55 protein-coding genes (1 of these 55 running past the window's edge) are annotated in these 56,117 nt (G+C 60.3%); 29 read left to right on the plus strand and 26 right to left on the minus strand.

Annotated features, from left to right (window positions below; translation table 11 throughout):
* Positions 1–112 precede the first annotated feature (112 nt).
* The 3 genes from EJA72_RS00575 to EJA72_RS00585 all read left to right on the plus strand — a co-directional run bounded on the left by EJA72_RS00575 (position 113) and on the right by EJA72_RS00585 (position 3,583).
* On the plus strand, positions 113–1,465 hold the full coding sequence (locus tag EJA72_RS00575) for a nucleobase:cation symporter-2 family protein (protein WP_157709618.1): 1,353 nt from the start codon (positions 113–115) through the stop codon (positions 1,463–1,465).
* 170 nt (positions 1,466–1,635) lie between these two features.
* Positions 1,636–2,421, plus strand: coding sequence for an outer membrane protein OmpK (locus EJA72_RS00580; protein WP_157709619.1), 786 nt, complete (start codon positions 1,636–1,638; stop codon positions 2,419–2,421).
* A gap of 376 nt (positions 2,422–2,797) precedes the next feature.
* Positions 2,798–3,583, plus strand: coding sequence for an outer membrane protein OmpK (locus tag EJA72_RS00585; protein ID WP_157709620.1), 786 nt, complete (start codon positions 2,798–2,800; stop codon positions 3,581–3,583).
* A 142-nt stretch (positions 3,584–3,725) separates the two neighbouring features.
* Here EJA72_RS00585 and EJA72_RS00590 read toward each other — a convergent pair whose 3' ends face one another.
* Positions 3,726–4,898 carry a patatin-like phospholipase family protein gene (locus tag EJA72_RS00590; protein WP_157709621.1) on the minus strand — a complete coding sequence of 391 codons (1,173 nt, stop codon included), beginning with the start codon at positions 4,896–4,898 and terminating at the stop codon, positions 3,726–3,728.
* A gap of 31 nt (positions 4,899–4,929) precedes the next feature.
* Positions 4,930–5,862 carry a lipid A biosynthesis lauroyl acyltransferase gene (locus EJA72_RS00595; protein WP_157709622.1) on the minus strand — a complete coding sequence of 311 codons (933 nt, stop codon included), beginning with the start codon at positions 5,860–5,862 and terminating at the stop codon, positions 4,930–4,932.
* Positions 5,863–5,980: 118 nt separating this feature from the next.
* Here EJA72_RS00595 and minC point away from each other — a divergent pair, with 118 nt between their 5' ends.
* From minC to EJA72_RS00625, 7 genes are all read left to right on the plus strand, one after another.
* On the plus strand, positions 5,981–6,718 hold the full coding sequence (gene minC, locus EJA72_RS00600; RefSeq protein WP_157709623.1) for a septum site-determining protein MinC: 738 nt from the start codon (positions 5,981–5,983) through the stop codon (positions 6,716–6,718).
* A gap of 201 nt (positions 6,719–6,919) precedes the next feature.
* A complete protein-coding gene (gene minD / locus EJA72_RS00605; protein ID WP_157709624.1) occupies positions 6,920–7,732 on the plus strand; it encodes a septum site-determining protein MinD in 813 nt (270 codons plus the stop codon).
* A complete protein-coding gene (minE, locus tag EJA72_RS00610; RefSeq protein WP_007944431.1) occupies positions 7,732–7,986 on the plus strand; it encodes a cell division topological specificity factor MinE in 255 nt (84 codons plus the stop codon). The genes minD and minE overlap by 1 nt, the downstream gene beginning before the upstream one ends.
* Before the next feature lie 179 nt (positions 7,987–8,165).
* Positions 8,166–8,801 (plus strand): RluA family pseudouridine synthase, encoded by a 636-nt coding sequence (locus tag EJA72_RS00615; protein WP_157709625.1) that lies wholly within the window; start codon positions 8,166–8,168, stop codon positions 8,799–8,801.
* Between the two features lie 222 nt (positions 8,802–9,023).
* Positions 9,024–10,313 carry a M18 family aminopeptidase gene (locus EJA72_RS00620; protein WP_157709626.1) on the plus strand — a complete coding sequence of 430 codons (1,290 nt, stop codon included), beginning with the start codon at positions 9,024–9,026 and terminating at the stop codon, positions 10,311–10,313.
* 175 nt (positions 10,314–10,488) lie between these two features.
* Entirely contained in the window at positions 10,489–10,665 is a 177-nt protein-coding gene (locus tag EJA72_RS28915; RefSeq protein WP_178128950.1) for a hypothetical protein, read from the plus strand.
* Positions 10,666–10,742: 77 nt separating this feature from the next.
* Positions 10,743–12,899 (plus strand): mechanosensitive ion channel family protein, encoded by a 2,157-nt coding sequence (locus EJA72_RS00625; RefSeq protein ID WP_178128951.1) that lies wholly within the window; start codon positions 10,743–10,745, stop codon positions 12,897–12,899.
* A 227-nt stretch (positions 12,900–13,126) separates the two neighbouring features.
* On the opposite strand, the gene EJA72_RS00630 is transcribed toward EJA72_RS00625, so the two are convergent.
* The gene (locus tag EJA72_RS00630) at positions 13,127–14,800 is read right to left on the minus strand and encodes a DEAD/DEAH box helicase (protein WP_046032408.1); all 1,674 of its coding nucleotides are present in this window, start codon (positions 14,798–14,800) and stop codon (positions 13,127–13,129) included.
* A gap of 432 nt (positions 14,801–15,232) precedes the next feature.
* Between EJA72_RS00630 and EJA72_RS00635 the strand changes: the two genes are divergently transcribed.
* Positions 15,233–16,024 carry a crotonase/enoyl-CoA hydratase family protein gene (locus EJA72_RS00635; RefSeq protein ID WP_157709627.1) on the plus strand — a complete coding sequence of 264 codons (792 nt, stop codon included), beginning with the start codon at positions 15,233–15,235 and terminating at the stop codon, positions 16,022–16,024.
* 156 nt (positions 16,025–16,180) lie between these two features.
* On the opposite strand, the gene EJA72_RS00640 is transcribed toward EJA72_RS00635, so the two are convergent.
* Positions 16,181–16,936 carry a spermidine synthase gene (locus EJA72_RS00640; RefSeq protein ID WP_157709628.1) on the minus strand — a complete coding sequence of 252 codons (756 nt, stop codon included), beginning with the start codon at positions 16,934–16,936 and terminating at the stop codon, positions 16,181–16,183.
* 136 nt (positions 16,937–17,072) lie between these two features.
* Between EJA72_RS00640 and EJA72_RS00645 the strand changes: the two genes are divergently transcribed.
* Positions 17,073–18,419 (plus strand): class II 3-deoxy-7-phosphoheptulonate synthase, encoded by a 1,347-nt coding sequence (locus tag EJA72_RS00645; RefSeq protein WP_157709629.1) that lies wholly within the window; start codon positions 17,073–17,075, stop codon positions 18,417–18,419.
* Positions 18,420–18,534: 115 nt separating this feature from the next.
* Here EJA72_RS00645 and EJA72_RS00650 read toward each other — a convergent pair whose 3' ends face one another.
* Positions 18,535–19,764 carry a winged helix-turn-helix domain-containing protein gene (locus EJA72_RS00650; protein ID WP_157709630.1) on the minus strand — a complete coding sequence of 410 codons (1,230 nt, stop codon included), beginning with the start codon at positions 19,762–19,764 and terminating at the stop codon, positions 18,535–18,537.
* Positions 19,765–19,828: 64 nt separating this feature from the next.
* Entirely contained in the window at positions 19,829–20,044 is a 216-nt protein-coding gene (locus EJA72_RS00655; protein ID WP_157709631.1) for a DUF1127 domain-containing protein, read from the minus strand.
* 95 nt (positions 20,045–20,139) lie between these two features.
* Between EJA72_RS00655 and EJA72_RS00660 the strand changes: the two genes are divergently transcribed.
* Positions 20,140–20,994, plus strand: coding sequence for a LysR substrate-binding domain-containing protein (locus EJA72_RS00660; RefSeq protein ID WP_157709632.1), 855 nt, complete (start codon positions 20,140–20,142; stop codon positions 20,992–20,994).
* Here the strand turns inward: EJA72_RS00660 and EJA72_RS00665 are convergent.
* Positions 20,984–21,733, minus strand: a complete 750-nt coding sequence (locus EJA72_RS00665; protein WP_178128952.1) for a sulfite exporter TauE/SafE family protein — start codon at positions 21,731–21,733, stop codon at positions 20,984–20,986. The genes EJA72_RS00660 and EJA72_RS00665 overlap by 11 nt on opposite strands.
* A gap of 111 nt (positions 21,734–21,844) precedes the next feature.
* Between EJA72_RS00665 and EJA72_RS00670 the strand changes: the two genes are divergently transcribed.
* The 4 genes from EJA72_RS00670 (at position 21,845) to EJA72_RS00685 (ending at position 25,168) form a co-directional block, all read left to right on the plus strand.
* The gene (locus tag EJA72_RS00670; protein ID WP_157709633.1) at positions 21,845–22,801 is read left to right on the plus strand and encodes a LysR family transcriptional regulator; all 957 of its coding nucleotides are present in this window, start codon (positions 21,845–21,847) and stop codon (positions 22,799–22,801) included.
* Between the two features lie 69 nt (positions 22,802–22,870).
* On the plus strand, positions 22,871–23,332 hold the full coding sequence (locus EJA72_RS00675; protein ID WP_157709634.1) for a MarR family winged helix-turn-helix transcriptional regulator: 462 nt from the start codon (positions 22,871–22,873) through the stop codon (positions 23,330–23,332).
* A 366-nt stretch (positions 23,333–23,698) separates the two neighbouring features.
* A complete protein-coding gene (locus EJA72_RS00680; protein ID WP_027925717.1) occupies positions 23,699–24,118 on the plus strand; it encodes an organic hydroperoxide resistance protein in 420 nt (139 codons plus the stop codon).
* Between the two features lie 33 nt (positions 24,119–24,151).
* The gene (locus EJA72_RS00685; protein WP_157709635.1) at positions 24,152–25,168 is read left to right on the plus strand and encodes an alpha/beta hydrolase; all 1,017 of its coding nucleotides are present in this window, start codon (positions 24,152–24,154) and stop codon (positions 25,166–25,168) included.
* 187 nt (positions 25,169–25,355) lie between these two features.
* On the opposite strand, the gene EJA72_RS00690 is transcribed toward EJA72_RS00685, so the two are convergent.
* Complete coding sequence (locus EJA72_RS00690) at positions 25,356–25,925, minus strand: elongation factor P (RefSeq protein ID WP_131108385.1); 570 nt, start codon at positions 25,923–25,925, stop codon at positions 25,356–25,358.
* 48 nt (positions 25,926–25,973) lie between these two features.
* Entirely contained in the window at positions 25,974–27,131 is a 1,158-nt protein-coding gene (gene earP / locus EJA72_RS00695; protein WP_157709636.1) for an elongation factor P maturation arginine rhamnosyltransferase EarP, read from the minus strand.
* A gap of 124 nt (positions 27,132–27,255) precedes the next feature.
* On the opposite strand from earP, the gene EJA72_RS00700 reads away from it, so the two are divergent.
* Together EJA72_RS00700 and EJA72_RS00705 are read left to right on the plus strand one after the other, a co-directional pair.
* Positions 27,256–27,666: a hypothetical protein gene (locus EJA72_RS00700; RefSeq protein ID WP_157709637.1), complete on the plus strand. Its 411-nt coding sequence runs from the start codon at positions 27,256–27,258 to the stop codon at positions 27,664–27,666.
* A 2-nt stretch (positions 27,667–27,668) separates the two neighbouring features.
* Complete coding sequence (locus EJA72_RS00705; protein WP_157709638.1) at positions 27,669–28,151, plus strand: GreA/GreB family elongation factor; 483 nt, start codon at positions 27,669–27,671, stop codon at positions 28,149–28,151.
* 30 nt (positions 28,152–28,181) lie between these two features.
* Here EJA72_RS00705 and cysB read toward each other — a convergent pair whose 3' ends face one another.
* The 5 genes from cysB to EJA72_RS00730 all read right to left on the minus strand — a co-directional run bounded on the left by cysB (position 28,182) and on the right by EJA72_RS00730 (position 32,135).
* Positions 28,182–29,156 (minus strand): HTH-type transcriptional regulator CysB, encoded by a 975-nt coding sequence (cysB, locus tag EJA72_RS00710; RefSeq protein ID WP_008031398.1) that lies wholly within the window; start codon positions 29,154–29,156, stop codon positions 28,182–28,184.
* A 110-nt stretch (positions 29,157–29,266) separates the two neighbouring features.
* Entirely contained in the window at positions 29,267–29,770 is a 504-nt protein-coding gene (locus tag EJA72_RS00715; protein WP_157709639.1) for a universal stress protein, read from the minus strand.
* Between the two features lie 94 nt (positions 29,771–29,864).
* Positions 29,865–30,770 carry a 5'-nucleotidase gene (locus tag EJA72_RS00720; RefSeq protein WP_157709640.1) on the minus strand — a complete coding sequence of 302 codons (906 nt, stop codon included), beginning with the start codon at positions 30,768–30,770 and terminating at the stop codon, positions 29,865–29,867.
* 25 nt (positions 30,771–30,795) lie between these two features.
* Positions 30,796–31,752, minus strand: coding sequence for a putative 2-dehydropantoate 2-reductase (locus EJA72_RS00725; RefSeq protein WP_157709641.1), 957 nt, complete (start codon positions 31,750–31,752; stop codon positions 30,796–30,798).
* Positions 31,749–32,135, minus strand: coding sequence for a co-chaperone YbbN (locus EJA72_RS00730; protein WP_157709642.1), 387 nt, complete (start codon positions 32,133–32,135; stop codon positions 31,749–31,751). Before EJA72_RS00730 ends, EJA72_RS00725 begins: the two co-directional genes overlap by 4 nt.
* On the opposite strand from EJA72_RS00730, the gene EJA72_RS00735 reads away from it, so the two are divergent.
* Positions 32,134–32,577, plus strand: a complete 444-nt coding sequence (locus tag EJA72_RS00735) for a PilZ domain-containing protein (protein ID WP_157709643.1) — start codon at positions 32,134–32,136, stop codon at positions 32,575–32,577. The genes EJA72_RS00730 and EJA72_RS00735 overlap by 2 nt on opposite strands.
* A gap of 128 nt (positions 32,578–32,705) precedes the next feature.
* On the plus strand, positions 32,706–33,782 hold the full coding sequence (locus EJA72_RS00740) for a 3-deoxy-7-phosphoheptulonate synthase (RefSeq protein ID WP_157709644.1): 1,077 nt from the start codon (positions 32,706–32,708) through the stop codon (positions 33,780–33,782).
* An 86-nt stretch (positions 33,783–33,868) separates the two neighbouring features.
* Here EJA72_RS00740 and EJA72_RS00745 read toward each other — a convergent pair whose 3' ends face one another.
* Positions 33,869–34,156 carry a GNAT family N-acetyltransferase gene (locus EJA72_RS00745; protein WP_020800382.1) on the minus strand — a complete coding sequence of 96 codons (288 nt, stop codon included), beginning with the start codon at positions 34,154–34,156 and terminating at the stop codon, positions 33,869–33,871.
* 637 nt (positions 34,157–34,793) lie between these two features.
* On the opposite strand from EJA72_RS00745, the gene oprI reads away from it, so the two are divergent.
* The gene (oprI, locus tag EJA72_RS00750; RefSeq protein WP_003199355.1) at positions 34,794–35,045 is read left to right on the plus strand and encodes an outer membrane lipoprotei OprI; all 252 of its coding nucleotides are present in this window, start codon (positions 34,794–34,796) and stop codon (positions 35,043–35,045) included.
* A 124-nt stretch (positions 35,046–35,169) separates the two neighbouring features.
* On the opposite strand, the gene EJA72_RS00755 is transcribed toward oprI, so the two are convergent.
* The 3 genes from EJA72_RS00755 to EJA72_RS00765 form a co-directional block, all read right to left on the minus strand.
* A complete protein-coding gene (locus EJA72_RS00755) occupies positions 35,170–36,141 on the minus strand; it encodes a L,D-transpeptidase family protein (protein ID WP_157709645.1) in 972 nt (323 codons plus the stop codon).
* Between the two features lie 100 nt (positions 36,142–36,241).
* Positions 36,242–36,535: a hypothetical protein gene (locus EJA72_RS00760; protein ID WP_003226812.1), complete on the minus strand. Its 294-nt coding sequence runs from the start codon at positions 36,533–36,535 to the stop codon at positions 36,242–36,244.
* Between the two features lie 56 nt (positions 36,536–36,591).
* Positions 36,592–37,197: an arylesterase gene (locus EJA72_RS00765; RefSeq protein ID WP_157709646.1), complete on the minus strand. Its 606-nt coding sequence runs from the start codon at positions 37,195–37,197 to the stop codon at positions 36,592–36,594.
* Positions 37,198–37,207: 10 nt separating this feature from the next.
* On the opposite strand from EJA72_RS00765, the gene EJA72_RS00770 reads away from it, so the two are divergent.
* Entirely contained in the window at positions 37,208–37,891 is a 684-nt protein-coding gene (locus EJA72_RS00770; protein ID WP_157709647.1) for an ABC transporter ATP-binding protein, read from the plus strand.
* A complete protein-coding gene (locus EJA72_RS00775; RefSeq protein WP_157709648.1) occupies positions 37,891–40,395 on the plus strand; it encodes an ABC transporter permease in 2,505 nt (834 codons plus the stop codon). Before EJA72_RS00770 ends, EJA72_RS00775 begins: the two co-directional genes overlap by 1 nt.
* 34 nt (positions 40,396–40,429) lie before the next feature.
* Here the strand turns inward: EJA72_RS00775 and greB are convergent, their stop codons facing one another.
* From greB to EJA72_RS00815, 8 genes are all read right to left on the minus strand, one after another.
* Positions 40,430–40,915 carry a transcription elongation factor GreB gene (gene greB / locus EJA72_RS00780; protein ID WP_157709649.1) on the minus strand — a complete coding sequence of 162 codons (486 nt, stop codon included), beginning with the start codon at positions 40,913–40,915 and terminating at the stop codon, positions 40,430–40,432.
* A gap of 153 nt (positions 40,916–41,068) precedes the next feature.
* Positions 41,069–43,261 carry a TonB-dependent siderophore receptor gene (locus tag EJA72_RS00785; protein WP_157709650.1) on the minus strand — a complete coding sequence of 731 codons (2,193 nt, stop codon included), beginning with the start codon at positions 43,259–43,261 and terminating at the stop codon, positions 41,069–41,071.
* A 114-nt stretch (positions 43,262–43,375) separates the two neighbouring features.
* Positions 43,376–45,313, minus strand: a complete 1,938-nt coding sequence (locus tag EJA72_RS00790) for an LTA synthase family protein (RefSeq protein WP_157709651.1) — start codon at positions 45,311–45,313, stop codon at positions 43,376–43,378.
* Positions 45,314–45,499: 186 nt separating this feature from the next.
* On the minus strand, positions 45,500–46,453 hold the full coding sequence (locus EJA72_RS00795; RefSeq protein ID WP_256679609.1) for an SdiA-regulated domain-containing protein: 954 nt from the start codon (positions 46,451–46,453) through the stop codon (positions 45,500–45,502).
* A 16-nt stretch (positions 46,454–46,469) separates the two neighbouring features.
* Positions 46,470–47,927, minus strand: coding sequence for a glycosyltransferase family 39 protein (locus EJA72_RS00800; RefSeq protein WP_157709667.1), 1,458 nt, complete (start codon positions 47,925–47,927; stop codon positions 46,470–46,472).
* Positions 47,928–47,994: 67 nt separating this feature from the next.
* Positions 47,995–48,288, minus strand: a complete 294-nt coding sequence (locus EJA72_RS00805; protein ID WP_157709652.1) for a lipid-A-disaccharide synthase N-terminal domain-containing protein — start codon at positions 48,286–48,288, stop codon at positions 47,995–47,997.
* A 1-nt stretch (position 48,289) separates the two neighbouring features.
* The gene (locus tag EJA72_RS00810; RefSeq protein WP_157709653.1) at positions 48,290–49,033 is read right to left on the minus strand and encodes a glycosyltransferase family 2 protein; all 744 of its coding nucleotides are present in this window, start codon (positions 49,031–49,033) and stop codon (positions 48,290–48,292) included.
* Between the two features lie 32 nt (positions 49,034–49,065).
* Complete coding sequence (locus EJA72_RS00815) at positions 49,066–50,037, minus strand: NAD-dependent epimerase (protein ID WP_157709654.1); 972 nt, start codon at positions 50,035–50,037, stop codon at positions 49,066–49,068.
* Positions 50,038–50,438: 401 nt separating this feature from the next.
* Between EJA72_RS00815 and EJA72_RS00820 the strand changes: the two genes are divergently transcribed.
* The 5 genes from EJA72_RS00820 to EJA72_RS00840 form a co-directional block, all read left to right on the plus strand.
* Positions 50,439–51,671 carry an MFS transporter gene (locus EJA72_RS00820; RefSeq protein ID WP_157709655.1) on the plus strand — a complete coding sequence of 411 codons (1,233 nt, stop codon included), beginning with the start codon at positions 50,439–50,441 and terminating at the stop codon, positions 51,669–51,671.
* Positions 51,672–51,758: 87 nt separating this feature from the next.
* Positions 51,759–52,274, plus strand: coding sequence for a sigma-70 family RNA polymerase sigma factor (locus EJA72_RS00825; protein ID WP_157709656.1), 516 nt, complete (start codon positions 51,759–51,761; stop codon positions 52,272–52,274).
* Complete coding sequence (locus tag EJA72_RS00830; protein ID WP_157709657.1) at positions 52,275–53,252, plus strand: FecR domain-containing protein; 978 nt, start codon at positions 52,275–52,277, stop codon at positions 53,250–53,252.
* Between the two features lie 98 nt (positions 53,253–53,350).
* Positions 53,351–55,780: a TonB-dependent receptor gene (locus EJA72_RS00835; RefSeq protein WP_157709658.1), complete on the plus strand. Its 2,430-nt coding sequence runs from the start codon at positions 53,351–53,353 to the stop codon at positions 55,778–55,780.
* Between the two features lie 62 nt (positions 55,781–55,842).
* A protein-coding gene (locus EJA72_RS00840; protein ID WP_157709659.1) for an ABC transporter substrate-binding protein crosses the window boundary here: on the plus strand, positions 55,843–56,117 show its 5' end (the start). It continues 910 nt past the right edge of the window; the window shows 275 of its 1,185 coding nt (coding positions 1–275); its start codon is at positions 55,843–55,845; its stop codon lies off the right edge, out of view.

The raw sequence follows: 56,117 nt of genomic DNA on the forward strand, positions 1-56,117 counted from the left end.
CGCAGCGCTCCCGTTTTTTGGGGCCGCTTCGCAGCCCAGCGGGAGCAAGCTCCCTCGCCACAAAAGCCCTGATGCAAAAAATCACAAGAATAAAAAAGATCCGAGGTGTTGCATGTCCGAGCTATCCGAAGCGCGCATCCCCGACGCACCCGCCATTCAGCGTTTGCCCCTTTTGCAACTGATCCTGGTCGGTCTGCAACATGTTTTGCTGATGTACGGCGGAGCCATCGCGGTGCCGCTGATCATCGGACAGGCCGCTGGCCTGAGTCGTGAAGAAATCGCCTTTTTGATCAACGCCGACCTGCTGGTCGCCGGCATCGCCACCATCGTGCAATCGCTGGGCATCGGCCCGATGGGCATTCGCATGCCAGTGATGATGGGGGCCAGTTTCGCCGCCGTGGGCAGCATGGTCGCCATGGCCGGCATGCCGGGCATCGGTCTGCAAGGGATCTTCGGTGCAACCATCGCCGCCGGTTTTTTCGGCATGCTCATCGCGCCGTTCATGTCCAAGGTCGTGCGCTTCTTCCCGCCGCTGGTGACCGGCACCGTCATCACCTCGATCGGCTTGTCGCTGTTTCCCGTAGCCGTGAACTGGGCCGGCGGTGGCGCTGGCGCAGCCCAATTCGGTTCGCCGATTTACCTGGCCATCGCCGCGATGGTGCTGGCCACGATTCTGCTGGTCCACCGCTTCATGCGCGGTTTCTGGGTCAACATTTCCGTGCTGATCGGCATGTGCCTCGGGTACGTCGTCTGCGGGTTGATCGGTATGGTCGACCTCAGTGGCATGGCCCAGGCGCCCTGGCTGCAGTTCGTCACGCCGCTGCATTTCGGCCTGCCGAAATTCGAACTCGCGCCGATTCTTTCGATGTGCCTCGTGGTGGTGATCATCTTCGTCGAATCCACCGGCATGTTCCTCGCCCTAGGCAAAATCACCGGCCAGGAAGTCTGCCCGCGCATGCTGCGCCGCGGCTTGCTCTGTGATGCCGGCGCCTCGTTTGTCGCCGGCTTCTTCAACACCTTCACGCATTCCTCCTTCGCGCAGAACATCGGCCTGGTGCAGATGACCGGCGTGCGTTGCCGCTCGGTGACCATCGTCGCCGGCGGTTTGCTGGTGGTGCTGAGCCTGTTGCCGAAAGCCGCGTTCCTGGTGGCTTCGATTCCGCCGGCGGTGCTCGGTGGCGCTGCGATTGCGATGTTCGGGATGGTGGCCGCCACGGGCATCAAGATTCTGCAGGAAGCCGACATCGGCGACCGCCGCAACCAGTTGCTGGTGGCGGTGAGTATCGGCATGGGCCTGATCCCCGTGGTGCGCCCGGAGTTTTTCGCCCACCTGCCAGTGTGGATGAGCCCGATTACCCACAGCGGGATCGCAATGGCCACCCTCAGCGCCCTGTCGCTGAACTTGTTGTTCAACATCCTGGGTGGCAAAGAACGCGCCGCGATAAACGACTGTCACGCGCACTGACAGGTAACGACACGCTCCACTGCAGGAACGAGCTTGCTCGCGATGGACCCGAGAGCACCTCGGGTATTCAGACAACACGCGTCATCGTTGACGACCATCGCGAGCGAGCTCGCTCCTACAGGGGCGGGGCTGCCTGCGCCTTAAACAATAAAAACAAGAAGGAGCAACAGATGATTCGGACACAGACAAACATGCTCTTGGGCAGTGGTCTTCTGGCCGCCAGTCACGCCATGGCCGGCGATTTATTGCTGTGGCAGACCAACAGCCTGAGTTACCTGTACGGCAAGGATTTCGCGGTCAACCCGCCGATCCAGCAGACGATCACCTTCGAACACGCCGACCGCTGGAAGTATGGCGACAACTTCCTGTTCGTCGACAGCACCTACTACAACGGCGAAAAAGACCGCAACAAAGGCGTTCACGCCTATTACGGCGAGTTCAGCCCGCGCCTGTCCCTCGGCAAAATCCTCGACCGTCGCTTCGAGTTCGGCCCGATCAAGGATGTGTTACTGGCCATGACCTACGAGAATGGCGAAGACGACACCGAGGCCTACCTGATCGGCCCCGGGTTCGACCTCGCGGTACCGGGCTTCAACTTCTTCACCTTGAATTTCTACAATCGCCAGACCGAGGGCTCGCGCCCCGGCGATGATGTCTGGCAGATCACGCCAGCCTGGTCCTACACCCTGCCAGTGGGCAATTCGAGCCTGTTGATCGACGGCTACATCGACTGGGTCGTGGACAACAAGCAGAACGCCCATGGCACCTATCACGCCAACCTGCACTTCAACCCGCAGATCAAATACGACCTGGGCAAATCCCTGGGCTGTGGGGAAAAACAGGTGTACGTCGGCGTCGAGTACAGCTATTGGAAAGACAAATTCGGCATCGAAAACAACGCCCGCCTCGACACCCATGAGAACACCACCAGCCTGCTGGTGAAGGTGCATTTCTAAGATGGCCCGCAACCGTGCCCCAAACCTGTCGTCGGTGCGCTGTTGCGGGGCACTTGAGACCTGGCCAAGGAGTCAGTATTCTCCGCGGCCGCCTGAATCCGCTTTAAAAAAAAGCCCGGATTTAATTCCTGACCAGAAAGCCAACTTATCCCGGCTCTGGACGGTACCAAGGCACTCCAAAACCCCTCTCAATCGACTGCTCTTGAGCCGCCGAACGGGAGTTTTTTTGTTTTTTGAAAGCCTTGGCTCAGCTCTTGCTAACAGCACTAAAGCTGACCGAATGGATGATTTTTTACAGCGACAGAAAAAGGCGCCACACCAGAGCGCCGACCTTAGAAAAAAAACGTGGAACCACCTACTTTTTGGGAGCAACCGAATGAAACGCACGTGCACTAGCCTGATGCTGGCGGGATCCTTGCTGGCCGGGGGCCAGGCCATGGCCGGCGACTTGCTGCAATGGCAGAACAACAGCCTGACCTACCTTTATGGCAAGGACTTCCAGGTCAACCCGCGCATTCAGCAGACCGTGACCTTCGAACACGCCGATGGCTGGAAATATGGGGATAACTTCTTCTTCATCGACAAGATCTTCTACAACGGCAAGCAAGACGCCTTTGCGGGCGAGAACACTTACTACGGCGAATTCAGCCCGCGCCTGTCGTTCGGCAAGATCTTCGACCAGAAGCTGGAGTTCGGGCCAGTCAAAGACGTGCTGTTGGCCATGACCTATGAGTTCGGCGAGAACGATACCGAGTCGTACCTCATCGGTCCTGGCTTTGACCTGGCCATTCCGGGCTTCGATTACTTCCAGCTGAACTTCTACAACCGTCAGACCGAAGGCAGCCGCGCGGGTGACGATGTCTGGCAAATCACTCCGGTGTGGTCCTACACCATCCCGGTCGGCGACTCGAACATCCTGATCGACGGTTTCATGGACTGGGTCGTCGACAATGACGTGAACAAAAAAGGCGAATACCACGCCAACCTGCACTTCAATCCGCAGATCAAGTACGACCTGGGCAAGGCGCTGAGCCTGGGCGAAAAGCAGTTGTACGTCGGTGTTGAGTACGACTACTGGAAAAACAAGTACGGGATTGAAGACAGCCAGGGCTTCAAGACCGATCAGAGCACGACGAGCTTCCTGGTGAAGTTCCACTTCTGATCTGAAAAACATTGCAACTTGTAGGAGCGAGCTTGCTCGCGATGGATTTGAAGACGACGCGTTTATTCAGGAAACACGCGTTTTCGTTAACGTCCATCGCGAGCAAGCTCGCTCCTACAGGCGAATGGCCACACCGCAAATTTCAAGCCGTAACCACAGGCTCCACCAACCCGAGAAACCGGCAAATTTCATCCCGCTTGGCCAACGCATCCCGCCGCCCAAGGTCGATCAATTCGCTGCAATACCCCGCCTCGAACAGCAGATAACTCAACACCCCCGCCCCGCTCGTCTTGGTCGCACCCGGCCCGCGCAAGAACAGGCGCAATGCCGCAGGCAATTCCTGCCGATGCCGCGCCGCGATCTCATCGATCGGCTGACTCGGCGAAATCACCAGCACGTCCACCGGTGCCACACCCAGCGCACGGGTCGGCGTACCGTCCGGCATCAGGTGACTGAATTGATTCAGACGCTGCAACAACTCGATGTCGCTTTCCAGGCTGTCGATGAACGTACTGTTGAGCATGTGCCCGCCGATCTGCGCCAGGGTTGGCTGTTGACCGGTGTACGCGCGTTGCAGCGGCTGCTGCGGATCGACCCCGCGAGGGTTGCCGCTGACGCCCACCACCAGCACTCGACTGGCACCCAGGTGCAGGGCCGGGCTGATGGGGGCGGATTGGCGCACCGCGCCGTCGCCGAAATACTCTTCGCCGATTTTCACCGGGGCAAACAACAGGGGAATGGCAGAACTGGCGAGCAGATGGTCGACGGTCAATTGTGTCGGAATGCCGATCCGCCGATGGCGCAACCAGGCATTGATGGTGCCGCCACCCTGATAGAACGTGACGGCTTGCCCGGACTCGTAACCAAATGCCGTGACCGCGACCGCCTGCAATTGCTTTTGCGCAATGGCCTCGGCGATGCCGGTCATGTGCAGTTTGTCGTTGAGCAACCCGCGCAGCGGCGAGCTGTTGAGCAACGCCACCGGCACCTGTGCGCCTATCCCGAGCAGACTGTGGCCCACGAAACGGCTGGCCTGATGGATCACCCCTGGCCAGTCGCTGCGCAGCACCAGATGGCTGCGAAAACCCTGCCAGAAGGCGGTCAGGCGCTCGATGGCGCCGCGGAAGTCCATTGCCCCACTGGCGAGGCTGACGGCATTGATCGCACCGGCGGAAGTGCCGACGATCACCGGAAACGGATTGCTCGCGCCGAACGGCAACAGCTCGGCAATCGCCGCCAGCACACCCACCTGATAAGCCGCCCGAGCCCCGCCGCCGGAAAGAATCAACCCTGTAACCGGTTCAGCTGGACTCATCGCAACACTCCATGGTGCTTAAAGGATTGGATCAACCGCGTTTCGGGTACAGCTTCGGCTCGCCCGGCGGGCGGCTCTTGAAGCGGCGATGGGCCCAGAGGTATTGCTCCGGGCACTCACGCAGGACGCCTTCGACCCACTGATTGATCCGCAGGCAATCGGCCTCTTCGGTTTCGCCGGGGAAACCTTCGAGCGGCGCATGGATCACCAGGCGATAACCACTGCCATCCGCCAGACGCTCCTGGGTGAACGGCACCACCAGCGCCTTGCCCAATCGGGCAAATTTGCTGGTAGCCGTGACCGTTGCCGCCTGAATCCCGAACAACGGCACGAAAATGCTTTGCTTGGCGCCGTAGTCCTGATCCGGTGCGTACCAGATCGCCCGGCCGGCCCGCAGCAGCTTGAGCATGCCGCGCACGTCTTCGCGCTCGACGGCCAGCGAGTCGACGTTGTGGCGCTCGCGGCCACTGCGCTGGATGTAATCGAACAGCGGGTTCTTGTGCTCGCGGTACATGCCGTCGATGGTGTGCTGCTGACCGAGCAACGCCGCGCCTATTTCCAGCGTGGTGAAATGCACCGCCATCAGAATCACGCCCTTGCCTTCGCGCTGGGCCTTCTTCAGATGCTCCAGCCCTTCAACGTGGGCGAGTTTGGCCAGGCGCTGGCGTGACCACCACCAACTCATCGCCATCTCGAAAAAAGCGATGCCGGTGAAGGCGAAGTTTTCCTTGAGCAGGCGTTTGCGCTCAGCCGCGGATTTTTCGGGGAAACACAGTTCGAGATTGCGCTTGGCGATGCGCCGCCTGTCGCCGGCCACGCGGTACATCAATGCACCGAGAGCTCGACCGATAAACAGCAACGCCGGATACGGCAACTGGACAATCAGCCACAACAGCCCCAAGCCGCACCACAGCGGCCAGAAACGTGGAGAAAGAAATGCTGTTCGAAACCGCGGGCGATCCATTAAAGCTTCCGATAAGACAAGGGCCGCGCATTCTACATCGTTCGACCCGGCTTGCGGCTCGCGGGCGTTCTCGTTATAAGTCTCGGCACTTTCCGTGACAAGCCGTTGTATGCCGACCATGAGCCAAACCGAATCGCTAGACCAAGATCCCGTGTTCCAGTTGAAGGGCAGCATGCTCGCCATTACGGTGCTGGAGCTGGCCCGCAACGACCTCGAGAGCCTCGATCGGCAGCTGGCCGCCAAAGTCGCCCAGGCGCCCAACTTTTTCAGTAACGCCCCGCTGGTACTGGCGCTGGACAAGCTTCCGGCCAGTGAAGGTGCCGTCGATCTGCCGGGGCTGATGCGCGTGTGCCGCCAGCACGGCTTGCGCACCCTGGCCATCCGCGCCAGCCGCATCGAAGACATTGCCGCCGCCATCGCCGTCGACTTGCCGGTGCTGCCGCCGTCCGGCGCGCGGGAACGTGCGCTGGACCCGTTCGAAAGCCAGGTGAAGAAAAAACCGGAAAAACCAGCGGAACCGTTGGTCAAGCCGACCAAAATCATCACCTCGCCCGTACGCGGCGGCCAGCAGATCTATGCCCAGGGTTGCGATCTGGTGGTGACTTCCTCGGTCAGCCCAGGGGCGGAACTTCTCGCCGACGGGAACATCCATGTATACGGCCCAATGCGCGGTCGAGTATTGGCCGGAGTCAAAGGTGATACGAAAGCCAGGATTTTCTGTCAGCAAATGAGCGCTGAACTGGTGTCCATCGCAGGCCATTACAAGGTTTCCGAAGATCTGCGCCGCGATCCGTTATGGGGCTCCGGCGTGCAAGTGAGTCTGTCGGGCGATGTGTTGAACATCATTCGGCTTTAACGGATACTGCCGCATTTTCCAAGCATCTCTAAAACGTAGCGAAAACGGCTCAAACGAAGTAGGAAAAAGGCCAAGAGCAGTGTTTACCGGAGGTAAGCGCCGCCCCAGGACCCGATTCCACCAAGGCTGTCCGACTGCAGTAGTTTTTCAAGAGATGTTTTTCAGGGGCTAAAAGTCCTTTTTCCTTAGGGGTGAAACACCTTGGCCAAGATTCTCGTGGTTACATCCGGCAAGGGTGGTGTGGGTAAGACCACCACCAGCGCCGCTATCGGTACCGGCCTCGCTTTGCGCGGTCACAAAACAGTCATCGTCGACTTCGACGTCGGTTTGCGTAACCTCGACCTGATCATGGGTTGCGAGCGTCGCGTGGTGTATGACTTCGTCAACGTCGTCAACGGCGAAGCCAACCTGCAACAAGCCCTGATCAAAGACAAACGCCTGGAAAACCTCTACGTACTGGCCGCCAGTCAGACCCGCGATAAAGACGCGCTGACCGTCGAAGGCGTGGAAAAAGTGCTGATGGCACTTAAAGAAGATTTCGAATTCGTGGTGTGCGATTCGCCTGCGGGCATCGAGAAAGGCGCCCACCTGGCCATGTACTTCGCCGACGAAGCGATTATCGTGACCAACCCGGAAGTGTCGTCGGTGCGTGACTCGGACCGCATGCTGGGCCTGCTGGCCAGCAAGTCGCGCCGCGCTGAAAACGGCGAAGAGCCGATCAAGGAACACTTGCTGCTGACCCGCTACAACCCGCAACGCGTGAGCGACGGGGAGATGCTGGGCGTCGAAGACGTCAAGGAAATTCTCGCCGTGACCCTGCTGGGTGTGATTCCTGAGTCCCAGGCGGTCCTCAAGGCTTCCAACTCTGGCGTACCGGTGATTCTCGACGACCAGAGCGACGCCGGCCAGGCGTACAGCGATGCGGTCGATCGCCTGCTGGGCAAAACCGTGGAGCATCGGTTTCTCGATGTGACGAAGAAAGGATTCTTTGAGCGTCTGTTTGGAGGCCGGTAATGAACATTTTTGACTTCTTTCGTGCTAACAAGAAGCCAAGTACCGCCTCGGTAGCGAAAGAGCGTCTACAGATCATCGTGGCGCATGAGCGCGGCCAACGCAGTACGCCGGATTACTTGCCAGCCTTGCAGAAGGAACTGGTTGAAGTCATCCGCAAGTACGTCAATATCGGGTCCGATGACGTGCACGTCGCCCTGGAAAACCAGGGTAGCTGCTCGATTCTGGAACTCAATATCACCCTGCCTGACCGCTAGTCGGTCAGTCGGGAGCCACGGCGGCTCAAGCTTTCCTGCTTTTACTGTAGGAGCGAGCTTGCTCGCGAAGGTGTGCCAGTCGACATCAATGTGACTGATACACCCTCGCGAGCAAGCTCGCTCCTACAGTGGGGGCAGGGGCTTGAGCCGCCGTTGGCGTTTGTTACGAGGCTGTTTTAATGCCGCTGTCCAACATCCGCATCATCCATCAGGACGCCGCCGTACTGGTGGTGAATAAACCGACCCTGCTGCTCTCCGTGCCCGGCCGGGCCGATGACAACAAGGATTGCCTGATTACCCGCCTGCAAGAAAACGGCTACCCGGAAGCACGAATCGTCCATCGCCTGGATTGGGAAACCTCCGGCATCATTCTGCTGGCCCGCGACCCGGACACTCATCGCGAACTGTCTCGGCAATTTCACGACCGTGAAACGGAAAAGGCCTACACCGCCCTGTGCTGGGGTCAACCGGAACTGGACAGCGGCAGCATTGACCTGCCCCTGCGTTACGATCCGCCGACCAAGCCGCGCCATGTGGTGGACCATGAATTCGGCAAACATGCACTGACCTACTGGCGCGTGCTGGAGCGCTGCGGCGACTGGTGCCGTGTCGAACTGACACCGATCACGGGACGCTCCCATCAGCTGCGCGTGCACATGCTGTCCATCGGCCACCCGCTACTGGGCGACGGGCTGTACGCCCACGAACAGGCGCTGGCCGCCTGGCCACGACTGTGCCTGCACGCGAGCATGCTCAGCTTCACTCACCCGCAAAGCGGCGAACGCCTGCGTTTCGAGTGCCCGGCCCCGTTCTAGGCATCAACACATCACTCCCTGTAGGAGCGAGCCTGCTCCGGGCGGCGTTCCGACGATGGTCGCAAACGATAATGCTGGGTGCCTGACTCCCAGCGGCGCCCTCAAGTTCATCGCGAGCGAGCTCGCTCCTACATGGATCACCAATCGACGCGAGACTGTGACCCCGCCGCCAATTCTCTGGCCAATACGGTAAACTGGCGCCATTGCTGTCTGGAGCTACGTATGCGCGAAGAGTTGAACCAAGGCCTGATCGACTTCCTCAAGGCCTCCCCTACCCCGTTTCATGCCACCGCCAGCCTGGTCCAGCGCCTGGAAGCGGCAGGTTTCCAGCGTCTCGACGAGCGCGAGACCTGGTCCACCGAAGCCAACGGTCGTTACTACGTCACCCGTAACGACTCTTCGATCGTCGCGTTCAAGATGGGTCGTCATTCCCCCTTGCACGGCGGCATCCGCCTGGTGGGCGCGCACACCGACAGCCCATGCCTGCGCGTCAAACCCCAGCCGGAATTGCAACGCCAGGGCTTCTGGCAACTGGGTGTCGAAGTGTATGGCGGCGCGCTGCTCGCGCCGTGGTTCGACCGCGACCTGTCCCTGGCCGGCCGTGTCACCTTCCGCCGCGATGGCAAGGTAGAGAGCCAACTGATCGACTTCAAGGCGCCGATTGCGACCATCCCGAACCTGGCCATTCACCTCAACCGTGAGGCCAACATGGGCTGGGCGATCAACGCACAGACCGAACTGCCGCCGATCCTCGCGCAATTTGCCGGTGACGAGCGCGTGGACTTCCGCGCCGTACTCACCGACCAACTCGCCCGCGAACATGGCCTGAACGCCGACGTGGTACTCGATTACGAGCTGAGTTTCTACGACACCCAAAGCGCTGCCGTCATTGGCCTGCACGGTGATTTCATTGCGGGCGCGCGCCTGGACAACCTGTTGTCCTGCTACGCCGGCCTGCAAGCGTTGCTGACGACCGAAACCGACGAAACCTGCGTGCTGGTCGCCAACGACCACGAAGAAGTCGGCTCGTGCTCGGCCTGCGGTGCGGATGGCCCGATGCTGGAGCAAACCCTGCGTCGCCTGCTGCCCGAGGGTGATGAGTTCGTACGGACCATTCAGAAATCCCTGCTGGTTTCAGCCGACAACGCCCACGGCGTGCACCCGAACTACGCCGACAAGCATGACGCCAACCACGGCCCGAAACTCAACGCCGGCCCGGTGATCAAGGTCAACAGCAACCAGCGCTATGCCACCAACAGCGAAACTGCCGGTTTCTTCCGTCACCTGTGCATGGCTGAAGAAGTGCCGGTGCAAAGCTTCGTGGTGCGCAGCGACATGGGCTGCGGCTCAACCATCGGCCCGATCACCGCCAGCCACCTGGGCGTGCGCACCGTGGACATCGGCCTGCCAACGTTCGCCATGCACTCGATCCGCGAACTGTGTGGCAGCCATGACCTGGCCCACCTGGTCAAAGTGCTGAGCGCGTTTTACGCCTGCCAGGAGCTGCCGTAAGCGCCCTGTAGGAGCGAGCTTGCTCGCGATGGAATTGTAGACGCCGCGTTTTTCCAGTAATCCCGCGTAATCGTTACAGTCCATCGCGAGCAAGCTCGCTCCTACAGACAGCAGCACCACCGGCCACTCAAAAGCCACCTAGACTTTAATTATCTCTTTCGACAAGGCAGTCACCATGATCTCGTTGTCTTCATTTCACGCCATGCTGGTCCCGATTCTTGCCGGGATGATTATGCTGGCCGTCGGTTTCAACTTCCGCGACAAAAACGCCGGTGTGTTTGCGATGTGGGTCGGCATGCTGATGATCCTCGCGACCGTGGTGTTCAAGATCCTCGCCAAACTCAACGAATAAATCTTCACCCCGACTCGCATTGATTTAGACGGGCTCGTACACTCGGTCGATCTGCATATCCCAAGGTTGACCGCCTAGTGTTCGCTCGTCTTTTCTCCCTGCCCTGCTTTTTCCTTGTCTGCGTCATGGCGATGCTGGCGATGTCGCCTGCCCAGGCGGCCGGTTTGCCGAGCCTGCTCACCGGCTCGACGAAGGCCCAGCCAGAAGCCCAGGAGCCCTTGGGGCAATCACTGGATGAAGTCATCAAGTCCCTGGAAAATGACCAGCAACGCAGCAAACTGCTCGCCGACCTGAAGAAACTCCGCGACGCGACCAAGAAGGCGCAACCCAGCCCCGAAGAAGGTGTGCTGGGCCTGATTGGCGGCACGCTGGCCAATTTCGAAAAACAGTTTTCCGGGGCCGACAGCCCGATTACACGCTGGTCCGAAGAGTTTGGCCTGGCCAAAGATGAATTGAAGGCCCTGATGCTGCCCGCCAGTGAATGGCTGCCGATGGTCTTTGCCTTCGCCGTAATCCTGATGGTCTGGAGCCTGCTGGCCGCCGCGCTGATCTGGATCAGCCACCGGGTGCGGATGCGCTTCGGTCTGACCGAAGAACTGCCCCAACACCCCAGGGCCGTCGACATGTTGCGCTTCGCCTTGCGCAAACTCGGGCCCTGGCTGATCGCGCTGGTGATCACCGTCTACATGAGTTACGCCCTGCCCTCGTCACTCGGCAAAAGCCTGGCGATGGTGCTGGCCTACGCGCTGGTCGTCGGCACCTGCTTTTCCGCCATTTGCGTGATCGCGTTTTCGGTGCTCGACGGCCCACACCGCCATCGCGCGCTGTATATCCTGCGGCATCAAGCGTTCCGTCCGCTGTGGCTGATCGGCAGCTTCGCCGCGTTCGGTGAAGCCTTGAACGACCCGCGTCTGGTCGACAGTCTCGGCAGCCACCTGTCCCACACCGCCGCGACCGTCGCGAATGTCATGGCGGCGCTGTCCACCGGCTTGTTCATCCTGCGATTCCGCCGCCCGATTGCCCACCTGATCCGCAACCAGCCGCTGTCGCGACGCCTGACTCGACGCGCCCTCAGTGACACCATCGATATCCTCGGCACCTTCTGGTACGTCCCGGCGCTGGTGCTGGTGTGCATCTCGCTGTTCGCCACGTTCATCTCGGCGGGCGATACCAGCACTGCGCTGCGTCAGTCGCTGATCTGTACCGTGTTGCTGGTGTTGTGCATGGTCATCAACGGACTGGTGCGGCGCCATGCGCTGAAACCGCAAAAGGGCGTGAAACGCCACGCACTGTACTCGGAACGACTGAAAAGCTTCTTCTACACCCTCGCCCATCTGCTGGTGTGGCTGACGTTCATTGAACTCGGCTTGCGGGTCTGGGGCATGTCGCTAATCACCTTCACCGAGGGCGAAGGGCATGAAGTCAGCGTCAAACTGTTCAGCCTCGCCGGCACGCTGATTTTTGCCTGGCTGATCTGGATTCTCAGCGACACCGCCGTGCATCACGCCCTGACACGCTCGCGCAAAGGCCTGGCCAATGCCCGGGCGCAAACCATGATGCCGCTGATTCGCAATGTGCTGTTCGTGGCGATTTTTATCGTGGCCCTGATTGTCGCGCTGGCCAACATGGGCATGAACGTCACGCCCCTGCTGGCGGGTGCCGGTGTGATCGGCCTGGCCATCGGTTTCGGCGCGCAATCGCTGGTGGCCGACCTGATCACCGGCCTGTTCATCATCATCGAAGACTCCTTGGCCATCGATGACTACGTGGATGTCGGCGGGCACCTGGGCACGGTCGAAGGCCTGACCATTCGCACCGTGCGCCTGCGGGACATCGACGGTATCGTCCACACCATCCCGTTCAGCGAAATCAAAAGCATCCAGAACTACTCGCGGGAATTCGGCTACGCGATCTTCCGCGTGGCGGTGCCGTCCAGCATGGACATCGACAGCGCGATCAAGCTGATGCGCGAAGTCGGCCAGAAGATGCGCACCGATCCGTTGCAACGTCGCAACATCTGGTCACCGCTGGAGATTCAAGGCGTGGAAAGTTTCGAGTCCGGCAATGCGATCCTGCGCGCCCGATTCAAGACCGCGCCGATCAAGCAATGGGAAGTCTCCCGCGCGTTCAACCTGTCGCTGAAACGGCACCTGGATGAAGCCGGGCTTGATCTGGCTACACCGCGAATGAGTGTGCAGGTGGTGACGGCGGGTGGCGGCCCGGTAACGGATTAGCGCCAACACCTGAAGCACTTGCAATTCCATGTGGGAGCGAGCCTGCTCGCGATGAGGCCGGCACATCCAACATCTACGTGGCTGATACTCCGCCATCGCGAGCAGGCTCACTCCCACAGGGTTCGCAGCCCATCGCGAAATCGGCGAACCTTACAAAACGCAGGCAAAAAAAAATCCCCGAACCAGTCGGGGATTTTTTATGTTCGATCAATCAGCTCGAAAGCGGATCAATCTTCGCGGTAGCGACGCAGCTTCAACTGCTTGCCGGCAACGCGAGTGTCCTTCAGTTTGGTCAGGAGTTTCTCCAGACCATCTTCCGGCAGCTCGACGAGGCTGAAGCTGTCACGCACCTGGATGCGACCGATCGCTTCACGCGCCAGGCCGCCTTCGTTGAGGATGGCGCCCAGCAGGTTTTTGGCAGCGATACCGTCACGCGCACCCAACGCGGTACGGCAACGAGCACGGCCTTCAGCCAATGGAACCGGAGCGCGACGCTCACGATCACCACGGTCCGGACGATCACCGGTACGCTCTGGACGATCGCCACGCGGTGCATTGTTCGGCACCAGTGGACGTTCTTTCTCGATCGCAGCCAGGGTCAACGCCTGAGCGTTGGTAGCCTTGCGCAGCAGAGCAGCGGCCAGTGCACGCGGGGTGCAACCGATGTCAGCGGTCAGGCGATCCAGCAGGTCACCGTGAGTCGACTCGGCATCGCCAACCAGCGGCGACAGGCTGTTGGTCAGTTTCTTGATGCGGGCATCAAGAACGGCCTGGGCGTCCGGCAGGCGAACTTCGGCAACCTTCTGACCGGTTACACGCTCGATCACTTGCAGCATGCGGCGCTCACGTGGAGTCACCAGCAGCAGTGCACGACCTTCGCGACCGGCACGGCCGGTACGGCCGATACGGTGAACGTAGGATTCCGGGTCGTACGGCATGTCAACGTTGAACACGTGAGTGATGCGCGGAACGTCCAGGCCACGAGCAGCAACGTCGGTCGCCACAACGATGTCCAGACGGCCATCCTTGAGGGAGTCGATAACGCGCTCACGTTGATTCTGGGCAATGTCACCGTTCAGCGCAGCGGCTTTGTAGCCTTTGGCTTCCAGGGCACTGGCCAGGTCCAGGGTCGCTTGCTTGGTGCGCACGAACATGATCAGGGCGTCGAAGTCTTCGACTTCCAGCAGGCTCAATACAGCCGAGGTCTTCTGGTCAGCGTGAACCAACAGGTGAGCCTGTTCGATCGCGGTAACGGTCTGAGTCTTGGTCTGGATCTTCACGTGCTGCGGATCACGCAGGTGACGTTCGGCAATGGCACGGATCGACTGTGGCAGGGTAGCCGAGAACAGTACGGTCTGACGGGTAGCAGGCAAGGCCTTGAAGATGACTTCGAGGTCGTCCATGAAGCCCAGCTTGAGCATTTCGTCAGCTTCGTCCAGAACCAGGTGGTTCACGGTCGACAGCACTTTTTCGTCGCGACGCAGGTGGTCGCACAGACGGCCCGGAGTGGCGACAACGATCTGTGCGCCGTTACGGATTGCTTTCAGTTGTGGGCCCATAGGCGCGCCGCCGTAAACGGCCACAACAGTAACGCCCGGCATTTGCTTGGCGTAGGTTTCGAAAGCGGTTGCTACTTGCAGCGCCAACTCACGGGTTGGCGCCAGGATCAGGGCTTGCGGCTCGCGCTTGGCAGGATCGATGCAGTGCAGGATTGGCAGGGCGAACGCGGCGGTTTTACCGGTACCGGTTTGCGCCTGGCCAATCATGTCTTGGCCGGCCATGATGATCGGGATCGATTGCTGCTGAATAGCCGAAGGTTCTTCGTAGCCGGTCGCAATGACGGCTGCAAGAATGTTCGGATTAAGATTAAAAGCGGCGAAGCCGCCGGTTTCCTGGGTCATGGGTCTGCCTCTAAGTGCATCCGCAAAGACCCATGCTCCAAAGCTGCGCATGCCGTGTAAGACTCAAGAGTCGCCCTGGCTGCTTTGTCGGCGGGGATTTGCGAAAACGAATGAATGAAAAAGATTCGTCAAGGGAGAGTCCGGTGTGCGGACGTGCAGCCGAAGCTGGCTTCGGGGAATTGCGCTACCTAAACGCGGCCCGGTTAAAGGCCGGCGCGCACTATACCGGAATTCGCCCAAAAAGGGAGCATTATTTGTCGGAAAACTGACGGATACACCGTTGTGTCACAGGCTTTGCGGATAATCGTGCAACGGTCTATTTTTCAAAGGCCCGGCCCTGCTGGGGATGGCGCTAAAACGGTTCACCCTGGCGATGCAACCCCAAGGTCCCGTATCGTCCATCCCGCCCCTTCCCGCCCGAGGAATTGCGCCATGAATCAACCCGCTCCCAGCCGTGTAACCCGTGAACGACACGGCCATGTCCTGTTGATTGGCCTGGATCGGGTGGCCAAGCGCAACGCCTTCGATCTCGAGCTGCTCAACACATTGAGCCTGGCCTATGGCGAGTTCGAGGCCGACAGCGAGGCGCGAGTGGCGGTGGTGTTCGGCCACGGCGAGCACTTCACCGCCGGGCTCGACCTGGTCAGCGCCAGCGCCGCACTGGCCGAAGGCTGGCAGGCACCGCCCGGTGGTTGCGACCCGTGGGGCGTGTTTGCAGGCCCAAGGGTCAGCAAACCGGTGATTGTCGCCGCGCAGGGTTACTGCCTGACCATCGGCATCGAGTTGATGCTGGCTGCCGACATCAATCTTTGCGCCAGCAACACCCGCTTCGCCCAGAAAGAAGTGCAGCGCGGGATCTTTCCGTTCGGCGGCGCCACCTTGCGCCTGCATCAGGTCGCCGGCTGGGGCAATGCCATGCGCTGGCTGCTGACCGGGGATGAATTTGACGCCCATGACGCGTTGCACCTGGGGTTGGTGCAGGAAGTCATGGCCAGCGAGGACCTGCTGCCGCGAGCGATTGAACTGGCTGAACGCATCGCCCGGCAAGCGCCGCTGGGGGTTCAGGCAACGTTGATGTCTGCGCGGCAGGCGCGTTATGAAGGCGAAACGGCGGCGGCGCAGGGATTGCCGCCCTTGGTGAAGAAGTTGTTGGGCAGTGAAGATGCCAAGGAGGGTGTGCGGTCGATGGTCGAGAAGCGACCTGGTGTGTTCAAAGGCTGCTGACAACTCAACCTTTGTGGCGAGGGAGCTTGCTCACGCTGGGCTGCGAAGCGGCCCCAAAAAATCTTGGCAATCATGTAGATTTTGTGAGCGCTGCGCACTGGTGCGCCAGCCCGGTCAAGCGGGAGCAAGCTCCCTCGCCACAGGACCCTCATCGCATCACGTCGCCGGGCGAATTGCCTTGATCAATGACTGCAACGAATACCCCAACCGTGGCGCCAACGCTTCGGCACGGGCGATCAGGCCGTCCATGTCCAGTTCCTGATCCAGCTCCGAAGGCACGATCAGAATCACGTTGCCCTCCTTCACCGGCAACTCCCAATAGTGCCGGTGATACAACCCGCGCAACAACGCCGCGCCCAGCGGTTTGCCGTCGTCGGTGGCCCATTGGTTGATCACCAGCCAGCCGCCCGGATTCAGGCGTTTTTGACAGTTTTCCAGAAAGCTCCACGCCAGGTGGCCGACACCCGGACCGACGTCGGTATACAGGTCGACAAAAATCAGGTCGGCCGACTCGGCGGTATCCAGCAATTCCAGCGCATCGCCGACGCGGATGTACAGCCGCGGGTCGTCATCCAGCCCCAGGTATTCAATGGCCAGGCGCGGCACGTCGGGGCGCAGTTCGATGGCTTCGACATCTTCCAGCGGCAGGAACTTGAGGCAGGCCTGGGTCAGCGTACCGGCGCCAAGACCAAGAAACAGCGCACTCTCAGGCTGTTCGTGGCACAACGCACCAATCAGCATCGCACGGGTGTAATCGTATTCGAGCCAGCTCGGGTCGGCCGTGAACACGCAGCTCTGTTCGATGGCATCACCGAACTCGAGGAAACGGTAGTCGGCCACCTCAAGCACGCGAATCACGCCGAACTCATCCTGTACCTCGGCGAGCAGATGCTCGACGCGCTCCTCAGTCATTTCGTCTCCAGATTGTTCCCGGGCCTGCCGCAACACGAAGCGGCAAAGGACGCGATTGTCCGCGATGCGACGGGAACAGGTCACGCACTAATTGCTGATAACATGAACGCCCGAGCGAAAAACAACCGAGACTGTGATGAGCCAACCCTGGAGCCCTGACAGCTGGCGCGCCCTGCCGATCCAGCAGCAACCCCACTACCCCGACGCGGCGCATTTGCTGCACGTCGAGCAAACGCTGGCCAGTTATCCGCCGCTGGTGTTCGCCGGTGAAGCCCGGGAATTGCGTCGTCAGTTTGCCGAAGTGACCCAGGGCCGAGCGTTTCTGTTGCAGGGCGGCGACTGCGCCGAGAGCTTTGCCGAGTTCTCCGCCGCGAAAATCCGCGACACCTTCAAAGTGTTGCTGCAAATGGCGATTGTCATGACCTTCGCGGCTGGCTGCCCGGTGGTCAAGGTCGGACGCATGGCCGGCCAGTTCGCCAAGCCGCGCTCGGCCAACGACGAGACCATCGACGGCGTGACGCTGCCCGCCTACCGTGGCGACATCGTCAACGGCATCGGTTTCGATGAGAAAAGCCGTGTGCCGGACCCGGAGCGTCTGCTCCAGTCCTACCACCAGTCCACCGCCACCTTGAACCTGCTGCGCGCCTTCGCCCAGGGCGGCTTTGCCGACCTGCATCAGGTGCACAAGTGGAACCTGGACTTCATCGCCAACTCGGCGCTGGCGGAAAAATACAGCCACCTCGCTGACCGCATCGATGAAACCCTGGCGTTCATGCGCGCCTGCGGCATGGACACTTCGCCGCAACTGCGCGAGACCAGTTTCTTCACCGCCCACGAAGCGCTGCTGCTCAACTACGAAGAAGCCTTCGTGCGCCGCGACAGCCTGACCAACGATTACTACGATTGCTCGGCGCACATGCTGTGGATCGGCGACCGCACCCGTCAGCTCGACGGGGCTCACGTCGAGTTCCTGCGCGGGGTGAACAATCCGATCGGGGTCAAGGTCGGCCCGAGCATGAACCCTGATGACCTGATTCGCCTGATCGACGTGCTCAACCCGGACAACGATCCAGGTCGGCTGAATCTGATCGCGCGGATGGGCGCGAACAAAGTCGGCGATCATCTGCCGGCGCTGATTCGCGCAGTGCAACGTGAAGGCAAGCAAGTGCTGTGGAGTTCCGACCCCATGCACGGCAACACGATCAAGGCCAGCAGCGGTTACAAGACCCGTGACTTCGCGCAGATTTTGGGCGAGGTGAAGCAGTTCTTCCAGGTGCACCAGGCGGAAGGCACGTATGCCGGTGGCATTCACATCGAGATGACCGGGCAGAATGTGACCGAGTGCATTGGTGGGGCGCGGCCGATTACCGAGGACGGGTTGTCGGACCGGTATCACACCCATTGTGATCCGCGGATGAATGCGGATCAGTCGCTGGAATTGGCGTTCCTCATTGCTGAAACGCTGAAGCAAGTTCGGCGTTAAACCGCGTCGCCCCCTTCGCGGGCAAGCCTTGCTCCTACAGTTATGTGTCGTTCGCCAGCCGCGTGAACGACCTGAATCTGTAGGAGCAGAGCTTGCTCGCGAAAGGGGCCCCAGCTCAGCCACCATCAATACTGGCCAACGCCACCCGCAACCGCCCCGCACTCTCCCGCTGACAATTGAGCTGCACCCGCTCCAACCCCAGCCAATCCGCCATCCGCCGCAAATTCACTGCCAACGCCAGCATCCCTTCATCATCCAGCCCCGGCGCTTCCTCATGCACGGCATGCACCGCCAACCTGCCCAACGCCCGCTCCGCCCGCAGATCCACCCGCGCGGCAATGCGTTCGTTGTGCAAAAACGGCAGCACGTAATAGCCATAGACCCGTTTGTCCTGCGGCGTATAAATCTCCAGCCGGTAGCGAAAATCGAACAAGCGCTCGGTGCGGCTGCGTTCCCAGATCAGCGAATCGAAAGGTGAAAGCAAGGCACTGGACTCGACCTTGCGCGGCACTGTCGGCTGCGGCAGGCAGTACGCCGGCTGACGCCAGCCCTGGACCTCACACATCAACAGTTCGCCGGCCTCGACCAGTTCCGCCAGTCGCGGTCGGCTGTCCGTCGGGCTCAGGCGAAAATAATCGCGCAGGTCCTTTTCCGTGCCCACGCCCAGCGCGGTCGCGGCATGCAGCAACAGCCCCCGCTGGGCTTCGGCTTCGCTGAGCAGCGGCTGTTGCAGAATCGCCGACGGAATCACCCGCTCCGGCAAGTCATAAAGTCTTTCAAATCCACGCCGCCCCGCCACCGTCACTTCACCGGTGGCGAACAACCATTCCAACGCATGTTTTTCCGCGCTCCAGTCCCACCAGGGCCCTGCCCTTTCCTGGCGGGTCGAAAGGCTTCCGGCACCCAGAGCGCCGAGGGTCTGCACCGAGGCCAGCACCCGGCGGATGGTGTCTTGCTGCTCACGACCGAATTTCGCCAGCTGCTGATAAATGTCTTCGCCACGGGTCGCGCGCAGCATGCGCCAGCGCATCAACGGGTACATCGACAAGGGCAGCAGCGACGCTTCATGTCCCCAGTATTCGAACAGCGTGCGCTGTCGGCCCGAACTCCAGGCAGCCTGGTCGAGCAAATCGGAAGAGTAGTTACCCAGACGGGAAAACAGGGGAAGGTAGTGCGAACGCACCAAAGCATTGACGGAGTCGATCTGCAGAATGCCCAGCCGCTCGATCAGGCGGTTGAGCTGAACCGGTTTGATCGTCGCTGGCGGCTGGCGCCCGTTGAATCCTTGGGCGGCCAGCGCCATGCGTCGAGCCTGTTTGAGGGAAAAGGACAGCGTCGCGGGCATGAACATCTCCTTGTCTGCTCGCAACCTACCTCACCGGGAGAGGGTTTGTGTAGTTGAGTGTTGCTCATTTGTGCATCGGGTCATTCCAGAAGGGTTTGACCGACTCAAACTCCACGTCCGCACGGCTCATGCCGATGTCCTTCAGTGCTTCGTCACTCAGGCTCGCCAGCAGTTCGCGCTCGCGGTGCAGTTCGTACCAGCGACTGAATTTATGCAGCAGATCGGACACCAGGTGCACCGAGTGTTTTTCTACGGCTGGATACTCATGTTGACCTTTCATCTTGTTGCCCTCCGTTTAGATGGCTCCAGTCTCTGCCCAGGTCTAAGATCAATCCAACGAATGTTTCTGATGTCACATATCTCGGAGATTGATGAATGTCAGCCTTCCCAAGTATCAACACCGAAGTGTTGCGCACCTTTGTTGCCATCGCCGATCAGGGCGGTTTTACCCGCGCCGGCGAGCTGGTCAACCGAACCCAGTCTGCCGTGAGCATGCAGATGAAACGGCTGGAAGAGGACGTGTTGCAGCGCCAACTGTTCCAGCGCGACGGGCGGCAGGTGCGCCTGACGGCTGAAGGCCAGGTGCTGCTGGGTTACGCCCGGCGCATCCTCAAGCTGCACAGCGAGGTGTTCAATACTTTGCGCGAGCCGCACATGGTCGGCATGGTGCGCATCGGTACCCCGGACGATTATGTGATGCGTTTCCTGCCTGGGATTTTGCGGCGATTCGCCCAGTCATATCCGCTGATCCAGATCGAGGTGCACTGCGAATCCTCCAAACAATTGTTGATGCGCCAGGACCTGGACCTGTCCATCGTCACCCGCGAACCCGGCAGCGAGATCGGCCAGTTGTTGCGCAAGGAGCATTTTGTCTGGGCCGAGGCGCAATGCTTCAGCGCCCACGAGCAGACGCCTTTGCCGCTGGCGATGTTCAACAGTGATTGTTTCTGCAGGATGTGGGCGTGCAATGCCCTTGATGCCGTGGGCCGTGACTACCGCGTGGCGTACAACAGCGACAGCCTGTCGGCGATCATGGCGGTGGTCAGCGCCGGCCTGGCCGTCACCGCGCAACTGGAAAGCCTGATCACGCCCGACATGCGCATTCTTGGCGAGGCGGAAGGCCTGCCGGTGCTGCCCGAGGCGAGCATCATGCTGGTGCGCAACCTGCACAACCCGTCGCCAATCACCGAATGCCTGGCCGAGCACATCGTCGAAGGCTTCAAACTTTAAAGGCGAGCATCACCGCACAGAGCACCAGAAAGCCGCAAAACAGCCCGCGCAACAACCGCTCCGGCAGCGCGTGGGCTATTTTCACGCCCCAACTGATGCTCATCAGACCACCGACAGCCAAGGGCACGCCGATCATCCAGTCCACTTGATGGTGGACCGCATAAGTCACCAGCGTGACGCCCGTGCTGGGCAGTGCCAATGCCAACGACAGGCCCTGGGCCACGACCTGGCTGGTGCCGAACACACTGGTCAGCACCGGCGTCGCCACCACCGCCCCGCCCACGCCAAACAACCCGCCCATGGCGCCGGACGCCGCGCCGAGTACGCCCAGCCACGGCCATGAATAATTCATCTGCGAAGAAACCGGTGTGTTGGCGCTGAACATGCGCACCAGGTTGTAGGCCGACAGCGCGACCAGGAACGCGACAAATCCGATGCGCATGGTTTGCGCATCGATGCCCACCGCCCAGATCGAACCGATCCAGGCAAAGCAGAACCCCATCAGGGCCAGCGGCAGTGCATGCCGTAGTTCGATCCGGTTGCGCTGGTGATAACGCCACAGTGCCAGCATCACGTTCGGCACCACCATCACCAGCGCCGTGCCTTGGGCGATCTGCTGGTCGAGGCCGAACAACACACCCAACAGAGGGATGGCGATCAAGCCACCGCCGATGCCGAACAGACCACCCAGGGTGCCCAGGGCCGCGCCGAATACCAGATACATCAGAAACTCAATCACAGGCGATTTTCCCCTTACGTCAGGTGATTCATCCTACGCAGTTGACGCTGGCGGGGAAACGCACAGCACCGCACAATGGCTGTGCCAAATTCGCATAAGCGCTGATACGCCATGAACCCCAATCAATTGACTGAACAACTGGGCCTGTTTCTCGATGTGCTGGAAACCGGTAGCTTTTCCGCGGCCTCTCGTCGCCATCCGCTGACTCCGTCAGCCGTGGCCCGGCGCATTGATAGCCTCGAAAACGCTGTAGGCAGTCAGTTGTTCATTCGCAGCACCCACGCGGTGCGCGCGACCTCGGCGGGGCTGGCGTTTGCCGAGCGTGCCCGGCGAATCGTCGCGGAACTGCAACTGGCCCGGGCGGAAGCGGTGTCCTTGAGCAGCGCGCCGGAAGGCTTGATCCGGATCGATGCGCCCGCCGCCTTCGGGCGCCGACACCTGGCGCCAGTGATTGCGGACTTTCTGATGCATTACCCTGGCCTCGACGTGCAATTGCACTTGATTGACAGCTTTGTCGACATGCAAGGCTTGAACCTGGGCAAAGTCGATCTGGTGCTGCGCGCCGGGCAAATGGCCGATACGCGGCTGGTGGCCACGCCGTTGGCAAGTATGGTGCGCATTGCGTGCGCCAGCCCTGACTATTTGAAACGCCGTGGCGTGCCGACCGATCCGACACAGCTGATTGAACACGATGGTGTCGACTGGGATGGACTGGCCCCGCTGTTCGCCTGGCGCTTCGAACGTGACGGACAGATGCACTTGCATCGTCCGGCGCGCATTCGCATGAGTGCCAATAATGCCGAAGCGCTGGTGTGCGGCGCATTGGCCGGGCTGGGCATCGCACATTTGCCGACCTGGCTCGCCAGCGAGTATTTGCTGCGCGGTGAACTGCTGCCGCTGTTTTGCGAAAACGGTCTTCCTCAGCCAGAAAGCACCGGGATCTACGCGCTGCGCCTGGAGCAACAGCCCAACGCCCGGAGTCGTTTGTTGCTGGAATACCTGAAAACCCGCTTCAGTCCGATTCCACCGTGGGACCTGGCGTTGCAAAACACCCTCGAACAGCACTAGGCTAGAATTATCTGGCGCATTAAAGAATCGCCCACTAAATTTGAGATCATCACAGATCAAGGCATCGACATGAGCACCGAGCACGACACCCCCGATAACTGCGATCACCTGCTGCTGGATAACCAGGCCTGCTTCGCCCTGCACTCCACGTCGCTGATGATGACCAAAGTGTACAAACCACTGCTTCAAGCGCTGGGCCTGACCTATCCGCAGTACCTGGCGATGATGGTGCTGTGGGAACGGGACGGGTTGACGGTAGGCGAAATCAGCACGCGGTTGTTGACCGATCCCGGCTCACTGACCCCGTTGCTCAAACGCCTGGAAGCCGAAGGCTTGCTCAGCCGCACCCGTAGCCGGGAGGACGAGCGGGTGGTGATCGTTGAACTCACCGAGCAGGGTCGTGCCTTGCGGGAGCGGGCGCGAACCGTCCCCCAATGCATCCTCGGCGCCAGCGGCATGACGGTGGAGCGTTTGAACAAGCTGCAAGCGGAGCTGCAAGTGTTGCGTAGCAATCTGCAAGATAACCTCTGATCTTCCTGCCCTCCACCTATCCCTTGTGGGAGTGAGCCTGCTCGCGATAGCGGTGTGACATTCAGCATCTACGCTGGCTGACACACCGCCATCGCGAGCAGGCTCACTCCTACAGTGTTTTGCGGCGGTCCTAAGTATCAGCTTTGCCTGCCAGCCCCCCCAAAAAAATCTACTGCGCTTACCCCCCGCCGACCGCTCTACGCCGGTACTTTCGCCCTTCCACATTTACGCGTACGCATCCCTTCAGCAAAAATCTTTGAAAATTTATCTTGCGCACTAACCATTAGCGCGATACATTCATTTCGCACTTACTTAGCGCGCAAACATTTAGCGCAAATCATCCAAACCCGAAACGAGGCCTACATCATGCAAACTCTCTATACCGCAATCGCAACCTCCACTGGCGGCCGTGACGGTCGTGCGGTTTCCAGCGACAACATCCTCGACGTCAAGCTCGCCACCCCGAAAGAACTTGGTGGTGCCGGCGGTGCAGCGACCAACCCTGAGCAACTGTTTGCAGCCGGCTATTCCGCCTGCTTCATCGGCGCGTTGAAATTCGTTGCCAGCCAGACCAAACGCACCATCCCGAACGACGCGTCGATCACCGCCCACGTCGGCATCGGTCAGATCCCTGGTGGTTTCGGTCTGGACATTGACCTGCACATCAGCCTGCCGGGTCTTGAACAAGCCGACGCGCAAAGCCTGGTCGACGCGGCTCACCAGGTCTGCCCGTACTCCAACGCCACCCGTGGCAACGTTGATGTGCGTCTGCACGTAACCGTCTAACCCCTGAGCTCAAGGCCCGAACAGGAAACCAACATGAACACTTTTAGCAAAGTCTTGACCGGTACCCTTCTCGCCCTGTCCATCCACAGTGCATTCGCGGGCGACGGGGTTGAACACAACACCCAGGCGTTCCTCGATGTCCTGAACGCCGGCACCGGCAAACCGATGGAACAACTCACCCCCAAAGAAGCCCGCGCCGTACTGGTGGGCGCGCAATCCGGGGTGAAATTGACGCTGCCAAAAGCGGATGTCAGCGAGAAGACCATTCAAGTCGACGGCCAACCGCTCAGCCTGACCATCGTCCGGCCGGCCGGTGTCAAAGGCGAGTTGCCGGTGTTCATGTTCTTCCACGGCGGCGGCTGGGTATTGGGGGATTTCCCGACTCACGAGCGGCTGGTTCGTGACCTGGTCGCGGGTTCGGGCGCGGTAGCGGTGTTCGTCAATTACACCCCGTCACCGGAAGCGCATTACCCGGTTGCGATCAACCAGGCGTACGCCGCGACGAAGTGGGTGGCCGAGCACGGTAAAGAGATCAACGTCGACAGCAAGCGCCTGGCGGTGGCGGGTAACAGCGTCGGTGGCAACATGGCGGCAGTGGTTGCGCTGATGGCCAAGGACAAGGGCACACCGTCGATCAAGTTCCAGGTGCTGTTGTGGCCGGTGACGGATGCCAGCTTCGAGACAGCGTCCTACAACCAGTTTGCCGAGGGGCACTTCCTCACCAAAAACATGATGAAGTGGTTCTGGGACAACTACACCACCGATGCCAATCAGCGTAACGAAATTTACGCCTCGCCACTGCGGGCAACCCCGGCGCAACTCAAGGGCTTGCCACCGGCGCTGGTGCAGACGGCGGGAGCTGATGTGTTGCGCGATGAAGGTGAAGCGTATGCGCGCAAACTCGACGAGGCGGGTGTACCGGTGACCTCGGTTCGCTACAACGGCATGATCCACGATTATGGTTTGCTCAACGTAGTGAGCCAGGTGCCAGCGGTGCGTTCGGCGATGCTGCAGGCTTCTGAAGAGCTCAAGCAACACCTGAAGAAATAACACCGCCGCCCCTGTAGGAGCGAGCTTGCTCGCGATGGTCGTCAACGATAACGCGGGCTATCTGTATGCCCGCGTTGTCTGGACCTCCATCGCGAGCAAGCTCGCTCCTACAGAGATCGGGGTGTTTTTTGAAGGCACAAAAAAAGCCCGACTCAATGGTCGGGCTTTTTCATTCCTGAAGCTGTGCTTATTTAGCACGGCCTTTGTAGGAACCGCCTTCGCGGGTATCGATCTCGATCATGTCGCCGATTTCGATGAAGTCAGCAACCGACAGCTCGGTACCGTTCTTCAGTTTGGCAGGCTTCATCACCTTGCCGGAAGTGTCACCGCGAGCGGAACCTTCGGTGTAGTCAACCTGACGCACGATAGTGGTCGGCAGCTCTACGGAAACCAGACGGCCTTCGAAGAATACGGCTTCGCAAACGTCGGTCATGCCTTCTTCGATGAACGGCAGAACGCTTTCGATGTCTTCAGCGTTCAGCTCGTACATGGTGTAGTCGGTGGTGTCCATGAACGTGTAGGTGTCGCCGCTGATGAAGGACAGGGTCGCTTCTTTGCGGTCGAGGATTACGTCGTCCAGTTTGTCGTCGGCGCTGTAAACGATCTCGGTCTTGTAACCGGTCAGCAGGTTTTTCAGCTTGGTCTTCATGATCGCGCTGTTACGACCGGATTTGGTGAATTCAGCTTTCTGAACCAACCATGGATCGTTTTCGAGACGGATCACGGTACCGGGTTTCAGTTCTTTACCAGTTTTCATTGCGAATATCCGAATTTGGATGGGATTTACAAAAATCTAGGCCGCGTATCATATCCAATTTAGGTAAAACTGTACCAGCGCTGCGGCAAGATCCGCCTGCAAGCCCTGTTCCAGACACCATGCTTCGGCATGTTTTTGCAGTTCGGGCCAATGTTTACGAGTCGCGAGCCAGTGACCGGACATATCATGACCGGCATTCCACTCACGCCAAAGACCGCTGATCGCCTCGCGAGCAGGCGTGGAAAGCCCTTTTGTGTACAACGTCAGGAAGGCTTCGAGCTTGTCCAGGTGGATGTCTTCGTCCTGCCGATAGATGTGCCAGAGCATCGGCCGCCCCGCCCATTGCGCGCGGACGAACGAATCTTCGCCGCGCACGGCGTTGAAATCACAGCACCACAGCAGGTGGTCATACTGATCCTGTCGGACGAACGGCAGCACCTGCACGGTCACCGCATCACGCACATGCACCGCGCCAGCCTGCAACCCGTCGATACCGAGCCAGCGTTCGACGTCTCCCAGAATCCGCCCTTCGGGCACCAGCAGATGCGTGGGGGTCGTATCGGCGGCCAGCACATCCAGCCAACTGGCCAGACCGGGGTTTTCGTAGGCAAACAACGAGATCAATTGCGCGCCCTGCGCCCGATCAATTCCTAAACCTTGCAGGAATGTTCGCTGCGCTTCGGGATCTTGCTGAAATTGCCGACGACGCTCCAGCAATCCTCTTTCACGCAGCAAGCCACCGGTGCCCTTCTGGAACCCCGGAAAGAAAAAGAATTTCTGCACACTCCTGTATTTCACCGACGGCAAGCCATGGCATCCGATCACCCAGTCTTCGGCACTCAGGTAATCGAGATTCATCCACAGCGGCGGCTTTTCCCCGACGGCCATGGCCTCCATGTAAGCGCTCGGCAGCTGACAGGCGAAGGCGGCGATGACCACGTCTGCCGCTTCGGCGGGTAACCAGTCGGCCGGCCACTGTCGGACCTCGACGCCTTCCTGCCATTGCTCGGCGGCATGGATGTCGATGGCCGGGCAGAGGCGTTCGAAGGCCCGCAGATCATCGACCCACAAACGCACGGCCACCGAATGTTCAGCCACCAGTTGGCGGGCCAGTCGCCAGGTCACGCCGATGTCGCCAAAGTTGTCGACCACGGTGCAAAAAATATCCCAGCGCCGGCAGCTCTTCATTTGAGACAGTTCAGGCATTCCAGGCTCCTGTTGGCAAAGGCGCCGATTGTCCGCATAAATTACCCCGTGCAGAAGAGCCGACGTCGATTAATCTTCATGCGACAATCGCCACTCGCCCGCGATCACCCGCCAGGAGGCAGTCATGCCCTACCGTCCCAACCCGCGCCGCCGCTTGCCGATCCAGCTCAACGCTCTGCAACTGACCGGCAGCATTGCCCTCGGTATGTGGCTGGGTTTCCTCGCAATCGCGCTGACCTGCTGGCTCGCCTCCCGCCTGCTGTTCAGCGAACAATTGGCGCCCGTCGCGCAAACGGTCGAGCAACTGGCCAAGCCGCCGGTGGTGGCACAACCGGTGCCGGATATTCCGCCGCAGAGCCCGATATTCCAGCAATACGAAGAGAACCTGCGCAAGAACGAGCAGGCACAACGAATGGATCAGGCGCGCAGCACCAGCCGCAACCTGTCCAACCCGAAATGCCAGTTCTGGCTGCAACAGGACCAGACCGCGCCCAGCGAAAAAAGCCGCGCCAATGTCCTGCAATTCTGCGATTGATCATGAATAAGCACACCGTCCACCAACTGATTCTCGACAAGCTGCGGGTTGATCTCGATATCGCCGAACGTGCGGCGCAAACCGCTTACGAAACGGCGACCCACGAAGAAAACATCGCCGAAAACAAATACGACACCCTGGGCCTGGAGGCGTCTTATCTGGCCGCCGGGCAAGCGAAACGGGTGGAGGAAATCAGGCAGTCATTGACGCTGTGCCAGAACCTGGCCCTGCGCCCTTACGACGACCAGCGCGGTATCGAGGTCGGCGCCCTGCTTGGCCTGGAAGACGAAAAGGGTCGCGAGCAATGGCTGTTTCTGGCACCCGATGCGGCGGGACTGAAGGTCGACCTGGTCGGGCAGTGGATTACCGTCATCACCCCCCGCTCACCGCTGGGCAAAAGCCTGCTGGGCAAGTTCGAAGGGGACGAGGTGGAGATTCTGGTGGCGGGCGCTCGGCAACAGTTTGCTGTTACCGAGGTGGTCTAGACGAGGTGGCCGGCGAGGCAGGCCACCTCATTAGTGGACCGGCAGTTCGACGCCATCAAACAGCTCTTCCAGTTCCTGCTTGTTGTGGCACTGAATGGCTTTGGCCATGACTTCGCGGGTCAGGTGCGGGGCGAACTTCTCGATGAAGTCGCACATGAAGCCACGCAGGAAAGTGCCGCGACGGAAACCGATCTTGGTGATGCTGGACTCGAACAGTTCGCTGGCATCGAGCACCACCAGGTCGTTGTCGAGTTTGGTATCGACCGCCATTTTCGCCACGATGCCCACACCCAGACCCAGTCGGACATAGGTCTTGATCACGTCGGCGTCGGCTGCGGTGAACACCACTTTCGGCGTCAGGCCGCGATGACTGAAGGCTTCGTCAAGCTTGGAACGACCGGTGAAACCGAACACGTAGGTCACGATCGGGTATTCGGCCAGGGCTTCGAGGGTCAGCTTCGACAGCTTGGTCAGCGGATGGCCCTGAGGCACGACGACGCAGCGGTTCCAACGATAGCACGGCATCATGACCAGATCGCCGAACAGCTCCAGCGCTTCGGTGGCAATGGCAAAATCCACGGTGCCGTCAGCGGCCATTTCGGCAATCTGCATCGGCGAACCCTGGTGCATATGTAGGGCAACGTCCGGGTATTGCTTGATGAAATTGCTGATCACCGGTGGCAAGGCATAACGCGCCTGGGTATGCGTGGTGGCGATCGACAGGGTGCCTTTCTTCTCGTTGGAGAATTCCTGGGCGATCTGCTTGATGCTTTCAACCTTGCGCAGGATTTCGCCGGCGGTGGTGATGATGCGTTCGCCGGCCGGGGTGACGCGGGTCAGGTGCTTGCCGCTGCGGGCGAAGACCTCGACGCCCAATTCGTCTTCCAGCAGGCGGATCTGCTTGCTGATGCCCGGTTGTGACGTGTAAAGGCTTTGGGCAGTAGCGGAAACGTTGAGGTCGTGGTGCGCCACTTCCCAGATGTAGCGCAATTGTTGAAGCTTCATATGAATCCCTCAAAGCAGGTAGACGCCACGGGCATCAGCGACGGTATATAACTATATTAATGGTTTGAAGAATAAATCTAGAACTTTTTTATCAAACTGCCACTATTGTTCTAGCGATCCCCTTGCCGACGACGTTCTACCAGTGGCACCAGATAGACCGGGACCCGTGCCAACTGCAATACCCGCGCTGCGGTCCTGCCCAAAGGCGTTTCCGCGCCAGCACCATGGCTATGACTACCTACGATCAGCAAATCCACGGAGAGTTTCTGCGCCTGGTCGAGAATCACCTGCGACGGGTCCCCTTGAAGCACCCGCACCGCCCTGATCCGTTCCAGGTCCTGCTCCCCCTCATCTCCCAGTTCTTCGCGAAAGCTGTCAAGCACCCGCTGCTCGATGTTGGCGATCACCGTGCTCAAGCCCTGACTGTGGAATTCGTTCAACGCCTGCTCGTCGAGGTAGCTCTGGAGCACCGACTCGGCGAACAGCCCCATCGGCTCGACCGCGTGCACCACATACAAGTCGGCATTGAATGTCCGGGCCAGCGCCAGGGCATGCTGCATCACCAACGGTGCATACAGCCCGAGGTCAGTGGCATACAGCATCGAACGAATCATATGACCTCCTCGCGAGCCAACATGGCGGAGATTTGATTCAGCTTAGCAGTGCCTTGACGACTACGACGTGCCGCGTAACGTGTTGAACCAAAGGCTAAACTTTTTGCTCGTTGCTGATGCCGTGTGGCACGTGACCGGTGGCGACGACTTCGCGGGCCAGTTCGCAGTGGCCGGCCTGATCGTCAAAAAACACGTCGGCGGCAAAGGCTTCGAGGAAGGCCGACTTGGTCAGGCCACCGAGGAACAGCGACTCATCCAGACGAATGTCCCACTCACGCAACGTGCGAATCACCCGCTCATGAGCCGGTGCCGACCGCGCCGTCACCAGGGCGGTGCGAATCGGGCAGTCATCGTCCGGAAACTCACGCTGCAACAGATTGAGTGCGGCGAGGAAGCCTTTGAACGGGCCACCGCGCAAGGGCTCACGGGCGGCTTCACGCTCGCTGGCCTGGAACGCTTCCAGACCACCGGCCTGGTAGACCCGCTCCGATTCATCGGAAAACAGCACCGCGTCACCGTCGAAGGCAATGCGCAATTCATCGCTGGCCGCACGACTGGCGCCACCCGACAGAATCGTCGCCGCCGCGAACCCGGCGTCCAGTGCACTGCGCACGTCTTCGGCATGGGTCGACAGAAACAGGTCGCAGCCAAAGGCCTTGAGGTAGGGATACGGACTGCGCCCGCCGACAAACGCCGCGCGGGAAATCGCCAGCCCATAATGGTGAATCGAGTTGAACACGCGCAAACCGGTGTCGGCACTGTTGCGCGACACCAGGATCACCTCGACCCGGGCACGACCCAGACTGTTATTGAGATTCAAGAGTTTTTGCACGAGGGGGAATGCATCACCGGGCTCGAGGATTTCGTCTTCGTGCTCGATCTGATATTGCCGATAGGCTTCGACGCCGCTCGACAGGTAAACCTTGTGGCTCTCGCTCAGATCGAACAGGGCCCGCGAAGAAATCGCCAGCACCAGTTTGTCGTCGATGGTCTTCGCCATGCCCTTCCCCCTCAGGTTGATCGACTCAGGTATTGCGTCGATCGATAAAACTCAAACTTCGATACAGCGCCTCGATTCGCGGTAACTCGCATCCCGCGGCCTTGGCCACTGCCAACGGGCGGGCGTAAATCGCCGCCAGTTCCAGCGGTCGCTTGTGCAGGAAATCGTGGTACATGCTCGGCCAGTAGTCCGGCATTTTTTCGGTGACCATGAACAACTGGTTGGCATAACCGGCCGGCACTTCGTGGCCACAGGCGATGGCGCCCTGCACCACTTCGGCCATCAATGCCTTGATCAGTTCCCGGCTGTCGGCATCGGCCATGAGAGCCGTGGTGCCGGCGCCCAGCAACACCGACAGACCGTTGTAGGGAATATTCCAGACCAGTTTTTGCCAACGCGCCTGATGCAGGTTCGCCATGGGGTGGGAGTCGATGCCGGCAGCGCGGAAGAAGTCGACACCCTCATCGACAATCGCCATGCGCGCCGGGCCATCGGTCGCGGGACCGCTGTGGTAGCCAACGTTCACCGTACCGAGCGCCTGGTGGGTAATGACGCCCGGCCCCTCGCGATGGACGCAGATATAGCAGAGCCCACCGAGCACGTGCAGCGAATCGGGGAGCAATTCACTCAGGCTGTCTTCGACGTCCAGGCCATTTTGCAACAGCAACACCTTCGCATTTGGCGCCGCCGCTTGAAGGATCACCGGCGCCAGCTCAGCGTTATGGGTGGTTTTTGCGCCCACCAGCAGCCAGTCGCACGGCGGCATGTCTTCGGCCGACGAATAGGCCTGCACCGGGTTCAACTTCAGTGCGCCGTGCACCGCGCTGTCGAGTTGCAAGCCATTTTCGGCCACGGCTGAAAACTCACTGCGCAACAGGAAGTGCACATCGAAGCCGGCGTGCGCCAGCATCCCCCCGTAGAACCCGCCAATTGCGCCGGTCCCGATAATACCGATTGTCGGTTTGGCAACTGCCCCCATCATGGCAACTCCTCTGCAATTCGACTCAGGGCCTGACCCACCGCAGCATTGAGCTCGGGGCCGGTCAGGCGCGATTTAAGTGCTCCGAAGAACTCGCCGTCGCGCACTACAAACAGCGCCGGCAAGTGAAAGACCTGATAACGCTCGACCACGCCGCCATTGTTTCCGGCGTCGATCCAGCACAGCCGGTCGACGTCCAGATCGAGTCGTGGCAACTGCTCGCGGGCAAAACGGCAGCTGGCGCAGCCGACGCTGGTGAAAATCACCAGCGACACGCCGCTCATTGCCAGCAGCCGTTGGTCGGCGTCGAAATCGGTCAGCTCTGATTCGACCACTATACTGGGGGAAACAATGTCAGATGGCCGACACATGGAGTCCGTGTTCATGGGACGTTTTCTTCCTCACCCTGACGATGTGCCCGTTGAATTAACGTTGCTCAAACATGAGTGCATTTCGCGGCAACGGCTGCACACTATCAGCCTCGGCGGCATGGCTTGCAATTACCACCGTGCCTGGCGCCACGGTACGGCGCTCGAAGTTCGCATGCCAACCTTGAACCCTGATCTACGTTACCTGGGCTATGTGGCCTGGTGCCTGCGGCGCAAACGCGGCTATCTGGTGGGCATCGCGTTTGTCGACGAACAGATGCTGTTCAGCGCGCGAATGGGCGAACAAGTGTGCCAGATCGAACGCTACTGTCGCCTGCGCGACGCGCACGACGACCTGAAGGAAACTCAGGCCCTCGCCCTCGAATGGGTCCAGCAGCACGCCGACGAGTTCTCCCACGACACGGTTCGCAAGGCTTTTGCTCAGCCAGTGCTGGATTAAACCGCAGCTTGCCCATTGTCTAGCCACGGTGTAACGCGCTAAGGTTCTGCTCCCCGACGCGCTTAATTTGCTGTGCTCCGCCGCGCGGGTTCGCTGGCGGCCGGCACCCGTGACCTGACGAGTAAACGATGGCTGATTTACCGATCAACGACCTAAACGTCGCTTCCAACGAGACGCTGATCACCCCTGATCAGCTCAAGCGTGATATCCCTCTGAGCGACGCTGCCCTGCGCACCGTCACCAAGGGTCGCGAAGTCATTCGCAACATTCTTGACGGCACCGACCACCGCCTCTTTGTCGTCATCGGGCCTTGCTCGATCCACGACATCAAGGCTGCCCACGAATACGCCGAGCGCCTGAAGGTCCTCGCGGCCGAAGTGTCCGATACCCTGTATCTGGTCATGCGCGTGTATTTCGAGAAGCCACGCACCACCGTCGGCTGGAAAGGCTTGATCAACGACCCGTACCTGGACGACTCCTTCAAGATTCAGGATGGCCTGCACATCGGCCGCCAGTTGTTGCTGGACCTGGCTGAAATGGGCCTGCCGACCGCGACCGAAGCCCTCGACCCGATCTCCCCGCAATACTTGCAGGACCTGATCAGCTGGTCGGCCATCGGCGCACGCACCACCGAATCCCAGACTCACCGTGAAATGGCTTCCGGCCTGTCCTCGGCCGTCGGCTTCAAGAATGGCACCGACGGCGGCCTGACCGTGGCGATCAACGCCCTGCAATCGGTCTCCAGCCCGCACCGTTTCCTGGGCATCAACCAGGAAGGTGGCGTCTCGATCGTCACCACCAAGGGCAATGCCTACGGTCACGTGGTACTGCGCGGCGGCAACGGCAAGCCGAACTATGATTCGGTCAGCGTTGCCCTGTGCGAGCAGGCGCTGAACAAAGCGAAGATCAAGCCGAACATCATGGTCGACTGCAGCCACGCCAACTCCAACAAAGACCCGGCGTTGCAACCACTGGTAATGGAAAACGTTGCCAATCAGATCCTGGAAGGCAATCAGTCGATCATCGGCCTGATGGTCGAAAGCCACCTGAACTGGGGCTGCCAGGCGATCCCGAAAGACCTCGCCGATTTGCAGTACGGCGTGTCGATCACCGATGCCTGCATCGATTGGTCTGCCACCGAAAACACCTTGCGCAGCATGCATGCCAAGCTCAAGGATGTACTGCCAAAACGCGAACGCAACTGATCGCGCTGCGCTGCAATCAATAAATTGCAGACAAAAAAACGCCGGGCTAAACCCGGCGTTTTTTTATGCGTTTGTTTTTTGAAAGGTCACTGGCTCAGCTTGGCGGCATGGCGCTGGTGACGCTCCATGTAGCGCTCCACGTAGGAACACGACGGAATCACGGTGTAGCCCATTTCTTCAGCGTATTGCAGCGCCTGCTCGGTCAATGCAGCCGCGATACCGCGACCACGCAGTGCATTCGGCACGAAGGTGCGGTAAATATCCAGGGTCTGCTTTCCCAGGTCCATATAGGTCAGGTAGGCACGATGACCGTCCACATTGGTCTCGAACTGATGACCAGCCTGGTCATGGTGGATGGACAACGCCTCGCTCATCACTACTCCTCGCGGGTCTTGAATTTTGACCCCTACCTTACCGATGTTTTTCCGGCGAAGGAACCTCTACGCCACCCCGTGCCTGAATGGACACCGAGAAGAGCCGCACCAAACTCGCGCAACCGGGCACGTACAAATAGTAGGCACCAATGGCAAAAATGCTCAAGGTACGCTCGTCATCATGCTGGGTGGCGGGTGCTGCTCCGGGTCATGCAGGGACGGCTCGCCCAAGGGTCTGCTGGGGTCGATAGCCTGAACATTGCCGGATATTGAGACTTAAGACGAGCGCCCCTTCTTAAAGTCACCTCAACATGGATAAAGATATGAGAGGCAGCGCGCAAAATCCGAACGAAAGTATAGACGAATCCATGTAGCCGGAGTTTAGCCTACACTGAAAAAACAGCGGTTTAGACACGGAACTTTTGTCCGGCAGATCGCTCAGCTCGGGCTTCGTAGCTGGATATTTTTTAAACAATGCAGTTAAAAGTTGCCCGAAAAAGAATCAACGCCTACAATTTTTTTTGCTTCTTGCTTTACGTCAGTTTACTTACGACAAGTAATGGGTAGTATGTACGCCGGCTAATTCCTCACTCTGAGGAGATAGCTACTTAATAGAAAGTCCTTGAAGGGGAACACGATGAACAACGTTCTGAAATTCTCTGCTCTGGCTCTGGCCGCAGTTCTGGCTACCGGTTGCAGCAGCGCATCGAAAGAAACCGAAGCACGTCTGACCGCTACTGAAGACGCAGCTGCTCGCTCCCAGGCTCGTGCAGACGAAGCTTACCGTAAAGCTGATGAAGCTCTGGCTGCTGCTCAAAAAGCACAACAGACTGCTGACGAAGCTAACGAGCGTGCTCTGCGCATGCTGGACAAAGCTAGCCGCAAGTAATAATCCTTCGGGGTTGTTATCAAGCCGACCCATTTTTTGGGTCGGCTTTTTTATTGCCCGGTGTTTTATCCGGGCAATAAAAAACCCGCCGATGCGGCCAGCATCGACGGGTTTCTTTCAAGCGTTACTGCAGCGGATCGATCGGTGCGCTCGTGACCATCGGCGCCGACGTATTCGGCACAGCGATTTCCACTGGCAGGCCATCTTCAGCGGCAACCACATCCCGCACCACATCCCAGTCCATGCGCAGGTTGTTGGTGATGTCTTCACGCTTGAGCATCGCGTTGATCACCGCGGTGTGCTTGTCGACCACCGACGGGTTGCCGTTGTCGTCCAGCGGCGTGTGCGCTTCAAGGTAGACCTTGCCACCGCTGACCCCGAACTTGTACGGGTCGTTGATGATGCGCACCGACGTACCGACCGGCACCATGCTCGCCATTTCCAGTACGTTGTTGTTGAACATCCGGAAGCAGCCATGGCTGGTGCGCATGCCGATACCGAATTTCTTGTTCGAACCGTGAATCAGGTAGCCCGGTGTGCCCAGGCTGAACTTGAACGGCCCCAGCGGGTTATCCGGACCGGCCGGCACCACGTTCGGCAGCGGATCACCATCGGCGGCGTGCTCGGCCTTGATCGACGCTGGAGGCGTCCAGGTCGGGTTAGGCGTTTTCGCGGTGATGGTGGTGTGGGCGATAGGCGAACCCCAGCCCTCACGACCGATGCCCAGCGGGAAGGTGTACACCACGTTCCGGCCTTTCGGGTAATAGTAGAGGCGGTATTCAGCCAGGTTGATCACGATGCCTTCACGCGGGCCTGGCGGCAGGATGAAGCGCGTCGGCAGGATGATTTCGGTACCGGCGCCTGGCAGCCAGGCATCGACGCCCGGGTTGGCCGCGACCATCTCGGAGTAACCCAGATCGTAAGTGGTGCCAAGGTCGGCGAAGGTGTCTTCGTACTTGGCCTTGATGACCTGAACCTGGCCGACGATGTCTTCACCGGGCGGTGGCAGGGGCAACTCCAATGCTGCTACGGGGCCTGCTGCACAAAGGGCGGCAAGCGTCAGGCAGCGGGTGACAGCAGGAAAGCGCGGCAACATCCGGAAAGTCCTTCGCATGATCGACAAGGGTAAAAACGGGATTGTACACCGACGCCCGGAATTTCGGGGAGTTGGCCGATAGCACGCTATCTTTTATCCGTCAGAGCTCGAAGCGCAGCTCTGGCCAGATCGGCGAGGTGCCGCGTTTTTGCGATTCGAGGATGGCGCGACACAGGGAACACAGGCGTTGGTCCTGGAAAACCCGGCGGTCGACGCTCGACCAGCGTGGCTGTGCCGGCAGCAGGCTGCCGCACAAGGTGCGGTCTGCCGAGCCGCCCAACTCCAGTTGACGGGTCACCAGATGTACCCGCACTTCCTGGCAGGCGAACAGATCCAGCTGTTCGTCAGGCTCGATCAGTTGATAGGCAAAAAGTGACCAGGCGGGACGCGGCATCGGGGGCTCCAAATCGGGGGCGCCACCATAGCCGAAACACCGCCGCTAGAAAAGCGTCAAAGCAGCGGTTTCAGAGTAGGCCAGACATTTTCCAGCAACTTGTCCTGAGCCCCGGCAGCCGGGTGCAATCCGTCGGCCTGCATCAAGTCTGGGTGCCCGCCTACGCCGTCGAGAAAAAACGGTACCAGCGCAATCTTTTTTTCGTTGGCCAGCGTGCTGTAGACCTTCGCAAATGCCTCGGTGTAACGAGCGCCATAGTTGGGTGGCAGCTGCATGCCGAGCAAAAGCACCTTGGCGCCACTGTCCCTGGAGCTGTCGATCATCGACGCAAGGTTTTGTTGCAAATTAGCCGGGGGCATTCCCCGCAGCCCGTCATTGCCACCCAATTCGAGGATCACCAGCTCTGGCTTATGCTCTGCAAGCAGCGCAGGCAGGCGCGCCTGGCCTCCGGCACTGGTGTCGCCGCTGATGGACGCATTGACCACCCTGTCGTCGAAACCTTCGCGCTTGAGCCGTTGCTCGAGCAATGACACCCACCCCAAGCGGGTATCCAGTCCGAAACCGGCGCTGATACTATCGCCAACGATCAGGACAGTACCCGCCGCTGCGTTCTGGGCCATGCACATCAAGGCCAGGCCAGCACTCAAAAACCACACACGCATCGGATTCTCCATGGGCGCAAGCATTCTCACCGCGAAGAACCTCAGCAAAGTGGTTCCCAGCGCGGAAGGTGAACTGACTATCCTGCACGAACTCAGCCTGGAACTGAACAAGGGCGACAGCCTGGCCATCGTTGGCGCTTCCGGTTCCGGCAAATCCACCCTCCTCGGCTTGCTCGCCGGCCTCGACCTGCCGAGCAGCGGCGAAGTCACCCTCGCCGGGCAAGCCTTGAGCCTTCTCGATGAAGACCAGCGAGCCCGAATCCGCGCCGAGCATGTCGGATTTGTCTTCCAGTCGTTCCAGCTGCTCGACAGCCTGAACGCCCTGGAAAACGTCATGCTGCCGCTGGAGCTCGACGGCCGCAAGGATGCCCGTGAACGGGCCACCGAGTTGCTGCAACGGGTCGGCCTCGGCCAGCGCCTGACCCATTCGCCGCGCCAGCTCTCGGGTGGCGAGCAGCAGCGCGTGGCGATTGCCCGTGCGTTTGCCGCCGAACCCGACGTGCTGTTTGCTGACGAGCCCACCGGCAACCTCGACAGCCACACCGGCGAGCGCATCAGCGACCTGCTGTTCGAACTCAACCAGGAACGCGGCACCACCCTGGTGCTGGTGACTCACGACGAACGCCTGGCACATCGCTGCCGGCGCCTGATCCGCCTTGAAGCCGGCCTGCTGGTCGCCCCCCTGGAGCCTTGATGGCACGCCTGCCGCTGTTGCGCCTGTTCAGTCTCGCCATTCGCCAATTGTTGCGCGACGCCCGCGCCGGTGAGCTGCGGGTGTTGTTTTTCGCCTTGGTGGTCGCCGTGGCTGCGAGTACCGCCATTGGCTATTTCGGCGCTCGCCTCAACGGCGCGATGATGCTGCGCGCCACCGAATTCCTCGGTGCCGACCTGCTGCTCGAAGGCAGCTCACCGGCGCGACCCGAACAGATCACCAGCGGCACCGACCTGGGCCTTGAACATGCCCAGGTCGTGGAATTCTCCAGCGTGATTGCCACCGACAATGGCATTCAACTGTCCAGCATCAAGGCTGCCGACGCTGTTTACCCGCTGCGCGGCGAACTGAAAAGCGCGTCCGCCCCTTTTGCCCCGGAAAAAGCCGGTGGCGGTCCGAAACCCGGCGAAGCCTGGGTTGAAGCGCGATTGCTCACCGCGCTGGATTTGAAGATCGGCGACAGTATCGATGTCGGTATGCGCACTCTCAAACTGGCGCGAGTGCTGACCTACGAACCGGACCGCGCCGGCAATTTCTACAGCCTGACACCCAGGGTGCTGATCAACCTCAGCGACCTCGCCGCCACCGGCGTGGTGCAACCCGGCAGCCGGGTCAGTTACCGCGAACTCTGGCGCGGCAACGCGCAAGCGCTGGAAACCTATCGGCAACAGATCAAACCCGGGCTGGCCGCGAACCAGCGCTTGCAGGATGCCCGCGATGGCAACCGGCAGATCGGCGGCGCCTTGGGCAAAGCCGAGCGCTACTTGAACATGGCCAGCCTGGTGGCGGTCCTGCTGTCCGGGGTCGCGGTGGCGCTGTCGGCCACGCGCTTCGCCACGCGCCGCTTCGATGCCAGTGCCTTGCTGCGCTGCCTGGGACTGTCGCGCCGTGAAACCATGGTGCTGTTCAGTTTGCAGCTGACGGTGCTCGGATTGTTGGCCAGCCTCAGCGGCGCGCTGATTGGCTGGGTGGCGCAGCTCGGGCTGTTTGCGCTGCTGCATGATTTGCTGCCCACCGACGTGCCACCGGGCGGCCTGTTTCCGGCCATCGCGGGCATCGGCACCGGGCTGGTGGCCCTGGCCGGTTTCGCCTTGCCGCCCTTGGCGGCTCTCGGTCGTGTGCCGCCCTTGCGGGTGTTGCGCCGTGACATGTTGCCGATTCCTTCCAGCACCTGGATGGTCTACGGGGCAGCGCTCGGCGCCCTCGGGCTCATCATGTGGCGCCTGAGCCTGGACCTGGTGCTGACCTTTGCTCTGCTGGGCGGCGGCGTGATCGCCGCGCTGATCCTGGGCGGCCTGCTGTTGCTGCTGTTGAAGAGCCTGCGCCGGATGCTGGCGCGAGCTTCCTTGCCATGGCGCCTGGGCCTGGGCCAATTGCTGCGCCATCCACTGGCCGCTGCCGGGCAATCCCTGGCCTTCGGCTTGATCCTGTTGTCGATGGCGTTGATCGCTTTGCTGCGCGGCGAATTGCTGGACACCTGGCAGAACCAGTTGCCGAAAAACGCGCCGAACTATTTCGCCTTGAACATTCTCCCGGCCGACAAACAGGCGTTCACCGATCGCCTGATCCAACTGTCCGCAGAATCGGCGCCGCTGTACCCGGTGGTGCCGGGGCGCCTGATCAGCATCAACGGCGAGCCCGTGCAGGAAATCGTCAGCAAGGATTCGGCCGGTGACCGCGCGATCCAGCGCGACTTGAGCCTGACCTGGGCGGCGGACCTGCCGGCGGGCAATAAACTCACCGCCGGCAACTGGTGGAGCGAACAGGCGCCCGAGGACATTCCCGGCGTGTCAGTGGAAGGCAAAGTCGCCGAGAGCCTGAAGCTCAAACTGGGCGATCACCTGGTGTTTACCGTGGGCGGGGTCAATCGCGAGGCGAAAGTCACCAGCCTGCGAGAGATCAACTGGGACAACTTTCAGCCGAACTTTTTCATGATCTTCCAGCCCGGCACGCTGAAGGATTTGCCGGCGACCTACCTGACCAGCTTCTATCTGGCAGCGGGTCATGATCAGCAGATTGTCGACCTGTCGCGCAGCTTCCCGGCGGTGACCATCCTGCAAGTCGAAGCCTTGCTGGAGCAACTGCGCAGCATCCTGGCCCAGGTCACACTGGCGGTGGAGTATGTGCTGTTGTTCGTGCTGGCGGCCGGAATGGCGGTGTTGTTTTCCGGCTTGCAAGCGACGCTGGATGAGCGCATTCGCCAAGGCGCGTTGTTGCGTGCGCTGGGTGCCGAGCGGCAGTTGCTGGTCAAGGCGCGGCGGATCGAGTTCGGCCTGCTGGGCGCGGTCAGTGGCTTGCTCGCGGCCCTGGGATCGGAACTGGTGAGCCTGGTGCTTTACCGGTACGCGTTCGACCTGCCATGGCATCCGCATCCGTGGCTGTTGCTCTTGCCGCTGATCGGTGCCGTGCTGATCGGTGGGGCCGGCGTGTTCGGCACGCGTCGAGCCTTGAACGCCAGCCCTCTGACCGTATTGCGCGAGGGCTGATTGCACCCTGCCTGCACCGTTGGCACGGTGCAGGTCAGTCGGGCCGTGCCACCCCGTAGACAATGCTGTTGATCCACCACAGCACGTCTCCACTCGGGGTCTGAACAACGGCTTCGTCGCCCACCTCTTTCTTCAACAGCGCACGCGCCATTGGCGAATCGATGGAAATGTAGTCGTTGCGGCCGTAGATTTCGTCGTACCCCACGACCCTGAATTTCTTGACGTCACCCGCCTCGTTTTCGATCTCGACCCACGCCCCGAAAAAGACTTTCCCTTCCTGCTCGGGTGAATACTCGACAACCCGCACATCCTCGAGCCGCTTGCGAAGGTATCGGACACGCCGATCAATTTCGCGCAGCAGCTTCTTGTTGTACTGGTAGTCGGCATTTTCACTGCGGTCACCCAGCGACGCAGCCCAGGTGACTTTACGAGTGGTGTCGGGACGTTTCTCACGCCAGAGATAATCGAGCTCTTGCTTAAGGGCCTCGTGCCCTTCTTTTGTGATGATGTTGGTGCTCAAGTCGCAATGCTCACTAACGATTAGCTCCAGCGAAGCCAATACCGAAAACGCCCCGCCGTCGGCACAGGGGACAGGCTCGCGAGCCGCGCCGTGGCGCAGGCTCCGAGTTGTGCACCTTAACAAACTCGAGCCTGCTGTCCCAATCGTTCGCCGTCAGAAATCGACCGTCGCCGACAGCTGCAAGGTGCGCGGATAACCCGGGGAGAACGCACCGTACGAGGCGACACCCGACCAGTACTCACGATCGAAGACGTTCTGGACCGTGGCGCGGAACGTCGTCGGTCGGCCTTCGATCTTGGTGGTGTAGCGAGCGCCTGTGTCGAAACGCGTCCAGGCATCCAGTTCCTGGGTGTTCGCCTGATTGACGTATTGGCTGTCGGTGTAGATGGCGCCCCCGGTCAGGGTGAAGCCTTCCAGCCATGGCGTATCCCATTCAGCCCACAGGTTGGCCTGCACGTCGGGCACGCCCACCGGTTTGTTGCCCCGGTTGGCGGCCGTGGCCGAGTCCGTCAGTTCGCCGTCGAGGAAGGTCACACCGCCCATCAAGCGAGTGCCCGTCGCCACTTCCCCGAACATGCTCAATTCGACGCCACGGTTGCGTTGTTCTGCCTGCACCGAGAACACATTGCCGGCACCCATTTCGCCGCTGGGCTTCTCGATCTGGAACAACGCCAGGGTGGTCATGAAGGTGCCATGTTCATATTTGACGCCGAGTTCGTGTTGCTTCGACTCATACGGTGCGAAGGTTTCGCCGGAGTTGGCTGCGGTGCCCGGGGCGATGTCGCCCTTACTCAAGCCCTCGACATAGTTGTAGTAAAGCGAGACGTCTTCCCAGGGCTTGACCACCACCCCCACCAGCGGGGTCGTGGCGCTGTCGTCGTACTTGGAGCTGACCGAGCCTGCCGCGTTGTAGTTACGCGACTCGATGTCTTGCTTGCGCACGCCCAGGGTCAACTGGATGCGGTCGTCCAGTACGGACAGGGTGTCGGTCAACGCGACGCCGTACAAATCCGATTCGGAGATGCGCAACACTTTCGGCGCGTTGATAAATTGCTTGGGCACATCCACCGGGTGGTAGATGTTCGAATTGATCACCGTCCCGTTGTTGATCCCCCGGGACAGCTCGTCCTGATACCGGGTCGCCATCAAGGTGGTGGTGTGGGTCACCGGCCCGGTGGCGAATACGCCGCGAATCCCCACGTCGGCCGTCGACCGATCGACGTTGAATTTGTAGTAGCCGGGGATGTTGCTGGTGTCGCCGGCATCGTTGAGGATTCGCGGCACCTGATCGGACATGCGCTTGACGTCCGCTTTGCCGCCACCGGCATGGGCGAATACGGTCACTGCGTCATTCAGGTCATACTCGCCGCCCAGCAGCGCCGACTGCTCCTTCGTGTCTGACCAGCCCCAATCCTGCGGCAGATTGGTACGGCCGTTTGGCGCGGACGGAACATCTATACCCGGCGCCACCGTGAAGGGCCGCGAAGGCGCGTCGAAGCTTTCTTTCTGGCTGATGAAGTCAAGGTTCAGGCGCAGGCGCTCCCCTTGGTAATCAAGTGCAATGGCACCGATGTCGACCGCTCTTTCCTGATCATCCACGGCAGTATCACCGCCCTGAAGGCTGCCGTTGAAGCGCACGCCAAACTGGTTTTCATCGCCGAAGCGACGGCTGATATCCAGATGGCCGCCCACTTGCGAGTCCGAGGCGTAGCTGGCGGTGAACCGTGTCAGGTCTTCGGCCAGTGGCCGCTTGGGCACGATGTTGATCACGCCGCCGACCCCGCTGTTCGGCGAGATCCCGTACATCAAGGCACCCGGCCCCTTGAGGACTTCGACGCGCTCGGCATATTCCGTGAACACCCGGTAGTTGGGCGCGACGCCGTACACGCCGTCGAACGCCAGCTCACCCAGGTTGCCTTCGCCCACCGGGAAACCGCGAATGAAAAAGGAATCGACGATGCCACCGGTCTGGCCGGTAGAGCGGACCGAAGGATCGCGCTCCAGTGCATCGGCAACGGTCACTGTTTGCAGGTCGGCCAGGGTCTTGGCGGTGTAGCTGGTCACACTGAAAGGCGTGTCCATCACGTCCTTGTTGCCCATCATCCCCAGGCGCGCACCGCGAGCAACCTGACCGCCGGCCAGCACGCCGGGAAGCGCAGTCGGGCCGCTGTAATCAGCATTGACGTGGGTCTCCCCCAGCGTCAGGCCTTCAGCGCGAGGCTCCGCTTGCTCGGGGTCGGCTGCCCAGGATTGGGCGCTGGTTGTGGCCAGGGCGAAACTCAGCATAGCGGTGCGGATGGCCAGCGTTAATACGCGCTCACCGCAAGGTTGATGTGCAACAGACATGACAAATGGATCCTTCTGACTAGGGCAAAATGGTAATCACTCCTATTTGCCAGTCGAGATCCAAAAAAGTATCACCCGGGGCGCATTTTTTTAACGGGCGCCCCGAGGTGGGTGTTATTGCCTGGCCGTGTTTTCGCTGCCGACCCAGTTCAACAAGCGATGGGTGAACCCATAACTCGCCGCCTGGTAATAGGTGATCGCACGCGCGACCAGAGGGTCGTCGAGCTGCACCGTCACTTCATGGCTGGCGCCCAATGCATCGTCATGGCGTCGCAGCATCGCGCGCGGGCTGAGAATGGCCAGGTCCTTGCCGTCGAACAGGCCCAGGTGCTGGTAATTGCCCACCAATACGCGCGGCGGCAAGGTGGACGGCACCAGCAGGTTACGCCCGAAGAATGTCGATACGTAGTTGAGGTTCAACAGCCCGAGCAGAGTGGGTGCCAGGTCGATCTGACTGGCCAGCTGGCCCTCTTCACGCGCCGGAATGAGTTTGGGCGCATAGATGAACAAAGGGATCTGGTAGTTACGGATCGGCAGGTCTTCCTTGCCTGCGCTGCCGGCGGTGTGGTCAGCGACAAAGACAAAAATCGTGTCGTCGAACCACGGCTTTTTACGCGCCGCCTCAAGGAACTGGCCGATGGCGTAGTCGGTGTACTTCACCGCGCCGTCACGACCGTCACCGGACGGGATATCGATCTTGCCCTCAGGGTACGTATAGGGACGGTGATTGGAGGTGGTCATCAATTGCAGCAGGAACGGCTTTTGGCTGGCGAAGTTTTCGTCTGCCAGTTTCAGCGTTTGCCGGTAAAGGTCTTCATCGGCCATGCCCCAGGCATTTTTGAAATGGATATCCGCTTCGTCGACACTGCTTTGGTCGACGACCCGATAACCATTGCCGCTGAAGAACGCATTCATGTTGTCAAAGTAGCCACGACCGCCATACACAAACACGCTGTCATAACCGACGTGATTGAGCTGTTGGCCCAGGCTGGCAAAACCACTTTCACGGCCGACCCGTTTGACAATGGAACGCCCCGGTGTCGGCGGCATGGACAGGGTAATGGCTTCCAGGCCACGGTCCGTGCGGGTGCCAGTGGCATAAAAGTTGTTGAAGTACAGGCTCTGTTTACGCAACAGGTCGAGGTTGGGCGTCAGGTTGTCGGGGTTGCCATTGCTGCCCATGTACTTGGCGCTGAAGCTTTCGATCGTCACCAGGATGATGTTGTGACGCTGGGGCTTGTCGTTTTGGGTCACGGTGCGGCGGATATCGAGCGAATCCTTGCCGATGAACTGCACGTCGCTTTCCGCCAGCTCCCGATGGATGTTTTGACCCACCACGTCTTTGGGCAAGGTGCTGTAGAACTGATCGTAGTCCAGTTCGTTATTACGAAAGGCGGCGAAGAACTGGTAAGGACCGTTACTGGCCAGCTCATGCTGATAGGTATTGCCGCCCTTGCCGCGCGGCGTGTCCTGATCAACCACCAGAAGCACGACGCCACTCAATGCAAAAATCACCGCGATACTCAGCAAGCGCTGACGCCAGGTCGGAAGCGGTGCATTGAGCACTCGCTGTAAAGGCTTGTGCAGGGCCATGCAAATGACCACCGCGATCACTGCCAGCCCGCTCAGCAGTTTGCCGATCGGATAGGACTCGAGGATGTTGTTCAACACCTCATCGGAATACACCAGATAGTCCACGGCAATAAAGTTGAAGCGTACGCCGAACTCGTCCCAGAACAGCCATTCCGCCACGGCAGTGAACAGCATGGCGAACACGCTGACCGTCAGCAGCCCCTGCAAAAACCAGCGGTGCCCGCACGAACGCCACAACGAGGGCGGGCACAGCAGCACATACAGGCTCATCGGCAGCGCGGCGTACAGTAAAAAGCTCAGGTCATACAAGGCGCCGATGCCAAAGATCGACAGGTAGGCAGTCCCCGCCTCAGAAAGGTGAGTGGCGAGTAACACCAGGCGGGTGAGGAAAAAGATGACCAGCCACAGGCCGGTGATCATCAGCAGGAAACGCAGGGGGGCTGACGCGGGCAGACGCATTAAAAACTCCTTGTTGTGCTCCCCTCCCTTTTTAAAATTGTTGGGCCGATGGTTCGACAAGTCATGGGCACCAGGACATTCCTGTCTTCCGATGCGCGGGGTTACGACTCAGGTGGGGGGGAATCGAATGTACCTGACGAATTAACAAAATTTCGTCAAAAGCGATAGCCCCCCACCGAATCGACATCAAGGCTTGGGCTTAAACGAATAAAACACGTTCGGCTCCGCCACGACATATAAACGACCTTGCGGGTCCATCGCGACGCCCTCCGGGTGCACCTTGGGCGCGAAAAAGTCCTTCACGCCTTCGAGCAAGCTGCGGGAGCTGACAAAGCGACCTTCCTTGTCCAGCTCGATCAACAATTTGGATTCCTCGCTGAGCACGATGAGATGGCCGGTGTTCGGATCGTAATAGGCGTCTGCCAGGTCGTGCCCAAACACGCTGCGGTTCACCCAGTCAGTCCGATCGATCAGGTTGATGGCCAGGTTTCCATTCAGGCTTTTCGTCACGCCCTGGATTTCAAAAATCTGTCGCGGATCGCGCTCCTTGATCGCAAACAAACGGTCGCCGACAGGGTCGTAGGTCACGCCTTCAAAGCCCTTGTTATGCGTGCTCAGGTTGATGCCCACGGTGATGAACGGCTGGTCCGTCCTGCGAATGGTCGCAGACTTCTCGGGCACCTGGATGAACGTCAGGCGCTGGTCACCTTCTTCAGACACCACCACTCGACCATTGCCCATGTAGGCCAACCCTTCGGTGTCGTCAAAGCCTTCCAGCGGGTAACGTTCAAGCACGTTGCCAGCGCGATCGATCGCCGCGATTTGCATGAAGCCGCCATTGGTAATGACCAGCATCCGGTCATGGTCCCAGTCGTAGGTGATGCCCGAAAGGTCTTCGAGCACACCGTCTATCGGCTTCGCCACGACATCAGGCACAAAACCTGGCAACCACAAACCCGGCGGATGGCTGGCGCCGCCCCAGGATTGCTTGGCGGCGTAGTACAGCTGTTGGTGCCAGAAGAAACGATTGGACGCTGCCACCAGCAACCCAAGAGCCAACAACACAAAAATGGAAATACCCAAGCGACGGCGTAGCAGAGCTTTCTGCATCAACACAGTCGCACCCGATTCAAAAATCATGAAAAAACTCCAGCCGTCACAGTGGATGCTTCCAAACGAATGAATAAACCTTGTCCGGCGCGGCGGACTGGCAGCTATGGTTGTCCGCATCCGGGCCCACCAGGAACCACTCCGCCCTGGAGGTATCGCCAACACGGCGAGCTTTTTGCGGGTCGTAACAGCGTTCCAGATTCTGTGCAGGTACTAACGCATAGGCCTGCGGATGGTTACGAAGCCACACGGCTGATTGCTCCAGCGTCCCGCGGCCCGAGAAACCAAAATGCACAATCGGCTGCTGCGCGAACAACCAGTGCCCTTCACGCCAACCGACCAGTACCAGGTCGGCGTTCCCCGTCAGTCGCGCCACTTCGCGCATGATGGTTTCGTGAGGGTTGACGCCTTCCTTGTGCGGCTCGATGAAGCCGCGTACCAGCCACGCGCCCAACCACACGGCGGTCAGTACGACAAACACCGTCCGCCCCTTGGGACGCTTGCCGAACCAACGGCGCAGCATCCAGGGAACCAGGGGTGCCACCAACAGAACCAGCGCGGGGAGCGCAGGGAAGATGTACAACTTGCGCTTGCCACTGCTGAGGCTGAAAAACAGCAACACCAGCGCGACCCAACCGAGCAGCACCAACACCCGACCGTCGTGCTTGAGCAATTGCTTGCGCCAGGCAGGAACCAGCCACGGGAGCATGAAAATAATCGGCACCCAGTACTTCGGAATCACCTGGACGAAGAAATACCAAACCGGCTCGCGGTGCTCCACAGCGTGGGCGTAACGGCCAGCCGTTTGCTTGAGCAGGATTTCCTGGGCGTACGCCACGCTGTCGGCGCTGCCCTGCGCAACGACCACCAGCAGAGGTCCCAGCCAGACCAGAACGGCTGCCAGCGCGACCAGCAATCCCAGCCACCAGGCCCCCGCTTTGCCAGGCATGCGAACCACGCCTTTCCAGCCTTTGCGTACGGCATACGCGTAAGGAATCAGCATCAACACCGGCAGGAAACCCACCCCTTTGCTGATGATGCCAAACCCCATGGCGGCGCAGGCCACGTAGTACCAACGCCAGGCCGGGCCGAGCAACAGGTGCCGGCACATGCCATAGATCCCCAGGATCGTCCAAAGGGCCAGAAAACCATCGATCTGCCCCGTCCGCAGAATGCTGTAGGTCTGGTAGGTCGCGAGAAACAGCGTTGCGGCGATGACACCGACACGCCGGCCCCACAAGCGGCGGCCCAGGTCATACAGGCAGCCCGTGGTCACGGCACCCGCCAACAGCGCGGGCAAGTACAACGCAACTTTTGGCAGGTGGGTCAACTGCACGAACAACGCAACGGTCCACATGAACAGCGGAGGCTTGTCGCCGTAGATTTCGCCGGCGCGATGCGGAATGAACCATGAACCGTTTTGCAGCATTTCCAGGGATACGCCGAGAAAACGCTCTTCATCGACGTTTAACGGTTGGCGCCAACCGAGACCGGCGCCCACCATGACCAACGCCAACACCACAAAAAACAGCAACTCCAACCGCGAAGAAGATAGTCGTATCCGCACCGTCTCAGTCCTTTTTGTCCAGTTCGTGGTTTTCCCGATCACGATACTTGGCGATCAACTGCAAATTGCGCAGGTACACGATGAAACCGAAGGATTGGCCGACAATGAACACCGGGTCTTCACGGTAGATGGCGTAGGCCAGCAGCAATGCGCTGCCGATGATGCTCAGGTACCAGAAGGCCACAGGGATCACGCTGCGTTTTTTGTATTCGCTGTACAACCACTGCAGGACAAAGCGCCCGGTGAACGCCAATTGACCGATGAAACCAATGGCCAGCCACAAAGATTCTCTGCCCATGTCAGACCTCGGACTCTTGTGCGTTGACGTCCAGGCGAGTGCGCTTGATCAGCCACCACACCCCGAACAAATCAAGGATGCCCACGAGCGCCCGGTCGAGATTCCCGTAGTTGGAAACCCCGGCGCCACGCTCACGGTGGTTCACCGGCTGAACCAGCATGCGGCCGTTGTGCCGGCGGATCAGTGCAGGGATAAAGCGGTGCATGTGATCGAAATACGGCAGGCGCAGAAACGCCGTGCGTTCAATCAATTTGATACCGCAACCGGTGTCGGGTGTCTGGTCCTTCAACAACCGGCTGCGCAGGTTGTTGGCAAATCGCGAGGCCCAGCGCTTGCTCGCCGTGTCCCGGCGATTGACGCGATGCCCCGCCACCAGCTTGACGCCGCCGGGCTTGCCTTCCGAACCACGGACCAGGTCGAGCATTTTCGGCAGGTCCGCCGGATCGTTCTGGCCGTCGCCGTCCAGCGTGGCCAGCCAATGCCCGCGCGCCACTTCGGCCGCGTGGTAAATCGAGGTGCTTTGCCCAAGCGAGCGTGCATGACTGAGCACCCGCAACTGGCTGTAGCCACTCTCTTGCAACGTTCGCAGTTCAATGGCGGTGGTGTCGGTGCTCCCGTCATCCACCACGATGACTTCAAAGGTTTCCGTCGCTAGCGCGGCACGCACTTCCTCCAATAGCGGGATGAGGTTGCCTGCTTCGTTTTTTGCTGGAATCAGGACGGACACATAAGGAGTTTCGAGCATGAAGTCCCCGTAAAAAGCTGAAAAGTAAGTGGCTAGACGCCGTAATAGGTGCGGTACCAATCGACGAACGACTGCACACCGGTGGACACCGTGACTTGCGGGCGAAAATTCACCCGTTCTTCCAGCTCACGGGTGTCCGCCCAGGTGTTGAGGGCATCGCCTGACTGCAACGGCAAGAAATTTTTGATCGCGCGGATTCCCAGAGCGTCTTCAATGCACTCGACAAAATCCAGAAGCTTCACCGGCGTACCAAAGCCGATGTTGTAAACCTTGTTTCGCGCGCCGGTCTCACCGGTGGGCGGTAGCGGCATCAATCGCACCAGCCCTTCGACAATGTCGTCGATGTAGGTGAAATCGCGGGACATTGCGCCTTCGTTGTACACATCGATGGGGCGACCTTTGAGGATCGCGTCCGTGAATTTGAACAGCGCCATGTCCGGCCGACCCCACGGCCCGTATACGGTGAAAAACCGCAGGCCGGTCGTCGGGATGCCATAGAGATGCGAGTAGGAGTGAGCCATCAGTTCATTGGCGCGCTTGGTGGCGGCATAGAACGACATTGGTCGATCGACAGCGTCGGTCGTGGCATAGGGCAACTGGTCGTTCAGCCCGTAGACCGAACTGCTCGACGCGTACATCAGGTGCGCCGGTCGATGAGCGCGACAGCCTTCCAGGACGTTAAGGAACCCCACGAGGTTGCTTTGCGCGTAAGTGTCCGGGTTGTCGATGGAATAGCGCACACCGGCTTGAGCCGCCAGGTGGATGACTTGCTCGAACTCGTATTCAGCAAACAATTCCAGTAGCGCCGGTTTGTCGGCCACGTCCAGTAACCGGAACTGAAAATTGCGGCAGTCGGCCAACTGAGCCAGTCGCGCCTGTTTCAGCTCGACGCTGTAGTAGCTGTTGAGGTTGTCGATGCCAACCACTTGATGGCCTTCGCGGCACAGGCGCTTGGCCGTGTGGAACCCGATAAAGCCTGCAACGCCGGTGATCAGAATTCTCATACGCGCCCTTCTGCGCCGGTCCCGACGGGGACAGGTTCACTAGACACAACGACGTTTTTTCCGGCGTCAGCATGGCTGACTGCAACACCTTTACCGCCTGTTTGACGACACACGTGTGCCAGGCGGCTTGGCTGTGTCAGGGCGACACAGCCGCTGCCAAGAACGGTCACTTCCATAAATCACTCTGCTGGATGGCAAGTTTTTCAGTACCTACAAAGGCTTATATCAAAACTTTATGAAAATTTTGTTAGAAAGCATTTCAAGGTGGCCAATCAACAAAACACCGTGGCTGTTTTCCCTTGAGAGCAAAGCACGTAGTCTTCTGTTCCGCGAATTCGGCGATGGCATCGCCGCTCACATTGACCCGCTGTTCGATGCCGTTTAACCAGCGAGGCTGACTGATGCCCCATGCAGGCCCCCTCCAGGGTTCGAGCGTAAGAATCCTGATTTACCTGTTGTTCGCCATCCAGCTCGTCTCCATGGGCGCGATGGAAATGAGCGGGCCGTTCTGGCCTGTGCATCTGCGCGGGCTGACCGCTTCGCAATCGCTCTTCAGCTTCGCCAGCATCGCCGTGTATGTCGGGCCGATGCTGGGCATTATCCTGACGAGCGCGTTCTGGGGCCGTATCGGCGACCGCTACGGCCACAAATGGATGATGATCCGTGCCTTGGCCGGTTTGTCGTTGACCCAGCTCGGGCTGGCACTGTGCAGTGATATCTGGGTGATCCTGATCCTGCGCTTTTTGCAAGGCGCCTTCGCCGGGTACATCGCCCCGGCCCAAGCGTACGGGGTCAGTATCGAAGCCCCCTCGCGACGGGCGCGACTGTTCGCGATTCTGCAGATTTCAACCAACGTCGGCTCATTGCTCGGCGCCGTCGTCGGTGGACTGATCCTCGACTATGCGACCTTCTTCTGGATCAACCTCAGCGCCTCGGCACTGTGTGCCATTTGCACCGTGGTCGCGGCGGTAACGTTGCCGGATGTGCCGCCGGTGAAGAAAACACCGGGGGCGCAGACGACGCCGGCCGGCAGCGTCTGGCAAGGTTCTGCGCTATTGCCACTGTTGGGGGTCATGGGCATTTTGCTGCTGGCGCGAATGCTGCCGCAAACGTCGTTCTCGCTGTACGTCAGCTCGGTGTTCAAGGTCAGCAACTCGGTTGTCGGCCTGTGCTACGGCTTGCTGGCGCTGGGTTTCATTCTCTCGGCCACGGCGTGGTCGCGCTATTTCGAGCACCGCACCCAACAGGACACCCTGCACCGCATCACTGGTGTGGTGATCGGTTGCATCGTGCTGACCGCCGTGGCCGGCGTCACTCGCAACCCCGCCGTGTTTGTCATCGCCTATTTCATCTGGGGCGTGCTGCTGGGCGCCACCACACCGGTGCTGATGGCCCTGATCTCGAAAACCGCCGACAGCTCGCAACAGGGCCATGTGCTGGGCATTGCCCAAGGCACCGCGCAATTCGCATCGATTGCGGGTATCTCGGCGGGTGGTCTGCTGAGTCAGGTCTACGGGTTGCAGTACACCTATCTCTTCGTGTGCCTGGCGTATGGCGTGGCGCTGATTCCGATCGTCGCGCTGCATTACCGGCCCGTGGTCCTGCAACCCAGTCAGGCGCCTCCCGGCGACTGATCAAGGGGGATGCTCAATCGCGCTTGCGCCTCAGGCGGCTTGTCAATTAGCATTGGGAATACTTCTCAATTGCATAAAACTGCCGCCATGAGCGATACCCTCCCCGCGAACAACGACACACATCTGCGCGTGATCGAGGCCCTGTACAGCGGCCATCACGGCTGGCTGTACGCCACACTGCGGAAAAAACTGGGCAACGCAATGGACGCGGCGGACCTGGCGCAGGATACCTTCACCCGCATACTCGCCTCGCGAGTGACGGTCATTGAACAGCCCCGGGCCTACTTGAGCTGCGTGGCCAAGGGCATTCTTGTCAACTGGTACCAGCGCAAGGCACTGGAAAGTGCCTACCTGAATGCCTTGGCGCAGCTGCCTGCCTGCGAGGTGCCCTCGCCCGAATTGCGTTTCATGGCGCTGGAAACCCTGCACGAAATCGATGCGATGCTCGATGCCCTCCCCCCTCTGGTCAAGCGCGCCTTCCTGCTGTCGCAAATTGGCGGGTTGAAGTACGACGACATCGCGACGCAACTGGACGTGTCGCTGATCACCGTCAAGCGCTACATGAAGCAGGCCCTGGTGCAATGCATGATGCTGGTGGAATGAATGAGCAGTCGGCGCAGTGACCCGCAACTCGATCCCGCCGCACTTGAAGAAGCCGCCGAGTGGGTCATGCGCATGGGCGAAAATGAGCTCAGCGACACCGAACGCAACGAATGGGAATGCTGGCGAGTCAGCAGCCCCGAACGGCATAACGCCTGGGCCCGGGCGCAGCTGCTGCAAAGCAAACTGGGCGGCTTGTCGCCTTCGCTGGCGATGTCGGTGCTGGACCGCCCGAGCCATCCTGATCGCCGCGCGGCCATCGGAAAACTGGCGATGATGCTGGCCGTGCTGCCCGCCAGTTGGGGCAGCTGGAAACTGGTGGAGTCCCGGCAATGGACCGCCGACTATCGGACCGCCGTGGGCCAGCGCCGCGAACTGACGTTGGCGGATGGCTCGCAGATCACCCTGAACACGGACTCGGCCATCGATGTGGTGTTTGATGCAAGTCAGCGCCTGATCAATCTGCGCGAAGGTGAAATCCTGGTGCAAACCGCGACGGATGCTTCACCTCAAGCGAGACCGTTCCTGGTACGCACCCCCCAGGGCCGGATGCAGGCATTGGGCACGCGGTTCACGGTTCGCGAATTCCAGGCCCGCACTCACCTTGCTGTGCTCGACGGCGCTGTCCGGGTGGAACTGGCGGACAGCAGTCGTGCAGCCCCCTTGATCGTCAACGCCGGTCAGCGCACTGACTTTTCGTCGCAGCTCTTTGGCCAATTGATCCCCGCAGGCCGCAACGTCAGCGCCTGGGTGCAAGGCATGTTGATGGCGGACAACCTGCGCCTGGCGGACTTCGTCGCGGAACTGGCACGTTATCGCAAGGGCTTCGTGCGCTGCGACCCGGCCATTGCCGAGCTGCGCATTTCCGGCGCCTACCCCCTCAACGATACCCAGCTCACCCTGAAAATGTTGACGCAAACCTACCCCATTCTCGTGACGGGCCATTTGAGCGGCTACTGGGTGACGCTCTCCCCCGCGTGAGGCGCTCAAAAATAATTGCGCGAGGGTGATACTTTTTTCGATCTCAACTGGCAATGAAAGGAAGCACCTTTCAACCTCGTCTCTAGGGTCACCATTTCATGCTTGTTGTACGACCTCGGCATTCGGGTTGCTCACCTGGACGGGCAATCCGCAGTGCGTTGCTGAGTCTTGCCCTGGCCGGGGCCGCTTGCCAGGTGGCTTCGGCCGCTGTTCCCGCACAACTGGATTCCAGCGTCACACGAACCTTCAACATTCCGCCCGGACCACTGGGCGCGACGTTGTCGGGCTTCGCCGTGGACATCGGCATCGCCTTGTCGTTTCAACCCGCAATGACCGAAGGCCTGATGAGCCCGGGCCTGTCCGGGACCTACTCCACGCAGGAGGCGATCAGCCGTTTACTGGCCGGGAGTGGCCTGGAAATGGTCCGGCGCAGCGACGGCACTTACACCCTGGCACCGCGTCCGACCGATGCAGGCGGTTTGACCCTGGACGACACCACCGTCACGGGCACCGATAAACGTACCGGCGGCCTGCCACCCGTTTATCCCGGCGGCCAGATGGCGCGCGGCGGGCGCTTGGGCCTGCTGGGCAACACGGATGTGATGGACGCACCCTTCAGCGTCAGTAATTACACCTCGCAACTGATCAAGGACCAGCAGGCGGTGACCGTCGGCGACCTGCTGGAGCGCGACTCATCGGTGCGGTCCACGGGCCAGACGGGCGGCATCGTCGACTCGTTCTTCATCCGTGGTTTTCCCGTGGGGGAAGGCAACCTCGGTGAACTGGCGTTCGACGGTGTGTACGGCATCGCGCCCAACTACCGGGTGTTCACGGATTACGCCGAGCGCATCGAGGTGATCAAGGGCCCCGCCGCCCTGCTCTACGGCATGTCGCCGAACAGCGGCGTGGGCGGCGTCATCAACGTGGTGCCCAAGCGCTCCCTCGACGAGGACCTGACCCGGTTCACCGCCAGCTACGCCATGGACGCGCAGTTCGGCGGGCACATCGACCTCAGTCGACGCTTTGGCGAGGAGCGCCGGTTTGGCGTGCGCATCAACGGCAGCACCCAGCAAGGCAACACCGCCATCGATGACCAGTCGCGGGATGTCGATATCGGCGCCGTCTCGCTGGACTATCAGGGTGAGCGACTGCGGACCACGCTGGACCTGATCAGCCAGAAAGAACAGTTCGACGCGGCTTCGCGGCCGTTCCTCATTGCGTCTGGGGTGAAGATTCCCTCCGCCGCCAACGGCCGCACCAACGTGAGTCAGGCATGGGGCTGGGCGCAAACCCGTGACAAAGCGGCCTTGCTTAGCGCCGAATATGACCTCAACGATGCCCTGACCGTGTTTGCCCATGCCGGCGGAGGTCAGTCGGACGTGGCGCGCATGTCCGACCAGACGCCCACTGTCCTTAATGCCGCCGGCGATACGTCCTCGATCCCGGGTTACTACACGTTCGACGTCGACCGCTACACCGTCGATGCCGGCGCCCGCCTGCGATTCGACACCGGCCCCATCGGCCACAGCACCACACTGCAAGTCAGCCGTTATCGCGATGAACTGAAACGCGGGATCATTTCCGGCCCGGCAGTGCTGTCGAACATCTACCACCCGGTGGATCGCCCGAAACCCGAGATCGACACCCCGGACGCGCTGAAAGTATCTGAAACCGAACTGTCCGGCGTGGCCCTGGCCGACACCCTGTCGGTACTGGACGAACGTTTGCAGGTCACCCTGGGTGTGCGCAAACAGAATATCGAGTCCGATAACTTCAACCGGGCCGGCGCCGTGACCACCTCCTACGACCAAAGCGAGACGACGCCGCTGTTTGGCGTGGTCGTCAAACCCTGGGATCACGTTTCGTTCTACTACAACCACATCGAAGGCTTGAGCAAAGGCGACATCGCGCCCGCCACCGCCTCGAACTCGGGCGAGATCTTCAAGCCCTACATCTCCCGGCAGCAGGAAGTCGGGGTCAAGGTCGACTACGGCACCTTCACCTCGACGCTCGCCCTGTTCCAGATCGAAAAGCCCAGTGGCGAGCAGGCCTCGGGGGTGTTCTCGGTACAAGGCGAACAGCGCAACCGTGGCGTCGAGCTCAACGTGTTTGGCGAAATCGCCCAGGGCACGCGCCTGCTGGGCGGCGTGACGCTGCTCGACGCGGAGCTGACCAGGACCAGCGTCGCCGCTAACCGTGGCAACAACCCGGTCGGCGTTCCGGACGTCCAGGCCAACCTCTGGGCCGAATGGGATACGCCGGGCGTCGAAGGGCTGACGCTGACCAGCGGCGCGATCTACACCGCCAGCCAGTACGTGAACCAGGCCAACACCCAGGAACTGGAGGCCTGGACCCGCTTCGATGTCGGTGCGCGTTACGCCACCCGTATTGCGCAGCGACCCACGACGTTTCGCGCCACGGTGCAGAACGTCTTCGACCGCGAGTACTGGTCGGGCGTCGCTTCATACGGTGCGTTCTCCCAAGGTTCGCCACGCACCCTGCAACTGTCGGCAACTGTCGATTTCTGAAACGTTCAGCCCCGGACAACGGCTTGAGCCGTACCGGCCTGGCCTCTGCAAAGGTTCCCATCATGGCCACTTTTTATCGACCCGGCGCCTTCGCTGCGCTGCTCCTGGCAGGCTTGATCGGCGTCATCGTGTTTTTCGTAACGCCTCGCGGTGCGGTCGCCGCCGATAAGGACCCCGCGATCGGCACCGTGACCGACCTGCTGGGGCGCAAGGTCAAGGTCCACCTGCCGGTGCGACGGGTGATCCTGGGTGAAGGCCGCCAGTTGTACCTGGTCGCGGCACTGGATACGCAAAACCCCATCGAACGCATCGTGGGTTGGCGCAAGGACTTGATTCA

It is taken from the genome of Pseudomonas sp. PB120, assembly GCF_009761815.1.
GTDB lineage: Bacteria > Pseudomonadota > Gammaproteobacteria > Pseudomonadales > Pseudomonadaceae > Aquipseudomonas.

Excerpts from the sequence above, each read along its gene's own strand:
- EJA72_RS00575 (WP_157709618.1), top strand. The coding sequence starts at position 113 with ATGTCCGAGCTATCCGAAGCGCGCATCCCCGACGCACCCGCCATTCAG.
- EJA72_RS00580 (WP_157709619.1), top strand. The coding sequence starts at position 1,636 with ATGATTCGGACACAGACAAACATGCTCTTGGGCAGTGGTCTTCTGGCC.
- EJA72_RS00585 (WP_157709620.1), top strand. The coding sequence starts at position 2,798 with ATGAAACGCACGTGCACTAGCCTGATGCTGGCGGGATCCTTGCTGGCC.
- EJA72_RS00590 (WP_157709621.1), bottom strand. The coding sequence starts at position 4,898 with ATGAGTCCAGCTGAACCGGTTACAGGGTTGATTCTTTCCGGCGGCGGG.
- EJA72_RS00595 (WP_157709622.1), bottom strand. The coding sequence starts at position 5,862 with ATGGATCGCCCGCGGTTTCGAACAGCATTTCTTTCTCCACGTTTCTGG.
- minC (WP_157709623.1), top strand. The coding sequence starts at position 5,981 with ATGAGCCAAACCGAATCGCTAGACCAAGATCCCGTGTTCCAGTTGAAG.
- minE (WP_007944431.1), top strand. The coding sequence starts at position 7,732 with ATGAACATTTTTGACTTCTTTCGTGCTAACAAGAAGCCAAGTACCGCC.
- EJA72_RS00615 (WP_157709625.1), top strand. The coding sequence starts at position 8,166 with ATGCCGCTGTCCAACATCCGCATCATCCATCAGGACGCCGCCGTACTG.
- EJA72_RS00620 (WP_157709626.1), top strand. The coding sequence starts at position 9,024 with ATGCGCGAAGAGTTGAACCAAGGCCTGATCGACTTCCTCAAGGCCTCC.
- EJA72_RS28915 (WP_178128950.1), top strand. The coding sequence starts at position 10,489 with ATGATCTCGTTGTCTTCATTTCACGCCATGCTGGTCCCGATTCTTGCC.
- EJA72_RS00630 (WP_046032408.1), bottom strand. The coding sequence starts at position 14,800 with ATGACCCAGGAAACCGGCGGCTTCGCCGCTTTTAATCTTAATCCGAAC.
- EJA72_RS00635 (WP_157709627.1), top strand. The coding sequence starts at position 15,233 with ATGAATCAACCCGCTCCCAGCCGTGTAACCCGTGAACGACACGGCCAT.
- EJA72_RS00640 (WP_157709628.1), bottom strand. The coding sequence starts at position 16,936 with ATGACTGAGGAGCGCGTCGAGCATCTGCTCGCCGAGGTACAGGATGAG.
- EJA72_RS00645 (WP_157709629.1), top strand. The coding sequence starts at position 17,073 with ATGAGCCAACCCTGGAGCCCTGACAGCTGGCGCGCCCTGCCGATCCAG.
- EJA72_RS00650 (WP_157709630.1), bottom strand. The coding sequence starts at position 19,764 with ATGCCCGCGACGCTGTCCTTTTCCCTCAAACAGGCTCGACGCATGGCG.
- EJA72_RS00655 (WP_157709631.1), bottom strand. The coding sequence starts at position 20,044 with ATGAAAGGTCAACATGAGTATCCAGCCGTAGAAAAACACTCGGTGCAC.
- EJA72_RS00660 (WP_157709632.1), top strand. The coding sequence starts at position 20,140 with ATGTCAGCCTTCCCAAGTATCAACACCGAAGTGTTGCGCACCTTTGTT.
- EJA72_RS00670 (WP_157709633.1), top strand. The coding sequence starts at position 21,845 with ATGAACCCCAATCAATTGACTGAACAACTGGGCCTGTTTCTCGATGTG.
- EJA72_RS00675 (WP_157709634.1), top strand. The coding sequence starts at position 22,871 with ATGAGCACCGAGCACGACACCCCCGATAACTGCGATCACCTGCTGCTG.
- EJA72_RS00680 (WP_027925717.1), top strand. The coding sequence starts at position 23,699 with ATGCAAACTCTCTATACCGCAATCGCAACCTCCACTGGCGGCCGTGAC.
- EJA72_RS00685 (WP_157709635.1), top strand. The coding sequence starts at position 24,152 with ATGAACACTTTTAGCAAAGTCTTGACCGGTACCCTTCTCGCCCTGTCC.
- EJA72_RS00690 (WP_131108385.1), bottom strand. The coding sequence starts at position 25,925 with ATGAAAACTGGTAAAGAACTGAAACCCGGTACCGTGATCCGTCTCGAA.
- earP (WP_157709636.1), bottom strand. The coding sequence starts at position 27,131 with ATGCCTGAACTGTCTCAAATGAAGAGCTGCCGGCGCTGGGATATTTTT.
- EJA72_RS00700 (WP_157709637.1), top strand. The coding sequence starts at position 27,256 with ATGCCCTACCGTCCCAACCCGCGCCGCCGCTTGCCGATCCAGCTCAAC.
- EJA72_RS00705 (WP_157709638.1), top strand. The coding sequence starts at position 27,669 with ATGAATAAGCACACCGTCCACCAACTGATTCTCGACAAGCTGCGGGTT.
- cysB (WP_008031398.1), bottom strand. The coding sequence starts at position 29,156 with ATGAAGCTTCAACAATTGCGCTACATCTGGGAAGTGGCGCACCACGAC.
- EJA72_RS00715 (WP_157709639.1), bottom strand. The coding sequence starts at position 29,770 with ATGATTCGTTCGATGCTGTATGCCACTGACCTCGGGCTGTATGCACCG.
- EJA72_RS00720 (WP_157709640.1), bottom strand. The coding sequence starts at position 30,770 with ATGGCGAAGACCATCGACGACAAACTGGTGCTGGCGATTTCTTCGCGG.
- EJA72_RS00725 (WP_157709641.1), bottom strand. The coding sequence starts at position 31,752 with ATGATGGGGGCAGTTGCCAAACCGACAATCGGTATTATCGGGACCGGC.
- EJA72_RS00735 (WP_157709643.1), top strand. The coding sequence starts at position 32,134 with ATGGGACGTTTTCTTCCTCACCCTGACGATGTGCCCGTTGAATTAACG.
- EJA72_RS00730 (WP_157709642.1), bottom strand. The coding sequence starts at position 32,135 with ATGAACACGGACTCCATGTGTCGGCCATCTGACATTGTTTCCCCCAGT.
- EJA72_RS00740 (WP_157709644.1), top strand. The coding sequence starts at position 32,706 with ATGGCTGATTTACCGATCAACGACCTAAACGTCGCTTCCAACGAGACG.
- EJA72_RS00745 (WP_020800382.1), bottom strand. The coding sequence starts at position 34,156 with ATGAGCGAGGCGTTGTCCATCCACCATGACCAGGCTGGTCATCAGTTC.
- oprI (WP_003199355.1), top strand. The coding sequence starts at position 34,794 with ATGAACAACGTTCTGAAATTCTCTGCTCTGGCTCTGGCCGCAGTTCTG.
- EJA72_RS00755 (WP_157709645.1), bottom strand. The coding sequence starts at position 36,141 with ATGTTGCCGCGCTTTCCTGCTGTCACCCGCTGCCTGACGCTTGCCGCC.
- EJA72_RS00760 (WP_003226812.1), bottom strand. The coding sequence starts at position 36,535 with ATGCCGCGTCCCGCCTGGTCACTTTTTGCCTATCAACTGATCGAGCCT.
- EJA72_RS00765 (WP_157709646.1), bottom strand. The coding sequence starts at position 37,197 with ATGCGTGTGTGGTTTTTGAGTGCTGGCCTGGCCTTGATGTGCATGGCC.
- EJA72_RS00770 (WP_157709647.1), top strand. The coding sequence starts at position 37,208 with ATGGGCGCAAGCATTCTCACCGCGAAGAACCTCAGCAAAGTGGTTCCC.
- EJA72_RS00775 (WP_157709648.1), top strand. The coding sequence starts at position 37,891 with ATGGCACGCCTGCCGCTGTTGCGCCTGTTCAGTCTCGCCATTCGCCAA.
- EJA72_RS00785 (WP_157709650.1), bottom strand. The coding sequence starts at position 43,261 with ATGTCTGTTGCACATCAACCTTGCGGTGAGCGCGTATTAACGCTGGCC.
- EJA72_RS00790 (WP_157709651.1), bottom strand. The coding sequence starts at position 45,313 with ATGCGTCTGCCCGCGTCAGCCCCCCTGCGTTTCCTGCTGATGATCACC.
- EJA72_RS00795 (WP_256679609.1), bottom strand. The coding sequence starts at position 46,453 with ATGATTTTTGAATCGGGTGCGACTGTGTTGATGCAGAAAGCTCTGCTA.
- EJA72_RS00800 (WP_157709667.1), bottom strand. The coding sequence starts at position 47,927 with ATGGTGGGCGCCGGTCTCGGTTGGCGCCAACCGTTAAACGTCGATGAA.
- EJA72_RS00805 (WP_157709652.1), bottom strand. The coding sequence starts at position 48,288 with ATGGGCAGAGAATCTTTGTGGCTGGCCATTGGTTTCATCGGTCAATTG.
- EJA72_RS00810 (WP_157709653.1), bottom strand. The coding sequence starts at position 49,033 with ATGCTCGAAACTCCTTATGTGTCCGTCCTGATTCCAGCAAAAAACGAA.
- EJA72_RS00815 (WP_157709654.1), bottom strand. The coding sequence starts at position 50,037 with ATGAGAATTCTGATCACCGGCGTTGCAGGCTTTATCGGGTTCCACACG.
- EJA72_RS00820 (WP_157709655.1), top strand. The coding sequence starts at position 50,439 with ATGCCCCATGCAGGCCCCCTCCAGGGTTCGAGCGTAAGAATCCTGATT.
- EJA72_RS00825 (WP_157709656.1), top strand. The coding sequence starts at position 51,759 with ATGAGCGATACCCTCCCCGCGAACAACGACACACATCTGCGCGTGATC.
- EJA72_RS00830 (WP_157709657.1), top strand. The coding sequence starts at position 52,275 with ATGAGCAGTCGGCGCAGTGACCCGCAACTCGATCCCGCCGCACTTGAA.
- EJA72_RS00835 (WP_157709658.1), top strand. The coding sequence starts at position 53,351 with ATGCTTGTTGTACGACCTCGGCATTCGGGTTGCTCACCTGGACGGGCA.